This window comes from Leisingera aquimarina DSM 24565, assembly GCF_000473165.1.
GTDB lineage: Bacteria > Pseudomonadota > Alphaproteobacteria > Rhodobacterales > Rhodobacteraceae > Leisingera > Leisingera aquimarina.
In genome coordinates this window covers 2,500,592-2,556,511 of sequence record NZ_KI421504.1, presented here as the reverse complement: position 1 = coordinate 2,556,511, position 55,920 = coordinate 2,500,592, and the positions used below count along the sequence as shown (strand labels likewise).

Below are 55,920 nucleotides of genomic sequence, written 5' to 3'. Positions count from 1 at the left end.
CAGTTCTGCCTTCAGCCAGCCCATCCGCTCTGCGCAGAGGGCGCCGGCAGCCGCGCCCGGATTCAGCGTATCCAGGCACATGATAGAAAGATCCCCGAAATCTGTGCGGTACTGAATGAAGTCCGGCATGGCAGTGCCCGGCAAAGGCAGCACTGCACGCAGCACAGCGCGGTCATCATGATTGCCGGTCATTGGCAGAACCGGCATCGGCAAACCGTCAAGAAATCCCTTCAACGCCTGGTAATTCTGAACCGACCCGGTTTCCACCAGATCACCGGTGATCAGACACCCGGCGGCATCCGAATGGTGCTCAGCGATAAAATCTACCGCTGCCTGCAGCCGCAAACGCGGGTTGTGGCCCAGCACCAGGCCCTCAGCCTCGAAATGCAGATCGGACATCCAGATCAGTTTCATGATGCCCCCTTATTGCCGCACCAGCGCGCGGCGGGCGTCGTCCTGGGCGCGCCAGTTGATCAACCCGTTCAGAATGCCGCGCGCGGCCTTGGCCCGCCAATCCGGATCCACAAGGTTATCAAGGTCCCGCTTGCTGGACAAAAAGCCGATCTCGACCAGTACCGAAGGAATATCAGCGGACTTCAGCACAGAAAACCCGGCCGAGCGCAGCGGCCTGTTGTTGATCGGCCGCCCCTGCCCGCGCAGCCCGTCGATCAGCGCCACTGCCAAGGCATCGCTGCGCGGCTGGGTCTCCTGACGGGCCAGATCCAGCATCACCGCCGTCACCTTGTCGTCCGCTTCACTCAGGTCAGTGCCTGACAAGAGATCGCCACGCAGGTGCCGCTCTGCCAGCTTGGCCGAGGCCACGTCGGAGGCTTCCTTGGACAGGGTATAAACGGTGGAGCCATGCGCCCGGCCTTCAGAAATCGTATCGGCATGCAGCGAGATGAACACATCCGCCCCGGCCTGATGCGCCATGGCAATGCGGCGTTCCAGCGAGACAAAATAATCGTCATCCCGGGTCAGCAGCACAGTGAACTGGCCGGAGCGCAGCAGCGCTTCGCCCAGCTCCCGCGCGAATTGCAACATCAGGTGTTTTTCTATGACATGCTCAGTCTCCGCCCCCGGGTCGATGCCGCCGTGACCCGGGTCCAGCATCACCAGGAGCGGCGCATTATCATCGCGCGCGCCCTTGCCTGGCATGGTTTGCGGCGCAGGCAGGTCCCAACGCGGATCCTGCGGTGCGCCGGCTCCCGCGGCAAATTCTTCCGCCGTGGCAGGCTCAAGCGACACCGCCAGCCGGGCAGCGGCGGTCACTTGGTCCACAGTCATAGCTGCCGTGGACACCTTCATCGGCTCTGCCAGCTGCAGAACCATCCGCGACCAGCCCGGCACATAGGTGCCGAATTGCGCCGCGGTGATCTGCTCCCCCTGCAGCAGTTTCTCCACCGTCAGCCCGGTCCAGTCGACCTCCTGGAAATCCAGAACCAGCCGCGGCGGACTGCCCAAAGTGAACAGCCGGTATGGCACCCCTTGGCTGAGGCCCAGCGTGATCTCGGCGCCCTGCCTGGCATCGCGGACCTGGCTGGCCGCCGCATCAATGCGCGCCAGCCCGCTGAAGCCTTGCGCCCATGCCCCTCCTGCCAGCAGCCAGATCAGCGTGATGAAGGAAAGCAGTCTGCCCATGCCTGAACCCCGGTTCTTGGTTTTCGGCGCAGACTAGGCAATTCCGCCCGGATTGAAAATCCGCCTTCTGTGGTCAGCCGCGCGCGGCCATGAATTTCTCCAGCCGCGCCAGCCCTTCTTCGATATCCGCAGTGGAGCGCGCATAGGAGAACCGCAGCGTCGTGGCGCCGCGCACGGGGTCAAAATCCAGCCCTGGCGTGACGGCAACGCCAGCACTATCAAGGATTTCCGCGGCAAAGCTGCGGCTGTCGGCGGTCAGGTCCGACACATCGGCATAGACATAAAACGCCCCGTCCGGCGGCGCGATCTTGGTGAACCCAGCCTTGGGCAGCCCGTCCAGCATCAGCTGGCGGTTCCTCGCGTAAACAGCCAGGTTCTCGCGCAGCTCCTCCTCGCAGTCCATCGCCGCAAGCGCGGCCACCTGGCTGGCGTGCGGCGCGCAGATGAACATGTTCTGGGCAATGCGTTCGACCACCCGCACGTGATCCTCGGGCACCACCATCCAGCCAACCCGCCAGCCGGTCATTGAGAAGAACTTGGAGAAGGAGTTGATGACGTAAGCCTCATCCGTCAGCTCCAGCGCGGTGACCGCCTTCGCCTCATATTCCAGCCCGTGATAGATCTCGTCCGAGATGAAACTGGCACCCTCACCCCGCGCCGCATCAATCAGGGAGCCCATCGCGGCATGGTCCAGCATGGTGCCGGTCGGGTTGGCGGGCGAGGCCACCATGAGGCCCGCCAGATCCTGCCCCTTCAAATCGGCAGCCACTGGCTGCAGCCGGTTTTCCGGGGCGGTCTGAATATCCACCGGCGTCAGTCCCAGCGCCTTCAGTATCTGCCGGTAGGATGGGTAGCCCGGCGCGCCGATCCCCACCCTGTCGCCGCTGTCAAACAGCGCAGTGAAACTCAGCAGAAAGGCGCCGGAGGAGCCCGGCGTCACGATCACCCGCTCCGGGTTCAGATCGACATTGTACCACTCCCCATAAAGCCGAGCGATGCGTTGGCGCAGTTCCGGCAGACCCAATGCAACAGTATAGCCCAAAGCATTGTTTTCCAGCGCATTCCCCAGCGCCTTCAAGGCGCCGGAGGGCGCCCCGGTCGATGGCTGCCCCACCTCCATGTGAATGATATGGCGGCCGGACTCCTCGGCCTTACGGGCGGCCTCCATCACGTCCATCACAATAAACGGATCAACGCTGGATCGGCTTGAGTTTCGCATTCTGATCTCCCATGGTGCGCGCATGAGTTTTGACCGTTTCTTCCGGCTGGCGTCAATCCCGGCTCTTGTGCTTTGCGCGCTGTTACAATTTGCGGCGGCAGCGCAGGCGGCGTCGATCTCGCTGTTGCGCGATCCGGATGTGGAATACGGTCTGAACAAGCTGGCCGCACCGGTGCTGCGGGCCGCGGGACTGAATGCGAACCGGGTCCGGATCCTGCTGGTCAACGATTCCGCCTTCAATGCTTTTGTCTTGGATTCGCGAACGATATTCGTGAATTACGGGCTGATCCTGAAGGTGACCTCCCCCGAAATGCTGCAGGCGGTGATCGCCCATGAGGCGGCCCATATCACCAATGGCCACCTGGCACGGCGGATGCAGAACCTGCGCTCGGCAAACAGCGCTGCCGGTTTGGGCGTGGCTCTTGCGGTTCTGGCAGCTGCGGCTGGCGCGGGCGACGCGGCGGGCGGCATTGCCATCGGCACGCAGAATTCCGCGCTGCGTGGTTTTCTGTCCCATACCCGCGCTGAAGAAAGCTCGGCCGACCGATCCGCTGCGGACTATCTGAACCGTGCAGGCGTCAGTCCGCAGGGGCTGGTCGATCTGCACCGCGCCTTTGCCGGTCAGGAAGTACTGAGTGCGGGCAGCCAGGATCCCTATACCCGCTCGCATCCCTTAAGCCGCGACCGTATCCGCGCCGCCCAGGCCTATCTGGCGGCGCATGGCGACAAGGGCCAGACCAGTGCCGAGGCCAATTACTGGTTTGCCCGGGTGCGCGGCAAGCTGTCGGGGTTTACCCGGTCGCCGAAGTGGACCCTGCGCCGGGTGCGCGAGGAACAGTACAAGGACGTGCGCCTGATGCGCGAGGCCGCCGCCTATCACCGGCAGAGAAATCTGAAAAAGGCGCTGAGGGCGGTCAATGGCGCGCTGGCAATCCGGCCTTCCGATCCCTTCTATCAGGAGCTGAAGGGCCAGATCCTGATTGAAAACCGGCAATGGTCCGCGGCCCTGGCCGCTTATGGCACGGCTGTCAGCCTTGCCCCCAAGGATCCTCTGATCCTTTCTGGTTATGGCCGTGCGCAGTTGGCAGCGGGCAAGCCCAAGGCAGCGCTGAAATCCATGGAACGCGCCCGCGCCATTGATTTCCGCAACCAGGTGCTGCTGCGCGACATGTCGCTGGCCTATGCCAAGACCGGGCAACGCGGCCTGGCGGCGCTGGTCACCGCCGAACGCTATGCCTTGCAAGGGCGTCTGGATGACGCCGGAATTCATGCCAAACGGGCCGTCGCCCAGCTGCCTGCAGGATCCGCCGCCGCGCGGCGGGCACAGGATGTGCTGGTGGCCTATGAACAAGCTCAAAAAAGGAAAAGACGAAAATGAAACCCTTTACCCGCGCTGCCACGGCGGCTGCCACCGCCCTCGCCCTGCTGAGCACCCCGGCGCAGGCGCTGGACCTCGACAATATGTCCGAAACCGAACGCGAGGCTTTTGGCGAACAGATCCGTGCCTATCTGCTGGAGAACCCTGAGCTGATCCTGGAAGCGGTTGATCTGCTGGAACAACGTCAGCAGCAGGCCGAGGCCGTCCGCGATGACACGCTGGTTGCCGACAATCTGGCAGAGCTGCAGAACGATGGCTATTCCTGGGTCGGCGGCAATCCCGACGGCGATATCACCCTGGTTGAGTTCATGGACTACCGTTGCGGCTATTGCCGCCGAGCAGCCCCCGAGGTGGAAAAGCTGGTGAAAGGCGACGGCAATATCCGCCTGGTCATCAAGGAATTCCCGATCCTGGGCGAAGCTTCGGTTCTGTCGTCACGATTTGCTGTGGCCGCCAAACTTGTGGCTGGGGGAGAGGCCTATAAACAGGTGCATGATGCGCTGATCGAATTCGGCAGTGAACCGAACGAGGTTGCCCTGCGCCGTCTGGCAGAGGGGTTGTCCCTGGATGCCGAGGCGATCTTTGCCAAAATGGACAGCGAAGAAGTAACGGCTGAGCTTCGCCAGACCCGCGCGCTGGCACAGAAGATGGCAATCTCCGGCACCCCGACATTTGTACTGGGAAATGAGCTGCTGCGCGGCTATCTGCCCGCCGATCAGATGGAGATCATGGTGGCGGAGATCCGCGACCAGCGAAGCTGAAGCCGAAAATGGGACCGGCGGAACCGGGGCGCTGCCCCGGACCCCGGAGTATTTTTTCAAAGGTGAAGAGTTGAAGGGCGTTTTGAGGCGCCTTACTCAGCAGCCTCCTGGGCCGCCTCGATCCGGGCGGCCTTTTTCTCAACTTCTTCAACGATGTGGTCGACCATCTGTTCGTTGGACATCTTGTGGCTGGCCTTGCCCGCCAGATAGACCATGCCGGAGCCGGCACCGCCGCCGGTGAAACCGACATCCGTCATCAGTGCCTCGCCGGGGCCGTTCACCACGCAGCCGATGATCGAAAGGCTCATCGGGGTGTGGATGTGGGCAAGCCGTTCTTCCAGCGTTTCCACCGTCTTGATCACGTTGAACCCCTGCCGCGCGCAGCTGGGACAAGAGATGATGTTGACGCCGCGGTGGCGCAGGCCAAGGGATTTCAGGATCTCAAAGCCGACTTTCACTTCCTCCACCGGATCAGCAGAAAGGCTCACGCGCAAAGTGTCACCGATGCCCATCCACAGCAATTGGCCCAGCCCAATGGCCGATTTGATGGTGCCGGAGACAAAGCCGCCCGCCTCGGTGATCCCTAGATGGATCGGCGCATCGGTGGCCTCGGCGAGCTGCTGGTAGGCGGCAGCGGACATGAAGACATCCGAGGCTTTCACAGAAATCTTGAATTCGTGGAAGTCATGATCCTGCAGGATGCGGATGTGGTCGAGGCCGCTCTCCACCATCGCCTCCGGGCAGGGTTCGCCGTATTTATCCAGGAGGTGTTTTTCCAGAGAGCCGGCATTCACCCCGATGCGGATCGAGCAATTGTGGTCGCGGGCGGCCCTGATCACCTCGGCCACGCGTTTTTCATCGCCGATGTTGCCCGGGTTGATGCGCAGGCAGGCGGCGCCCGCCTCGGCAGCCTCAATCCCGCGCTTGTAGTGGAAATGGATATCGGCGACGATTGGCACCGGGCTTTCGCGCACGATTTCCTTCAGAGCTTTGGAGGACGCCTCATCCGGGACCGACACCCGAACCAGATCCGCGCCTGCCTCAGCCGCGGCCTGGATTTGGGCGACGGTGCCGGCCACATCGGTGGTCAGCGTGTTGGTCATCGTTTGCACCGCAATCGGGGCGTCGCCGCCGACGGGCACATTGCCGACATGGATCTGGCGGCTTTTGCGGCGCTCGATATGGCGCCAGGGGCGGATATGGTTGATCGACATGAGGAATGCGTCCCGGCTGGATCCTGTTAGCTGCTAGATACGTGTTGAAAGGCGGCGCCGCAATGGCAGCCCGCCCCTTCCGGCGGGATTCGCCGGGCACAAATCCGGGAACACTTACTCGGCGGGCTGATCCGCCTGCAGCTCGGCCACCAGGGTTGCCAGTGCTTCATTGCGCCCATCAGCTAGATCGGCCAGCGCAAACCGGCCGGTGACCGCATCCATCGACAGGTCAATGTTCTTGGACACCTGGCCGCGTTCGCCGACCGGGCCGAAATGTTCACCGTTCACCGCAAAGTAGATCGCGCTGCTTTCGCCGGTGCGCAGGCGCGGGGCGTCTTCGGTCAAAGGCACTTCGAACCGTTGGCCCGCGTCCATGATGGTTTCCAGGATCACGCTGCCGTCCGCAGCGGTGACCTGCACCCAAGACGGGCGCACCGCAACCATTTCAACGCCAGGCTCGACCTCGGCCACCACCTGCGGCACCTGCTGCAGCGGGCCCTCGCCCTCATAAGGCAGGCTGGCTTCGGCAAAGGCAAGCGAGGGCACTTCGGGCGCCGCAAAGTTGCCCAGCGTGGAGGGGTCCAGGGTCGAGATCGGCGCATCGCGCGCCACCAGAACCGGCACATCCAACGCCTGCGGGCGGTAGAGCCGGTCCAGTGCCTCAGCTGCCGAATCACGGGCACCCTCGGCAACTTCCAGCACCGCGCTGTTGAGCGGGTCAAGATCAGCCAGCACCGCCGGGGTCTGATCCACTGGTGCAAACTGCACCTGCTGCACTTCTTTCAGCACCGCCCAGCCGCCATAGCCAATGCCGCCGATCAGCGCTGCCAGCACCATAAGCGAGCCGACTGCACGCGGTTCGATCTGGCTGAGAAAACTGCTGGGGGCCGGAATAAACGGTGCATTGGGCGAGGCAAAGGCATCGCCGCCCAGCCCGGTGGACGTCACCGCAGGAGCGCCGCCGCCTTTGGTCCGGCTGGAGGCTTCGGCAGACATGCCATGGGCAACTGTAAAACCGCTTTCGGTGCAGAAATCCTGAAACGCCTCTTCTGGGTCCATGTTCAGATAGCGTGCATAGGAACGCACATACCCGGCGATGAAGCCGGGCGTGTCAAAGGCGGAAGGGTCTGAATTCTCGATCGCTGCGATGTAGGACGCCTTGATCCGCAGCTCGCGCTGAACATCGAGCAACGACTTTCCCATCGTTGCCCGCTCACCGCGCATCACGTCGCCGAGCTTCAACTCGAAATCGTCAAAACCTTTCGGCTCTGCCGTTCCGCCATGCTCTTCTTGCTTGCGCTGGGTGAAGCGCCCGATCATGCCTGCTGTCCCATTTTTGCCTGCCGCAATCTGTTCAGAGAGGTGAAAGAATCACAGTTGCGACTCAGATCCGCTCATTGATTGACAACAGCGTAACACACCGAAGGTAAATTTACACTGATCAGTATGTTACCCGGCAAGTTCGGCACGATTCAGCGCACAATGCGACCACAATGCGTCCATTGCATGGACCAGCGCGTCGATCTCCTTGGGCCCGTGCACCGGCGACGGCGTGAACCGCAGCCGCTCGGTGCCGCGCGGCACGGTGGGGAAATTGATCGGCTGAACGTAGATGCCGTGATCCTCCAGCAGGTGGTCGGACAGCACCTTGGTGTGCACCGGATTGCCGACGATCACCGGAACGATGTGGCTGCCGTGATCAATGATCGGTAAACCCAGCCCCTTCAGGCGCAGTTTCAGCACCTTAGCCTGGTCCTGATGCTTGTCGCGCAGGTCCTGCGCGCCCTTCAGATAGGCAACCGAGGCCGCCGCCCCTGCCGCAACGGAAGGCGCCAGCGAAGTGGTGAAAATGAAGCCCGGCGCATAGGAGCGGATGGCGTCGCACATCTTGGCCGACGCCGCGATATAGCCACCCATCACACCGTAAGCCTTGGCCAGGGTGCCATTGATAATGTCGATACGGTGGGCCAGACGGTCACGTTCGGTGACGCCGCCGCCGCGAGGGCCGTACATACCAACCGCGTGAACTTCGTCGATATAGGTCAGTGCGCCGAATTCATCGGCCAGATCGCACAGCGCTTCGATGGGGCCAAAGTCACCGTCCATCGAATAAACCGATTCAAAGGCAATCAGCTTGGGCGCCTTGGGATCGTCCGCTTCCAGCAATTCGCGCAGATGCGCCACGTCATTGTGGCGGAAGACGCGCTTGGCACCGCCATTGCGGCGTACGCCCTCAATCATTGAGGCATGGTTCAGCGCATCGGAATAGATGATCAGACCCGGGAACAGCTTGGGCAGCGTCGAAAGAGTCGCGTCATTGGCGATATAAGCCGAGGTGAACAGCAGCGCGGCTTCCTTGCCGTGCAGGTCGGCCAGTTCGGCCTCCAGCTGCTTATGGTATACTGTGGTGCCGGAAATGTTGCGGGTGCCGCCGGAGCCTGCACCGGTGGAATCGATGGCATCATGCATCGCCTCCAGCACAACCGGATGCTGGCCCATGCCCAGATAGTCATTGCCGCACCAGACGGTGATGTCCTGCTGGCTGCCATCGGGGCGGGTCCAGACCGCATGCGGGAAATGGCCCTTCTTGCGCTCGATGTCGATAAAGGTCCGGTAGCGGCCCTCGTCGTGAAGGCTGGCAATCGCTGCATCCAGTTTCGCGGTATAGTCCACCGGCATCTCCATGGCTTCATGCGCACCAAAGGCACGCGGGCTGTGTAAAGGGCACGGCCTGTCGGCGATGCGGCCACATTCACGGTCCGGAATGAATACCGCAGGCACCCCCTTCGATCAACTGCATACGCGCTGCCCTTGGTGCGCAACATTGATGCAGGTCAAATAAAACTTAAACAGAAGCCAGGCAAGGACAGCTGCGGCCAACTGTGGCCGTTTGCGTCGTATCTGCAGCGCATACCGGCCGCAAATGTGCAGGATCGGAAACCTGCCGCCCCGGAAAAACAAGCGAATTCCCACCCTTCCCCCACTGGCCCCTGTTCCGGGCCGCTGTTAGGGTCCGCGGCAAATTGCCCGAAACCGGACACGCAGGAGAACGAAAGATGGCACTGAATGATGTTCTGGACCGGATCGACACAGAGCTGGACGCCGCCACCGAACGGCTGATGGACCTGCTGCGGATCCAGTCGATTTCCACCGATCCCGCCTTTAAGGCCGACTGCGACAAGGCCGCCGACTGGCTGGTGGCTGACCTCAACGCCATCGGCATCAAGGCGCAGAAGCGCGCCACCCCCGGCCATCCGATGGTGGTCGGCCATGTGGGCGAAGAAAACACTGACGCGCCGCATGTGCTGTTCTACGGCCACTATGATGTGCAGCCGGTGGATCCGCTGAACCTTTGGAACACGCCGCCGTTTGAACCGCAACTGGAGGAAACCCCGAACGGCACCGTGATCCGCGGCCGCGGATCGTCGGACGACAAGGGCCAGCTGATGACCTTTGTTGAGGCCTGCCGCGCCTGGAAGGCCGTGAACGGCTCCCTGCCCTGCCGCATCACTTTCTTCTTTGAAGGTGAAGAAGAATCCGGCTCGCCCTCGCTGATCCCCTTCATGGAAGCCAACGCGGCAGAGCTGAAAGCCGACCTCGCACTGATTTGCGACACCTCGATGGTGTCGCGCGGGGTACCGTCGATCTCCTCGCAGCTGCGCGGCATGCTGAAGGACGAATTCACCATCGTCGGCCCGCGCATCGACCTGCACTCCGGCCACTATGGCGGCCCCGGCCTGAACCCGCTGCGCACCCTGTCGGAGATCGTAGCCTCCCTCTATGACACTGACACCGGCCGCGTCGCAGTGGACGGCTTCTATGACGGTGTGCATGAAGTCCCCGAAGACCAGCTGCGCCAGTGGCAGACCTGCGGCTTCAATGAAGGTGAATACCTGAACTCGGTCGGCTACTCGCAGCCGCACGGCGAAAAGGCATATTCCACCCTGGAACAGCAATGGGCCCGCCCGACGCTGGAGGTGAACGGGCTTTGGGGCGGCTACAACGGTGCCGGTTCCAAAACCGTGATCCCGTCAGAGGCGCACTGCAAAATCACCTGCCGCTTGGTCGGCGACATGGACCCCGATGCGCTGCGCGACAAAATCCGCAAACACGTCGCGGACCAACTGCCTGCGGATGCCACGGTGCGCTGGGACAATGACCTGGAAGGCTCCCGTGCCGCGGTGATGAACATCGCCCGCCCCGAGTTCGAGGCCGCCCGCGGCGCGCTGTCGGATGAATGGGAGCGTGAAGCAGTGTTCTGCGGCATGGGCGGCTCGATCCCGATCGCCGGCTTCTTCAAGTCGATCCTGAACATGGACGCGATGCTGATCGGCTTTGCCAACGACGACGACGCAATCCATTCGCCGAATGAGAAATACGACCTGAAAAGCTTCCACAAAGGCATCCGGTCCTGGGCCCGCGTCCTGGACGCCCTGTCGCGCAAGTAACCGGTGCCGGGCGGACGCTCTTCAGGGCTCCGCCCGGACAATCACCGGACAATCAAAAGCACTGCTTTGGGACTCGGAATGAGACTTTCAAACCGGGTACATTCAAACCTTGCCGTGGCAACGGCCTCCATTCTGCCTGTGCCTTAAAATGCAGCCAAAGCCAATGGCGGCCTCCCGCCCGTCATCAAGCCTCTTGCGAGGCCCTCTTCCCGTTGCGCCTGGCGCCGTGCCTCGGCACGGCGCCGGACCTGCACCCAGTACCGCCGTTTGTCTCCCATCCCTTTATCGGATTAAGAGTTGATTATCCGAACCGTCCGATACTGCATATGATTTCTGCCGCAACAGCGGACTACGATGGGAGACAGCAGATGGCACAAAGCAGATTCAACCGCCCGCCCGGTTTCGAAGGCAACCAGACTGACCCGGAAGAAAGCTACCGCGCCGGCTACCAGCACGGCACCCGCGTGATGCTGCGTTACTTGGAAACCATCCCGCAGGCAGACCTTGAACGTCTCAAGAAATGGGTCGATTTCGACCTTACCGGCTGGCGCCACGACACCGGTGCGGACCCGAACCCTCCGGCCCTTTGACCCCCCGGCCCTGACCGCTTGCACCTGATGCGCCTGTTCGCCAAAGTGGCGCCATGACGGAAAAGAAAATGACCGAAGGCCCGCAGCTGGCCGAAATACTCGCTCTGGAAACCAAGGTGTGGGAGGCACTAGTCTCTGGCGACCCCGAGGCCGATGGCCGGATGCTGTCGGAGGACTTCCTTGGCGTCTATCCCAGCGGCTTTTCGGACAAGGCAGGCCATTGCAGTCAACTGAGGGACGGGCCGGTGATGGCGCAATACCGGCTGAGTGATACGCAGCTGCGCGTCATAACAGAACATGCTGTACTGCTGTCCTACCGGGCGCGGTACCGCCCCTCAGGCAGCTCCCGCTGGCAGGTCATGCTGATCTCCTCGCTTTGGGAGAAGAGCGCGCCAGGCTGGCTCAACACTTTCAGCCAGGACACTCTGGAAACCGCAGCATAAACCCCAGCACAACTGCGCCCATGTATTGATAACCAAGAAGAAAGTGGCGCGGTTGACGGGGCTCGAACCCGCGACCCCCGGCGTGACAGGCCGGTACTCTAACCAGCTGAGCTACAACCGCGCGTTTGCCTTTCGGCGACCGTTTCCGGCCAGTGTTCCCCTCCGGGGCGGATCCTGGGATGCCAGGACGGCAGGCGAAAGTGGCGCGGTTGACGGGGCTCGAACCCGCGACCCCCGGCGTGACAGGCCGGTACTCTAACCAACTGAGCTACAACCGCATTTTCGCCTTGCGGCGGACTGTTTCCAGTCCAGTTCCCCTCCGGGGCGGATCCTGTTTTACCCCAGGATGAGGTGCAGCAGTGGCGCGGTTGACGGGGCTCGAACCCGCGACCCCCGGCGTGACAGGCCGGTACTCTAACCAACTGAGCTACAACCGCCCGCTGCACGTTCAGCATCGCTGCTGAATGTTGGGCTGTAATATTCCCACCCCTTAGAACCGTCAAGCAGTGTTTTGGCTTTTTCGGGACTTTCCCCCAAAAAAAATGCGGCTTCCCGGCAACCCCCTGAAACAGATAGAAAAAACCCAATGGATACGTGCCGAACGGCATCTCATCACGATCAATCTGCAAGGTGGGAATGGTGGGTCGTGAGAGGCTCGAACTCCCGACATCTTCGGTGTAAACGAAGCGCTCTACCAACTGAGCTAACGACCCGATAAGCGGGGATTTAGACAATGCCGCTGGACAGCGCAAGAGGAAAAAGAAGATTTTTTTCGCCTGGCTCGCCGGATCATTCCCAAACAGTTTCCGCCCCGTTTTCCAGCACATAAACGCACCCCTGCCCGTTCGGCAGCGCCGCCATCCTGTCGCGGGGCAAGCCGCAGATGATACCGCGCATCACTTGCCCCCAAAGCCCGTGCGCCACAACCACAGACGGCCCGGTCAGCGACTGCATGAAGTCCAGAATACGGCCATGAAAGCTGGCATAGCCTTCGCCGCCCGGGGCCTCGCAGAACAGGTCGAGGTTCCGCGGATTGGTGCTATGGATTTGAGGGTAGCGCTGCGCGACCTCCTGCAGCGTCATGCCCTGAAACACACCGGCAAAGGCCTCTGCCAGACGCGCGTCGGTCACAAACGGCGCCCCTTTCAAGGCGATATCCGCTGTCTGCTGGGCACGGCCCAGCGGGGACGCGTAGCAGGCCGGTTTCTGCTCCAGCACAGGCGCCATCAGACCGGCCTGCCGGCGGGCATGTTCAATGCCCAGCGGTGTCAGAGGTGATTCCAGCTGCCCCTGAATGCGGTGCTCTGCATTCCACTCGGTCTGCCCGTGCCGCAGCAGCCAGATTTTTGGAAACTGCATCACATGCCCCCCTGCCCGGTTTTATGGGCAAAGTGGTAACGACATGCCGGCGGCAACGGAACCCCGGAAACGCAAAAGGCGCTCAACCTTTTCAGGGAGCACCTTTTGGAAAGAATGGTGGGTGATAAGAGATTTGAACTCCTGACATCTTCGATGTGAACGAAGCGCTCTACCACTGAGCTAATCACCCGTGAGGCAGGCTTTTACCCGTCCGATGCGGCCTCTGCAAGAGGGTCATTCGAAGAATTTCCGGCTTCTCCGGAATTTTCTGCCGCCGCGTTTTTTGCGACGGCCGGCTGGCGCAGTTTGCATACGAACACTTTGCCGTTGCTGCGCTCCTGGCTGCGGTTGATGCGCAGTTTCCCGAACGGTTTGAGGTTCAGCTCACGGCCTTCGGCCACAGCCTCGCCCAGCAGCGCCAGAACCGCCTCTACCACCGGCTTTGCATCTTTCTTTTTGACACCGGAGCGTTCTACCGCCAGTTCCACCAGCTCCTTCTTGCTCAATTCCGGTGCAGCAACAACCGGCGAAGCCGCTGCAACAACCACCGGTTCCGGTGCAGCAGACGGATTGACCTCCGGCGCGTCCTGCTGCATCGGCGCGCTCGCGGCCGCCGCCGTGCCCGTTTCAGGTTTCACAGCTGCCGTCGTGGCGGTGGACGCCGTCAGCGTGCCCGTCTTCCGGACAGGTGCCTTGCCCGCGCCGGATTTGCGCGCGGATGTACTGCTTTTGCTGATTGCTTTTGCCATTTTGTGCCCCACGATCCTGTTTTTTTACCCTGCATCGGCCTCTCAGCTGCCCCGCGCCGTTGCGGTTGGCAGCCAGGCGTGCGGGCCTGCTCTGTGCAGCCAGCCTAACACAGGCACCCCCCGGCGTGAACCGGTTAGCAGGCCGGCAGGGCATCGCGCTGGATCATGGTGCGCAAGGTGAAGCTGGAGCGGGTGTTGCGAATACCCGGCACCCGCATAAGACGGTCTTCCAGAAACCGGTCGAAGTCCGGCAGGTCCTCGGCCACCACCCGCAACAGGATATCGCGGGTGCCGGTCATCAAGTAGCACTCCATCACCTGATCGAACTGGCGCACCGCTTTTTCAAAGGCCTGCAGGGCGCCGGTCGATTGGCGCTCCAGTTCCACCGCCACAAAGATCGTCACCGGCAGCCCCATCTTGGCCTGATCCACCCGCGCGGAATAGCCGCTGATCACGCCGCTTTCCTCCAGATTGGCCACCCGGCGCGCGCAGGGCGTTGGCGACAGCCCGACCGTTTCCGACAATTCGGAAATCTTCAGCCGCCCATTGCGCTGAAGCGCGGCCACAATCTTGCGATCAATTGAGTCCATGGAGCTTTCCCCTAAGAATGGCACATTCTGCAGAGCATACCACCAAACACTGCCGTTCCGGCAGGCCTTTTTGGTGAAAACCTGCGCCTGCGCCCTGGTATCATCGGGAAAAGTTTTGGAGGAACAATCCAGATGACAGTGACTGCCATCGCATCGACCACCCATGAAGAGATCTACCGCGTCGAAGAGGCCTCTGCGGGGCTGCTTGGCTTCATCGCCATCCACTCCACCCGGCTGGGCCCCGCCGCCGGCGGTTTGCGGATGCGCCCCTATGCCAGCGAAGAGGAAGCACTGACCGACGTTCAGCGGCTCAGCGAAGGCATGACCTACAAGAACGCCGCAGCGGGACTGACGCTGGGCGGCGGCAAAGCGGTGATCATCGGCGACCCTGCCCGGGACAAATCGCCGGACCTGCTGCGCGCCTTTGCCCGTGCCATCGAAAGCCTGGATGGCCGTTACATCACTGCCGAAGACATGGGGATGAGCCCCTCCGACATGGGTGTGCTGGCGGAGGAGACCCGGTTTGTGGCAGGCCTTGCCGATGGTGAGTTTGCCAGCGGCGATCCGTCGCCCATTACCGCCCGCGGCATTTTCAACGCGATTTGCACCACGCGCGCCCACAAGCACGGCAGCCGGGATCTGGGCGATGTCACCGTTGCGGTGCAGGGCCTGGGCCATGTCGGCTGGTATCTTTGCCAGTTTCTGACCGAGGCCGGCGCCAAACTGGTTGTGACGGACATCGACGAGGCCCGTGTAGAACAGGCAATTGCCGAATTCGAAGTCAAAGCAGTGCCGCTGGACGAAATCTACGGTGTTGACGCGGACGTCTTTGCCCCCTGCGCCATCGGCGGCATCTTGAATGCCCAGACGATCCCGCAGCTGAAGGCGGACATTGTCGCAGGCGGCGCCAACAACCAGCTTGCCACCGCTGCTGACGCCGCAGGCCTGCATGCGCGCGGCATCCTTTACGCACCCGACTTTGTAGCCAATGGCGGCGGCATCATCAACGTTGCGACCGAAATCCAGCGGATCAGGGACCGCAAGGGATTTGTCGCCGAAAAACTGCAGGCGCTGGACGAGACGATGGCCTCGATCCTGATCCAGGCTGAAGCAGCAGATGTCAGCCCGGCAGAGATGGCCATTGCCACGGTTCAGGCCAGAATGGCAAGTTCCAGCAAAGCTGCCTGACCGCCTATCCCTTCCGGCACCGCGGTGCACCCCCGCACCCGCACGGACCCCGGCCTGCTGCCGGTCTCCAAACGGATTTTGGGCCCGGCAGCCTGCCCCGCCCAACCGAAGCGGAGGCGCATCAGCTCATCCGGAAACGGGCGGGAGCCCTCCGCCCGCGCCTGAGATCTGTCGGCGCAAAACAGAAAAGACACGCAGAAAACTGGAATTCATGCCCCGGCAAGAAGGGCCAGAACGGAAGAGAGAACTGAAAAAGGGCGGCCCCGCGGGGCCGCCCTTTCTTTTCTTCCATCAGCTGAAGGCCGTGATCAGTGGGCAGTGGCGCCCGCCCCGTCCTCTGAGCCTTTCAAAGCCGCCTTGGCGGCCGCCGCTTCCTCGGCTTCCTGGTCCCATTCGATGGGATCCGGCTTGGACACCAGCGCGTGCTCCAGCACCTCGGACACATGGGACACCGGGATGATTTCCAGCCCTTCTTTCACATTATCCGGGATTTCCGGCAGGTCCTTTTCGTTCTCCTGCGGAATCAGCACAGTCTTGATGCCGCCGCGCAGTGCCGCCAGCAGCTTTTCCTTAAGGCCGCCAATGGCGCTGGCATTGCCGCGCAGGGTGACTTCGCCGGTCATGGCGATGTCCTTGCGCACCGGGATGCCGGTCAGCACCGACACAATCGCCGTGACCATCGCCAGGCCCGCGCTTGGGCCGTCCTTGGGCGTCGCGCCGTCGGGCACGTGCACATGGATGTCCAGCTTATCGAAGGAGGGCGGCTTGACGCCGATCTGCGGGCTGACCGAGCGCACATAGGAAGACGCTGCCTCGATCGACTCCTTCATCACGTCGCCCAGCTTGCCAGTTGTCTTCATCCGGCCCTTGCCCGGCAGCCGCAGCGCCTCAATGCTCAGCAGCTCACCGCCAACCGACGTATAGGCGAGGCCAGTGACCACACCGACCTGATCTTCCATCTCGGCCAGGCCATAGCGGAACTTCTTGACGCCCAGGAAATCATCCAGATTGTCCGCCGTGACAGTCACGCTGTCGGCCTCTTTCTTGATGATCTTGGTCAGCGATTTCCGCGCCACCTTAGCGATCTCGCGCTCCAGGTTCCGAACACCGGCTTCCCGCGTATAGGTGCGGATCATCTCGGTCACCGCGTCCTCGGTCAGCTCGAACTCCTTGGCCTTCAGGCCGTGGTTCTTGACCTGTTTGGAAATCAGGTGCTGCTTTGCGATCTCGCGCTTTTCGTCTTCGGTGTAGCCCGAGAGCGGAATGATCTCCATCCGGTCCAGGAGCGGCCCCGGCATGTTGTAGCTGTTCGAAGTGGTCAGGAACATCACGTTCGAGAGGTCGTATTCGACCTCCAGGTAGTGGTCCATAAAGGTGTTGTTCTGTTCCGGATCCAGCACCTCCAGCATCGCCGAGGCCGGGTCGCCGCGGAAATCTTGGCCCATCTTGTCGATCTCATCGAGCAAGATCAACGGATTGGTGGTCTTGGCCTTTTTCAGCGCCTGGATGATCTTGCCGGGCATCGAGCCAATATAAGTGCGGCGGTGGCCGCGGATTTCGCTCTCGTCGCGCACGCCGCCCAGAGAGATGCGGATGAACTCGCGCCCGGTAGCCTTGGCCACCGATTTGCCCAATGAGGTCTTGCCCACACCCGGAGGACCGACAAGGCACAGGATCGGCCCCTTCAGCTTGACCGAGCGCTGCTGCACCGCCAGATATTCGACGATTCGCTCCTTGACCTTCTCCAGCCCATAGTGATCCGCATCCAGGATCTCCTGCGCCTTGTTCAGGTCTTTCTTGACGCGGGATTTGTTGCCCCACGGGATCGACAGCATCCAGTCAAGATAGTTGCGCACAACGGTGGCTTCGGCCGACATCGGCGACATGTTCTTGAGCTTTTTCAGCTCCGCATCAGCCTTCTCGCGCGCCTCTTTCGACAGTTTGGTGGCGGCGATCTTCTCTTCCAGCTCGGCAATCTCGCCGGCACCCTCCTCACCGTCGCCCAGCTCCTTCTGAATGGCCTTCATCTGCTCATTCAGATAATACTCGCGCTGGGTCTTCTCCATCTGGGATTTGACGCGGGTCTTGATCTTTTTCTCGACCTGCAGGACCGACATTTCGCCCTGCATCAGGCCATAGACCTTCTCCAGCCGCTCGCTGATGGAAAGCGTTTCCAGCAGTTCCTGCTTGCGGTCCACCTCAATGCCCAAGTGGCCGGCGACCAAATCGGCCAGCTTGGCCGGTTCTGCGGTCTCGCCCACGGCGGACAGCGCCTCTTCGGGGATGTTCTTGCGCACCTTGGCGTAACGCTCAAACTCATCCCCTACGGTGCGCACCAGCGCCTCGGTGGTGGTGACGTCACCGGGCATTTCCGGCAGTTCTTCGGCCTTGGCCTCAAAGAAATTATCGTTTTCCAGGAATTCGGTGATCTTCACACGCGCCTGCCCCTCGACCAGCACCTTGACGGTGCCGTCGGGCAGTTTCAGAAGCTGCAGCACATTGGCCAACACGCCTACGGAATAGATGCTATCGGTTTCGGGATCGTCCTCGGACGGGTCGATCTGGCTGGACAACAGGATCTGCTTGTCGTCTGCCATCACCTCTTCCAGGGCGCGCACCGATTTTTCCCGGCCCACAAACAGCGGCACGATCATGTGGGGAAAGACCACAATGTCGCGCAGCGGCAGGACTGGGTAGGAGGAATTGAGTGGCTCTTGCATACTCGGTCCTTTGGTTTGGCAAGACGGCCCGGCCCCGGTATCCGGCAGCACTTGGCCCGTCTCCTCTTTGGATGTCTTTATCTGGGGGGATGGTTAACGGTTTTCAACCGGCCCGCCGCAAGGTCGCGCCCACATTGCCCGCAGCGCGCCCGGACCACAAGGGCGCAAATGGGGAAAGGGTGAGCAAAGCCCTAACAGGCCCGCCGCCGCCATTGACACAGCCCTTGATGCAACCTGACAGCGGCCGGAAATCCAGCACCTTGATCACCCCGGTGCCGGCGTCTAAACTGCACCCCGAAAACCGGAGATTGTATGACCTGAGTCATCCGGGCCCGCGGCATGTCGGCCCACACCAAACGCAAAAACCTTCAGTCCCGCAGTTTGCGGGCCGGTTATGCTTGGCCGCATTTCATCCTGCCACGCCCGTTAAACGGGCTCTCCGAGAGTTTTACGACATGAACCGCAGAAAACTTCCCGGCTTTCTGACCCCCCCTGTGCGCCCGCAGGTCTCTTCCGGCCTCAGCGAGCTGGGTTTCAAACCCTTTTTCCAACACCAAATGGCCGATGCCGCCGACGGCGCCACCCCGGCCCGCATCACCGCCATTCACCGCAGCCAGTTTGACCTCATCAGCGCTGACGGCCCCCTCACTTGCCCGGCCATTGAAGGCGCCGCGGTCGGGGACTGGCTGCTGCTTGACCCTGAAACGGGGCACAGCACCGCCCTGCTTGAGCGGGCCTCCCTGTTCAAACGGCGCGCACCAGGCACCGGCCGCGAAACCCAGCTGATTGCCGCCAATATCGACACGCTGTTTATCGTCACCTCCTGCAACCACGACTTCAACATAGCCCGGCTGGAACGATTTCTGGCGCTGACGAACGAGGCTGGCGCAACCCCGGTGATCATTCTGACCAAGGCAGACCTTGCAGACGATCCTGACAGCTACCGCCTGCAGGCCCAATCCCTGCAGGCAGGTCTGGTTGCCGAGACCATTGACGCCACCAACCCGGCGGAGGTGAACCGCTTGCGCGCCTGGTGCGGCCTGGGCGAAACAGTGGCACTGGCCGGCTCCTCAGGTGTCGGCAAGTCCACGCTGGCAAACACCCTGGCCCGCGGAGGGCTGATGCAAACCGGCGCAATCCGCGAAGATGACAGCAAAGGCCGCCATACAACCTCTCACCGCCAGATGCTGCGGCTGTCCGGGGCCGGCTGGCTGATCGACACCCCCGGCATGCGCGAGCTGCAGATATCAGACGCCCAGGAGGGTATTGATATGGTGTTTCAAGATCTTGCTGAAACCTCGGCGCACTGCCATTTCAACAATTGCCGTCACGAAAGTGAACCGGGCTGCGCCATTCAAAACGCAATCATGGACGGGCAGCTTGACCCGGCCCGGGTGGCACGCTGGAAAAAGCTGCGAACCGAGGACGCTTTTAACGCGCAGTCCCTGGCGGAACGCCGCGCCGCTGGCAAAGCGTTCGGCAAGATGGTCAAACAGGCCAAACGCATCAAACGCGTCAAACGAAAGAAATAAGCCCCACGGCCCGAACCCGCCCCTGGCGCGGCAGCGCCGGGGGTATCCGGCAGCCCGTTACAGCGGCTCGATATCGCCTTGCGCGCGGGTCTCGTGGAAATCTTTCTGCCAGGCCTCAAAGGTGCCCGCGGCAATCGCATCCCGCATGCCTCCCATGATCTCCTGAAAATAATGCAGGTTGTGCCAGGTCAGCAGCATCCCCGAGATCATCTCGTTCGAGCGGAACACATGGTGCAGATAGGCGCGGGAGTAGCTGGAACAGGCCGGGCAGCTGCACTGCTCATCCAGGGGCCGCGGATCGTCCTGGTGGCGGGCGTTCTTGATATTCACCACACCATAACGGGTAAAGGCCTGCCCGGTGCGGCCGGAACGGGACGGCAGCACGCAGTCCATCATATCGATGCCGCGGGCCACCGCGCCGACGATGTCGTCGGGCTTGCCGACCCCCATAAGATAGCGCGGCTTGTCCTCGGGCAGGAAACCGGGGGCGTAATCAAGGCAATCGAACATCGCTTCCTGCCCCTCGCCCACCGCAAGGCCGCCAACCGCATAACCTTCGAATCCGATCTTCTTCAGCGCTTCGGCGCTTTCTTCGCGCAGGTCCTGCTCCAGCCCGCCCTGCATGATCCCGAACAGCGCGTGGCCGGGACGGTCGCCGAAAGCTTCGCGCGACCGCTCTGCCCAGCGCATCGACAGCTGCATCGATTCCGCAATCCGCTCCCGGTCCGCAGGCAGCGCCGGGCATTCGTCGAAACACATCACGATATCCGAGCCCAGCAGGCGCTGGATTTCCATTGAGCGTTCCGGTGTCAGCTCATGCTTGGAGCCGTCGATATGGCTCTTGAAGGTCACGCCCTTCTCGGTCAGCTTGCGCAGCCCCGCCAGCGACATCACCTGAAATCCGCCCGAGTCGGTCAGGATCGGGCGCTCCCAGTTCATGAACTTGTGCAAGCCCCCCAAACGGTCGATGCGTTCCGCCGTCGGGCGCAGCATCAGGTGGTAGGTGTTGCCCAGCAGGATATCGGCGCCGGTCGCGCGCACGCTTTCCGGCATCATTGCCTTCACGGTCGCGGCAGTGCCAACCGGCATAAAGGCGGGCGTGCGGATTTCGCCGCGCGGCGTATTGATGACACCCGTGCGCGCCTTGCCGTCGGTTGCCTTCAGTTCAAAGTTGAAAAGCTCTGCCATCTTCCATTCCTGCCGTTACTATCAAACCGGCACACCGGTGATTCACCCCTAATGCCAAGGAGCCAACTCCATGTCCACAGCCGACGCCGCAGCGCAATTGAAACTCGGCTGGGAGGAATGGGTCAGCCTGCCCGACCTTGGCCTGCCCGCATTGCGCGTCAAGGTCGACACCGGCGCCCGTACCTCCTCGCTGCACGCCACCGGCATTGAAACCTTTGGCCCGGCCAGCGCCCCCAAGGTGCGCTTTATGGTGCATCCCATCCCCGGCCAGTACGATCTGGAAATCCCCTGCTCCGCACTGATCAAGGACCGGCGCGAAGTGACCTCCTCCAACGGCGAAAGCGAAATGCGCTTCGTGATCGAAACCCCGATGGAGATCGCGGGCCAGTCCTGGCCGGTGGAGCTGACGCTGACCGACAGGCGCGGCATGGCAAAACACATGCTGCTGGGCCGCCAGGCGCTGACCGAGAACGTGACCGTGGTGCCCGGCGAACGCCTGTGCCAGCCGGAACTGGATTATTCGGTCTACGCTTCCGCCAGCATCCGCAAGTCCGCCCCGAAACGCGCCCTGCGCATTGCCGTGCTCAGCCGCGAGGACAACTACTCCACCCGCCGCCTGGTGGAAGAGGGCGAAAACCGCGGCCACACAGTGGAGGTGATCAACACCACCCGCTGCTACATGGCGCTGAATGCACTGGCGCCCGAGGTCCATTATGACGGCAAGCGCCTGCCCCGCTATGACGCGGTGATCCCGCGCATCGGCGCCTCCGTCACCCAATACGGCACCGCCCTGCTGCGCCAGTTCGAAACCGTGGGCACCTATTGCATCAACGGCGCCGAAGGCATCACCGCCAGCCGTGACAAGCTGCACGCGCATCAGATCCTGGCCCGCCACAAGATCGGCATGCCTGCCACCGCCTTTGCCGCCTCTCCCAAGGACACCGGCAGCCTGATCCAGATCGTGGGCGGCGCGCCGCTGATTGTGAAGCTGCTGGAAAGCACACAAGGCAAGGGCGTGGTGCTGGCGGAAACCACAAAAGCCGCCGAAAGCGTGATCACCGCCTTCCGCGGGCTCAAGGCCAACTTCCTGGTACAGCAATTTGTCAAGGAAGCCGCAGGCGTGGATATCCGTTGCCTGGTGGTCGGCTCCAAAGTCGTGGCGGCGATGAAACGGTCAGGCGCCGAGGGCGACTTCCGCTCCAACCTGCACCTGGGCGGCAGCGCCGAAATGGTGCGCATCAGCAAGGAGGAACGCTCCACCGCCGTCCGCGCCGCCCGTGCCTTTGGCCTCAACGTGGCGGGCGTGGATCTGTTGCGGTCGGAAGCCGGCCCCAAGGTGCTGGAGGTCAATTCCTCCCCGGGCCTGGAGGGGATCGAGAAAACCTCCTCCAAAAACATCGCTGCGCTGATCTACGCCGAAATCGAAGACCGGGTCCGCCCCACCCCGATGCGGCGGCTCAAATCCGGCCCCGCCGCCTGAACCGGCACGGCAGCCCTGCTTTCAGGGCTTGCCAGCCGCCCTCGCCCGCGCCCATAGAAGTCTTGAAGACCGCCGCCGCAAAACACATCTGCATACCACTGCACACAACAGGGCGCTCCGTTGAACAAAGCCAAATCACCCGGTGGGTTGCCCAGTGAATTACCCAACGGTCCACCCAGTACCTTTGCCGGTGAATTGACCGGTGAGTTACAGTCACTCAGCGGGCCGCAGACCTCGGCCACGCTCGCCCAGCCCGGCGAACCAGCCGCCGCCGCAGAACAACCAAAGGAATTTTTGATGAACGAAGACCTGATTCTGGACCTCCTATCCAGCAACCTGCTGTATTTGCTGGGTGCGGTGCTGCTGATCATCGTAGTGCTGAAGGGGGTGCGCATCGTGCCGCAGTCCGAAAAATACGTGATCGAACGGTTCGGCCGCCTGCATTCAGTGCTGGGGCCGGGCATCAACTTCATCGTGCCGTTCCTGGATGTGGCCCGCCACAAGGTGTCGATCCTGGAACGCCAGCTCCCGAATGCCACCCAGGACGCCATCACCAAGGACAACGTGCTGGTGCAGATCGACACATCGGTGTTCTACCGCATTCTGGAACCGGAAAAGACCGTCTACCGGATCCGCGATGTGGACGGCGCCATTGCCACCACTGTGGCCGGCATCGTGCGGGCCGAGATCGGCAAGATGGATCTGGACGAGGTGCAATCCAACCGCTCGCAGCTGATCGGGCAAATCCAGCATTCGGTCGAAAGCGCCGTCGATGACTGGGGCATCGAGGTGACCCGCGCCGAGATCCTGGATGTGAATCTGGACCAGGCCACCCGCGACGCGATGCTGCAGCAGCTGAACGCCGAACGCGCCCGCCGCGCCCAGGTAACCGAGGCCGAAGGCGCGAAACGCGCCGTCGAGCTGAACGCCGACGCCGAGCTTTATGCCGCCGAACAGACCGCCAAGGCCCGCCGCATCCAGGCCGAGGCCGAGGCCTATGCCACCGAAGTCGTCGCCAAGGCGATCCGTGAAAACGGTATCGAGGCAGCACAGTATCAGGTCGCGCTGAAACAGGTGGAATCGCTGAATGCGCTCGGCAAGGGCGCGGGCAATCAGACCATCCTGGTTCCCGCCCACGCGCTGGAGGCCTTTGGCAACGCCTTCAACCTGCTGAAAGGGGGCAAATGATGGACATGCCGTTCTGGGCCCTGTGGTGGGTGTGGGGCGCCGCGGCGCTGGTGCTGGCCATACTGGAGGTTCTGGCACCCGGCTTTGTCTTTCTCGGCTTTGCCATCGGCGCCGCTGCGGTCAGCTTGCTGCTGCTGGCCGGCGCCGGCCTCAGCCTGCCGCCGCTGTTGCTGATCTTTGCGGTGCTGTCGCTGGCGGCCTGGCTGGTGATGCGCCGCTTTTTTGCCCTGCCCAAGGGCCAGGTGAAGACCTTCAACCACGACATCAACGACTGACAACACTGGCTGACAACAGGCCGGGCTGCGCATCACCGCGGCCCGGCCAATGCGGCACGGCCCATGCGGTACGGCTAGTGTCAGAACCTGAAACCCAGCCCCGCCAGCAGCCCGTGCGTCACCGCATCATGGCGGAAAAAGCTGTCCGTGCCGCGGATGCCACCCTGATACTCCACCCCCAGCCCGCGGTACATCACATAGATCGAGGCCCGCTCCCAGCGGTCATAAATCAGCCCGCCCATGGCGGACCAGCTTTGATCCGACCCGACGCCAAAGCCGCCGATATCGCCCTCCAGGGAAACACTGAACCGCGGCGACAGGCGCCGCTCCCAGCGCAGCCCCGCAATCGGATCGGTCCATGTGCCGCCGCGCCGCACCGCGCCGCCCGGCAGATTTGCCGTCACCTCCACATCCCAGTGGCGCAGCCCGCCAAAGACCTCAAACCGGTCCCGCCCCTGGTCGAAGCTGTAGGTCACTACCGCCTCAGCCATGTTCTGGTCATAGGCTGCAGCCACCGCGCCCGCAGCGCTTTGCGCTGTGCGGTCCGAATCCATCACCGCATAGCGCAGCCGGAATCCGAAACGGCTGCTGTGGCGCCCCTCGAACGCCAGCATCCCGCCGGCCTGCAGCTCATCGAAAACATCGCCCGCATCAATCGACAGACCGCCACCTGCCTGCCCCAGCTCGGTTGTGCCCTCTACCGATGGCGCCAGCACAAAGGGCGTCAGCTGCCAGCGCCACGCTCCCTGTGCCCGGGCCTCTCCCGCCGTGCCGGCCGCAGCCAGGCAGCTGCCCGCAAGCACAAGGGCAGCGGCGTTCGCACATCTGCGGGTCGCAGTTTTCCCTGGCATGGCCTCTCTCCGCTCCTGCCCGCACACAGCAGCTCCGTGGCCGGACACCGGCGCACGGCCCGCAACCTTCGGGCAGCGTTTACGAAATCATCGTGGGGGAACCACAATTTAGCGCGCTCACCCCATCAAATCAAATTTTCACGAAAGAGTGATTAACAGAACATTCCCGCTGCAGCGTGCGCCGCCTCTGGACGCCGGGCCGTACATTCCCTATATAAACCGTCGGAATATCAGACCGGAATCCTCATGACCAACCCTTCCGAACCGCTTGAAGGCGCACCGCTAATCGCGCCCTCCTCCGTCAGCCACCCGCTGTACGAGGCCGTGACCGACGCCTGCCGCTCCGTCTATGACCCGGAAATCCCGGTGAACATCTACGAGCTGGGCCTGATCTACACGATCGACATCAACGACGAGAACGACGTCAAAATCATCATGACCCTGACCGCACCGGGCTGCCCGGTCGCGGGCGAGATGCCGGGCTGGCTCGTCGACGCCATCTCGCCGGTGCCGGGGGTGAAAACTGTTGACGTCGAACTCACCTGGGAGCCGCCCTGGGGCATGGAGATGATGTCCGACGAGGCCCGCCTGGAACTGGGCTTCATGTAAGCCCGCATACCCTGTGCCCGGATCCGGCCCCTGCATCTGCGGGGGTGATCCAGCCCCCGTTCAACCGGACACCTAAGCGGTTTCGGTTTTGGCTCTAATGAACTCGCGGGGCGAGCGCCATATCAAGCCGGAATGCGGATGGTTTTCGGTATAGTCTTCGATCCGTTTTCCTATCAATGACAGAACAGTTTCAGCGTTAGGCAGTGGATTGACCCGGACGCAGTCTCGCTTCAGCGTTTTCACAAAAGCTTCTGACATGCCGTCGGACTGCGGGCTGGCGGCCGGTGTGAAGCAGGGCTTCGAGCCGAGCTGGCGGGCAAAGATGCGGGTGCCCTTCGCCGTGTAAGCGCTGCCGTTGTCGGAGAGCACCTCGATCACCTCGGGCGCGCGGTATGTGCCCAAGCGTTTCTCGACAGCCTCCAGCAGCATGTCACGCACATCCGAGCCGCGGATCCCGGCATTTGCCACGGCGCGCCAGGAGATGATCTCGCGGCCATGGGCATCGATCAGGAAGGCTGCCCGGATGACATTGCCATTCCAGCAGGTGAATTCCACCCCATCGCTGCACCAGCGCAAGTTCGAGCGCATCATCACGGCCTTGCCGTCATGGCGGCGCTCGGGCCGGTCGAACCCGGATCGCTGCAACAGCAGGTTGTTGTTTTTCATGATGCGATCGACGCGCTTGCGGTTCACAGGCGCGAGCCCTGCGGTCCTGAGTTCCCGGTTCAGAACCGCCGTAATCCGGCGGCAGCCATAGGTCGGGCGCTTTGCCACCAGCCGTTCGATATGCGGCGTCGCGCTCCCACTCAGCCGTTTGTGCAGGTTCGAGCGGGACACGCCCAAAGTTTCAGTGACGGCTTTCATGGCAAATCGTCCCGTTTCAGCGACTGCGCAAGCAAGGCCGGTTTTTTTAACCGTGACTTGTCGAGCGCTTCCTTCAGGATCTCGACTTCAAGCGTTTTGCGCCCGAGCTGGCGTTCGAGCTCCCGGATGCGAGCCTCCATCTCCCGCACCGTCTTGTTGACCCCTCTCGGCAGATTTGGCTTTACCAAATCGCCTGCCGGTCAGCGGGTGACACTGTCGTCTCCTGTCACGGCGGTACTGCCCCCCTTCAAGCATCAGTTTGCGCCAACGATACTGCAGATTGGGCGCCACGCCATTGCGCCGCGCAACGGCGGAAATGCTCTCGCCGTCATACAAGGTCTCTTCCACGATCCGCAGCTTATCAGCCGCAGACCAGCGCCGCGACGGCGGCCGCCGTCGGTGATGATTTCAATCTCAGACGCATGTGCTTAAGGTTATCCTTAAGCCTCCAGGCTCAGGCCGAGGTGTCCGATCGAAAAGGGGGCCAGTTCAGGAGGTCTTTTCATTTTCTGGCCCGCGGGCCTAAGGTGCGGCAGCCCTAGACCTGGAGCCCCCCATGCGCCATGCCCTGCTGTCTGCAGCCCTGCTGCTGCTTCCCGCCCCCGGCACTGCGGACCCTCCGGCCCTCAGCTACGGCCCGCGCCCGGCCTATCTGATCAGCCAACTGCCCGAAGGTGCGCTCAAGGACAGGCTGCAGGCCTGCGCAGGCCAGACCCCGGCGCGCACGGACTTCTCCATCGGCCACCGCGGCGCGCCGCTGATGTTCCCCGAACACACCGCCGAAGGATACCAGGCCGCCGCCGCCATGGGCGCGGGCATTCTGGAATGCGACGTCACCTTCACCCGCGACCTGGAACTGGTCTGCCGCCATGCGCAGAACGACCTGCACCGAACCACGGATATCCTGACCTCTCCGCTCGCGGACCGCTGCATTAAACCGTTTACCCCGGCGGCAGGCGCCTCCCCCGCCAGCGCCGAATGCCGCAGCTCCGAGCTGACCCTGGAAGAATTCCGCAGCCTGCGCCCGAAAATGGACAGCGCCAACCCCTTTGCCGCCACCCCGCAGGACTATCAAGGCGGCCTCCCCTCCTGGCGCAGCACGCTTTACTCCGGCAACGTCCGAACCCTGACCCATGCGGACTCAATCGCTCTGTTCCGGGACCTCGGCGTCAAATTCATGCCCGAGCTGAAGGCCCCCGCGGTCCCGATGCCCTTCAACGGCTTCACACAGGCGGATTTTGCACAAAAACTGATCGATGACTACAAAACCGCCGGCATCCCGCCCGCCGACGTCTGGGTGCAAAGCTTCAGCCTGGACGATATCCTCTACTGGATCGAACACGAACCGGAATTCGGCCGCCAAGCGGTGCTGCTCGACGCCAGTTATCGGCACGAGGGGTTCGATCACACCGACCCGGCCACCTTCCCCTATGACTTCGCGGAGTTGCACGCGCAGGGCGTCAACTACCTGGCGCCGCCTCTGTGGATGCTGGTGACCGTGCAGGGCGGCCGCATTGTCCCTTCCGCCTATGCCATTGCCGCCAAATCCGCCGGGCTCAGGCTGATCACCTGGACGCTGGAACGCTCCGGCCCGCTGCAAGGTGGCGAATGGTACTTTCAGTCACTCGCAGATCTCTCCCCCTGCGATGGCATGTATTACCAATTGCTGGACGTTCTGGCACAGGACGCAGGCGTCAAAGGCGTTTTCTCCGACTGGCCTGCCACCGTCACCTACTATGCAAATTGCATGGGGCTGTGACACCATCAGCCCGCGAAAGGCGGCAGCGCAGGTTTCAGGCCGCTCCGGCCATAAAAATCCGCATACAGAATGCATGTTACCTGCCTGTCTGGACATTTGCGGGGTTGAGCCGCGGTAGCACCGGCCCTAGATAGGGATTAAGTGTAAGGAGAAACCCATGTTCGGCATTCCCGGCAAGCAGGCTGTCACCATGACGCCCAAAGCGGCAACGCAGATCGCCAGGCTGATGGCCAAGGACGGCCACGCGGGCCTGCGCATCGGCGTCAAGAAAGGCGGCTGTGCAGGCATGGAATACACCATGGAGTATGTCAACGAGCCCTCCGCCAACGACGAGGTGGTGGAGCAGGACGGCGCCCGCATCCTGATCGCGCCGATGGCGCAGATGTTCCTGTTCGGCACTGAGATCGACTATGAGGTTACGCTGCTGGAAAGCGGTTTCAAGTTCAACAACCCCAACGTCACGGACGCCTGCGGCTGCGGCGAGTCGATCAGCTTCAAGGAACTGCCCGGCACCTGATCCGGCGCACCAGGAAAGAATACACCGAGCGGGGCATTCCCCGTCCTTCTTGCTGCCTGCCCTCTTCCGGCCAAAGCTTTCAAGCGAATTGCACCGCTCTGCAGCCGGTGCTACCAGTCACGCCCAAACAGGACACTCGGAGGCATATCCCCATGCGGCGGAAACTGGCAGCAGGCAATTGGAAAATGAACGGCACCGGCGCAAGCCTCACGGAACTGGCAGCCCTGGCCGAAAACCATGCGAACCCGGCCGCGGACATCCTGATCTGCCCGCCCGCAAGCCTGTTGTCGCGCGCTGCGGACACCGCCCAGGGCAGCGCCGTCGCCATCGGCGGCCAGGATTGCCACGCTAATGCTGCGGGCGCCCATACCGGCGATCTTTCAGCTGCCATGCTCCAGGACGCAGGCGCCTCCGCCGTGATCCTCGGCCACTCCGAACGCCGCGCCGATCACGGCGAAACTGACGCTCAAATCTGCGCCAAAGCCGAAGCCGCCCTCGCAGAAGGCCTGACCGCTGTGATCTGCATCGGTGAAACCCTGTCCGAGCGCGAAGGCGGCGACACGCTGAAGGTGGTTGGCACTCAGCTTGCAGGTTCCGTCCCGGCCTCTGCCACCGGCGAAAACACTGTTGTGGCATACGAACCGGTCTGGGCCATCGGCACCGGCAAGGTGCCGACGCTGGAGCAAATTGCCGAAGTGCACAACTTCCTGCGCGCCGAACTCACCACCCGTTTCGGGGTGAAGACCGCAGAGGCCGTCCGCCTGCTCTACGGCGGCTCGGTCAAGCCATCAAACGCAGGCGAAATCTTCGCCGTCTCCAACGTCGACGGCGCGCTTGTGGGCGGTGCCAGCCTGAAGGCCGCGGATTTTTCCCCGATCATCACCGCTCTGGAAACCCCCTGAGCCAAGAAAATTCGAATTTTCCTGGCAAAATTCTTCCAAGAATTTTGCCAAGAACGCAAAACGGCGCCCGAACAACCGGGCGCCGTTTTCTTTTCTGCAAAGCCTTACTTTGTTATGATCTCCGGCCCCATCACGGCGTTTGGCAAAACGGTGGACAGCCAGGGGATATAGGTGATCATGATCAGGAAAACGAAGAGCACCGCCAGGAAGGGCAGAGCTGCGCGCACCACCCCCATCATCGGCATCCCCGCCACACCCGAGGTCACAAACAGGTTCAGGCCAACCGGCGGGGTAATCATCCCGATTTCCATATTCACCACCATGATGATGCCGAGGTGGATGGGATCAATGCCCAGCTCGACCGCAATCGGGAACACCAGCGGCGCGACGATCACCAACAGGCCCGAAGGCTCCATGAACTGGCCGCCGATCAGCAGGATCACGTTCACAATCACCAGGAACATCACCGGGCCAAAGCCTGCCGACAGCATCGCACTGGCAATCTGCTGCGGCACCTGCTCGTCGGTCAGAACATGCTTCAGGATCAGCGCATTGGCGATCACGAACAGCAGAGTTACCGTCAGTTTGCCCGCCTCGAACAGCGTATGTTTGGTGTCGCTGTGCAGGAAGGCAGTCAGCAGCGCATAGGGTTTCTTCAACAGCGGCGTCTTCGCCTCGCCCTCGCCATTCGCCAGAGGCCCCATGTCCTTGTAGACAAAGCTCGCGATGAAGAAAGCATAGACAGCCGCCACTGCTGCCGCCTCGGTCGGGGTGAAGATACCGCCATAGATACCGCCCAGGATAATCACGATCAAGAACAGGCCCCAGCCCGCGTCTCGCGCTGACTCAAAGATCTCGCCCCAGCCGTTCCACTCGCCCTTGGGCAGGTTCTTGACCTTGGCCATCACATAGATGGTGACCATCAGCATCAGACCCGCCATCAGGCCCGGAATGACACCGGCCAGGAACATCCGGCCGACCGAGACTTCAACGGCGGCGGCATAGACCACCATCACAATCGACGGCGGGATCAGGATGCCCAGCGTGCCTGCATTACAGATCACGCCCGCCGCGAACTCCTTGGAATAGCCCACCTGCCGCATGCCTGCGATCACGATGGAGCCGATGGCCACCACGGTTGCAGGCGAGGAGCCGGAAAGTGCGGCAAACAGCATGCAGGCAAACACACCCGCGATCGCCAGCCCGCCCGGCAGATGGCCGACGCAGGCGATTGAGAAGCGGATGATCCGCCGCGCCACGCCGCCGGTGGTCATGAACGACGAGGCCAGAATGAAGAACGGGATCGCCAGCAGCGTGAAATGCCCTTCAAAGGCTTCAAACAGCGTGCCCGCAACCGACGCCAGCGAACTGTCGGAATAGATCAGCAGAAAAATCGTCGAGCTGAGGCCCAGCGACACCGCAATCGGCACCCCGATCAGCAGCAGGCCAATCACCATCGCAAAGAGAATTACCACTTCCATCAGTCATGCTCCCCGCGCTGCGCCCGCACGGCGTCCAGCTCATCTTCCACTTCATGGCTGGCGACCAGCCGGTCCACGTCACCGCGGGCAATCTGCAGCGCCGCCTGAATGAAACGGAACACCAAAAGCAGCATCGACACCGGCAGCACCACATAAGGCACCACCTTCGGCAGCTTCTCATACGCCTCGCCGTAGTTGATCAGGTCTTCCAGAAACTTGAAGACTGCCACCATCGGCACGTCCTGCACCTCATAAAAGCTCTGGCTGCGCGCCTTCATGTCAAACCCGGTCGGGAACCAGCGCCCTGAGGTCGGCGGCAGGTCGGCAAACACCGCCCAATAGTCATAAGCGCCCTTCAGCAGCAGCAAGGAGAACACGATGCAGCAGGCGGCAGCGAACAGTCCCACCACCTTGCGCGTTCCCGGTGCCAGCATGTTGACAATGGCGTCAACGCCCAGATGCGCATGGGCCTTCACCGCATAGGACGCGCCCAGCAGAACTAGCCAGGCAAACAGGAACACCGTCAGCTCCAGCGCCCATAGAATGTTGGAATTGAACACAAACCGCGCGATCACATTGGCAAAAGTAATTGCCGTCATCAGCCCCAGCAGGAGCGCGATCAGAGTTTCTTCGAGTGAGTTGATAAGCCCGCTCGGGCCGGTTCCGGACCCCGCCATGGCTGCCTCCCAAATTTTGCGGAAAGGGGTGCAGGCGGCGGATCCCCATGCCGCCTGCGGTCAGGAGGCCCCGATACGGGCCTCCCGGAAAAAGCCTGCCTTAGAGGCCTGCGTTGATGGCTTGCGCCGCGTCGATCTTCTCCTGGCCGACGTCGCCTGCGAATTTCTCCCAGACCGGCTTCATCGCTTCGACCCAGGCCGCGCGCTGCTCAGGGGTCAGCTCGCGCACCACGCCGCCGGCATCAATGATCGCCTGACGCGCTTCACCGTTCACCTTGGTGGATTCGGCGTTCCGGGTCGCGGTGACTTCATTCAGGATGGTCAGGAACTGGTCGCGCACCGCCGGGTCCAGACTGTCCAGCCAGTCCACGGAGGTCACCACCAGATAGTCCAGCGCGCCATGGTTGGTCTCGGTCACCCCGTCCTGCACCTCAAAGAACTTCTTGCCGTAGATGTTGGACCAGGTGTTCTCCTGACCGTCCACAACCCCCTGCTGCAGCGCGCCGTAGACTTCCGAGAACGCCATTTTCTGCGGCGAGCCGCCGATCGCTTCCATCTGCGCCACCAGCACGTCCGAGGACTGCACCCGGAACTTCAGCCCATTGGCGTCCGAAGGGTCCACCAGCGGCTTGTTGGCCGACATCTGCTTCATGCCGTTGTGCCAGTAGGCAAGCCCCTGCAGGCCGCGGCGCTGCATTGAATCCAGCATCTCCTGGCCGGTTTCAGACGCCTGGAACGCATCCACCGCTTCGATATTCTTGAACATGAACGGCAGATCGAACAAGCGGAACTGCTTGGTGAATTTCTCAAACTTAGACAGCGAAGGCGCGGCCAGTTGCACATCGCCCTGCAGCATCGCTTCCAGCACCTTATTGTCGTTGTAAAGCGTCGAGTTCGGATAGACCTCCAGGCACATAGTGCCGTTCATCTCGTCATTGATGCGCTGTTCCAGCAACGAGGCGGCAATCCCTTTGGGGTGCTTGTCGGTGTTCGTGACGTGGCTGAACTTCACCACGATCTCGCCGTCGTCACAGGCGGCACTTGCGGCGCCTGCGGTCACAGCCAGAGCCAGTGCGGTGGCGGCAGTTGTCAGGAATTTCATGGTCTTTTCCTCCCAGAAAAATCGTCTGTAAATCCGAAGTTGCACTCAGCGCATGGCTGAGGCCCGCCCAAAGCATCCCAAGTTGCGGAAAACCGCTCAACAATTGATTCGAGAATCATGCGCCTGTCGGATTTTTCGCGTTATCGCATGAACTTGCAGGTCAGACCAAATGTGCAAAAGCAGCGCTTGCCGCAAGCTGTGCGAAATCCCGCACAGGGCATTCCGGGCTTTGTGCGGAAATCCGCACAAGTGTTAGCGCCGGACAGAACTGCAAAGGAATCGCCGCCCTTCTTCTGGCTGAAAAAATCCCTGCCGGAGGCATCCGGCCTCTCCCCCTCACGCCGTCCGCCGGGGCGTTGCGTCCTCACCGTACGCACCGCTTGCCGCTCCTTAACCCCGGCTTGCGATACTCCTTCCCGTCGCGACATCGGTGCGGGCCGGCACCCCGCACCAACAGGAGATCACAGGACCCCCGAGACCACCTCATCATCGGGTGCAGGGGCGTCCCGCAACGAAGGCTTCAGCGGACATGGGGCTTGCGACCCCCGTCCTCCCTCCGCCCTTGCCCCCATTCGAGGTTCCTGGCGGCGCCGCCTCCCTAAGTACCCCGGCAAAAACGCCGGAGCGGACAATCCTCATGGCTCTTAAGCCCGGCGCCGTCAGCGGCGGTAATCCTCAGGCCGGATGCCATAGCGGGCCAGCTTGTCATAAAACGTCTTGCGCGGCAGCCTCAACGCCTCCGCGGCCGCAGCCGCACGCCCGTTGGCGCGGCCCAATGCGGCAATCAGCAGCGAGCGCTCCACCTGCGCCATCTGCTCCGCCAGCCCCAGCCCGGCGGCCACGACGGCCTCCTCGGGCATTCCCAGCACAAACCGCATCGCCGCCGACATCAGGGAGCGCGCATTGCCTGGCCAATCCTGCGCCATCAGGGCTGCCAGATGGTCCTGCGAAACCTCTGGCGCCTCGATCCCCGCCTGCTCCGCCGCCTGCGCCACGTAATGGCGGAACAGCACCGGAATATCACCGGGGCGTTCGGCCAGCGAGGGGATCCGCACCCGCATCACATCCAGACGGTAGAACAGGTCGGCACTGAAACTGCCAGCCTCCGCCTTGCCCGCCAGATCGGCGCTGGAACCGGCTATGATCCGAACTCCGCTGCCCTGCTCCAACTGCGCCAGCAGCGCATATTGCGCCGCTTCCGGCAGCGCCTGCACTTCATCCAAAAACAGCGACCCGCCCGCGGCCTCCTGGCACAGCTCCGCCACTGCCTCGGCTGCCAGCCCGGCGGCGGGGCGTTTCACAAACGGCCCCTGCCCCGCAGGCGACATCAGGTGAATGACCTCCGCCACCTTGGAAATACCGCTGCCCGGCGCGCCTGTGACCAGCACCTCGGCCCCCGTCGGCGCCACCGCCCGTACCCGCTGGCGCATTTCCTTGGCCTGCGGCGAGGTTCCGAACAACAACCGCGCAGCCGGGTCGCCGGTCTCCAGCTGATGCTTCAGCCGCCGGTTTTCCAGCACCAGTGCGCGAGTTTTCAACGCCCGCTCCAGCACCGGCAGGAAATCCGCCGCCGCACAGGGTTTCTCCAGGAAATCAAATGCCCCCTGCGACATTGCCTTGACCGCCATCGGAATATCGCCCTCGCCGGTCAGCAGCACCACCGGCAGCTCCTCGTCAGCACCGCGGGCATAGTCCAGCAGATGAAACCCGTCCCGCCCCGGCATCCGGATATCCGATACGACAATGCCGTCGAACGCCAGTGTGATGTGGTCCTTCGCCGCCACAAACGACCCGCAGGCCACCACATCCAGATCATTCAGCTCCAGCGTCTGGGCCAGTGCCTCGCGCACCGCCGCATCGTCATCCACCAGCAGCACCTTGCGGGTCATGCGGCATCTCCTTTCTCAGCCCTTTCGCGCCACGGCTCCAGTTCCACCGTGAACACCGCACCGCCGCCGGTATTGGCACCGCGGATATTGCCGCCAAAGCTTTGCACCAACCCGTAAGAAATCGACAACCCCAACCCCATGCCTTCGGAACTGCCCACCGCCTTGGTGGAGTAAAACGGGTCGAACATCTTCTCCGGCTCCTTGATGCCGGGGCCGCTGTCCTGCACCCGCACCTGCAGCCGCGGGCCAGTTTCGACAGAGATCGAGATCACCTGATCCACCTGCCCCTGCATCGCATCCGCCGCGTTGTTGATCAGGTTCACAAACACCTGCGTCAGCCGCACCTCGCCGCCCCAGGCCAGCACCAGTGCTGTATGGGCCGCCTCGTCCCAGCGCAGATCGACATGGTCCGCCTTCAGGCGCGGCGCGGTCAGTTCCACTGCAGCGTTGATCACCTGAAACAGATCCACCCGTCCCATCGGCTCGCTTTCATTGCGGGCAAAGGCGCGCAGGTTCTTGATGATCCGCGCCATCCGCGCCGCCATGTCGGCAATCCGGCCCAGATTCTCGCCGGTCCGCTCCGCCTTGCCGCGCTCCAGAAAGGCCGTACCGTTTTCTGCATATTGCTGGATCGCCATCAAGGGCTGGTTCAATTCATGACTGATGCCCGCCGACATCTGCCCCAAAGCGGACAGCTTGCCCGCCTGCACCAGATCCTCCTGCGCGCGTTTCAGGGCGGCTTCGGCTTCCTCGCGTTCGCGCACCTCGCGGCGCAGCCGGGTGTTGGCCGCCGACAGATCCCGGGTGCGCTGCTCAACCCGGCTTTCCAGCACTGCATTGGCCTCGGCCAGGGTGCGGCGGCGCTCCATCACGATGAACAGCATGGCGCCCAGAGCCAGGCACACCGCCGCCAACGCCGCCGCTTGCAAGGCCGCGATCCGCCGGGCCGGCGCTACATCCACCAGGATTTCGCCTGTCATTCCAATCAGCGGCAAGTCCACGGAAAGATGCAGCGCGCGGCCGGGCAAATAGGGGCTGCCCTCAAGACTCCAGATTTCATGCCCTGCATAGCGGTCCCTGCGCGTGACACTCGGGGTTCCCTCCTCCGCACCGCGCTGCCAGAACAGCAATTCGGACCGGTTGGAAATGAACACCTCGCCGCTGATGCCGGTAAAGAACACCGCCGGCAGCGAGCCGCGCCAGGTCTGTTCCACATCATTCACATCCGCTGCCACAACCAAAGCGCCATGCACACCGCCGGGCCGAAACACCGGCGCAGCATAGAAATAGGCCCGCCGCCCGCCCGGCCGCAAAACCGCGTGGCCGGTGCCCATTGCCCCCTGCATGGCGCGGATGAAATACGCCTGCTCCGAGACATCCGGGCCGGACACCCCTTCGGCTGCCGCCATCACCCGGCCGTCCGCAGCGGCAAAAAACACATCCAGCGCCGCGGTCTTATCAGCAACCGCGCGCAGCAGCTCCGCCGCCGCGTCCTGCGCCGCGGGCGTAGACAGATCCGTCAGCGCCGGGTGTTCGGCGGTCAGCACCGCCAGTTCCTGATAGACCTGCAGCTGCGTGCTGACCCGGTCCGACGCCAAGGCCAGATCCGCCGCGCTGCGCTCTGCCAGGCTGTCCAGAGCCTGGCGGTAGCCATAAGACCAGACCGCCAGCGCCAATGCCGCCACGGCCAACAGGAACCCGGCAGGCAGACTCCAGCGAAGAAGTTGCTGTGTTTTCATTGCGGCACGTTATCAAAGCGGCCCTTGCATTGACCAGATGCAACGGCAACAACCGGTATATGAAGACTTTAATCCAATCCCCCACCGATCCCGCCTTTGTGCAGGACCCCTACCCTTTCTACGCCGCCGCGCAGGCCGAGGGCCAGCTGCACCACTGGCAGGACTACGGCATGGCCGCCGCCTTCGGCCATGCCGCGGTGCATATGCTGCTGCGTGACCGCCGTTTCGGCCGCGAGGTGCCGAAAGAGCTGCGCAAGGACGGCCCCGCCCATCTCGCCCCCTTCCTAGCGGTTGAAGCGCATTCGATGCTCGACGCCGAGCCGCCCCGCCACACCCGCCTGCGCCGGCTGGTGCTGCGCGCCTTCACCTCGCGCGAAATCGCAGCGCTGGAGACGGGCCTCAAGGATCTGTGCCACCAGCTGATCGATGCTTTCCCGGACCAGCCCTTCGATCTGCTCGACGCCTATTGCACCCAGGTGCCGGTGATCACCATCTGCCGCCTGCTGGGCGTGCCCGAGGAGGTGGCACCGCAATTGCTGAACTGGTCGCACAAGATGGTGGCGATGTATCAGGCCTCGCGCACCGAAGATACCGAACACGCCGCCGCAACAGCCTCGCAACAGTTCACGGAGTTCCTGCGCAGCTACATCGATGAGCGCCGCAACGATCCCCGCGGCGACCTGATCACCCGCCTGATCGCGGCGGAGGAGGAAGGCGACAAACTGTCAGCGGATGAGCTGGTCGGCACCTGCATCCTCTTGCTGAATGCGGGCCACGAGGCCACCGTGCATTCCCTTGGCAACGGTGTGAAAACCATGCTGCAGCAGGGCTGGCAGCCGGAGTGGCTGGCGCCCGCAGGCATCGAAGGGCTGGTGGAGGAAATCCTGCGCTATGACCCGCCGCTGCACATGTTCACCCGCTACGCCTACGAGGAGGCAGAGGTGTTCGGCCACACCTTCCAGCGCGGCGATCAGGTGGCGCTGCTGCTGGGTGCTGCCAACCGCGACCCCAAAGCGCTGGACGACGCGGACCATTTCGATCCGACCCGCCCCCCGAAAGTGAACAAAAGCTTTGGCGGCGGCCTGCACTTCTGCGTCGGCGCCCCGCTGGCGCGGCTGGAGATGCAGATCGCCCTGCCGATCCTTTTCAACCGCTGTCCGGACCTGAAACTGGCGGCTGCGCCGGAGTTTTCCAACACCTACCATTTCCATGGTCTGACCCGTCTGATGGTGAGCGCCTGAGCTGCCAGATTGAGGCTCTGCTCCAAACCCATATCTAACTTGGGGCTCTGCCCCAAACCCCGGGGTATTTCCGGACCAGAAAGAAGCAACACCGTCTTCCGCTTCTTTCTGATCTTAAATACCCATATTCCTACGGCTGCAGCGGCAGCATCGTTGTCGATTTGATCTCTTCCATCGACAATAGCGCCGTCACATTATGCACCCGCACTTCGGCAATCAGCGCCTGATAGAACACGTCATAAGCGCGCGCATTCTGCACCCTGACCTTCAGGATGTAATCGATGTCGCCCGCAAGCCGGTGCGCTTCCTGCACCTCGGGGCGGTCGCGCAGCGCCTGCAAGAATTTGGCCTGCCAGTCCGCCTCATGCTCAGACGTGCGGATGAGAACAAAGAAACAGGCCTCGAACCCCAGCGCCTCGGCATCCAGCAGCACCGTCTGCTGACCGATCACACCTGCCTCCTTCAGCTTGCGGATCCGATTCCACACCGGGGTCTTGGAAGAACCCACCTGACGGGCGATTTCGTCCAGCGACTGGCCCGCGTCGCGCTGCAGTTCAGCCAGAATTTTCCGGTCAGTGGCGTCGATCCGCACCGTCATTCCTGTTTTCTCCTATTGTGAGGACCAATCGGCCCACATCTTCAACCACCAAGAACCTATGTTCTTATTTGTCCGTGCATATAGCGCAATACCGGGAATATTTCCTATATCTAACCTCAAGTCAAACACGCTGGAGGGGCCTTACAGATGCCTGCACATACCACACCTGCTGCCAATGCCACCGCCAATACCCGCGGCAGCATGGCCTGTATGGCTGCGGGCCAGGTTGTCTTTGCGGGCTCCGGCCCCGGCGATGCGGATCTGCTGACCGTCAAAGCCATGCGCGCGCTGCAGGAGGCGGATGTCATTCTCTATGACCGCCTGGTCAGTGATGAAATCATGGCGCTGGCCGGCCCGCAAGCGGTGCTGGAAAATGTCGGCAAGGAAGGCTTCGGTGCGCAGGTCAGCCAGGACGAGATCAATGCGCGGCTGGTCGCCCATGCCAAGGCCGGCCGAAAGGTGCTGCGCCTGAAGGCCGGCGACCCCACCATCTTTGCCCGTCTGGACGAGGAACTGACCGTCTGCGAAGAGGCTGGCATCGCCACGCAGATCATCCCCGGCATCACCGCTGCTTCGGCTGCCGTGGCCAGTATTGGCCAAAGCCTGACGCAGCGCGGGCGCAACACCTCGGTGCGCTTCATCACCGGCCACGCGATGACCGGTTTTGCCGATCACGACTGGGCTGCGCTGGCGCGTCCGGGCGAGATGGCCGCAGTGTACATGGGCAAGAAATCCGCCCGCTTCGTGCAGGGCCGCCTGATCATGCACGGTGCGGACCGCGCCACGCCGGTGACCATTGTCGAAAACGCCTCGCGCCCGGAACAGCGGGTGCTGGAAACCAATCTGGACCGCCTGCCTGCCGACCTTGATGCGGCTGGCTTTGACGGACCAGCCCTCACCTTCCTGGGCCTTGCGCCGCGCAAAGCGGCCGCCGCCCTGACCGACCTCAAAACGGAGCTTGCATAATGGCCCGCGCCTTTACGCCCAAAGTCATCACCGCCAACGACCTGCTGGAAGGCGACGTGATCTATTTCACCGCTGACGACAGCTGGACCCGTGACATGGCATCTGCCGAGCTGATCACCGACGAGGCCGACGCCCAGCTGCGCCTGCTGGACGCCGAGAAGCAGAACATCCGCATCGTCGGCGCCTATCTGGCCGACGCCAAGGCAGGCCCCAACGGCCCCGAGCCGACCCACTTCCGCGAGGATTTCCGCCGCACCGGCCCCTCGAACTACTTCCATGGCAAGCAGGAGGCTGAAGCCAATGTATAAGTACAACGAGTTCGACGAGGCCTTCCTGGCGGAACGCAACGCCCAGTTCCGCGCCCAGGTCGGGCGCCGTATCGACGGCTCCCTTACCGAGGACGAGTTCAAGCCGCTGCGCCTGATGAACGGCGTCTACCTGCAGCTGCACGCCTATATGCTGCGGGTCGCGGTGCCCTATGGCACCCTGAATTCGGCCCAGATGCGCACCCTGGCGCTGCTGGCCGAGAAGTGGGACAAGGGCTATGGCCATTTCACCACCCGCCAGAACATCCAGTACAACTGGCCTAAACTGCGCGATATTCCGGATATGCTGGACGCGCTGGGTGAGGCCGGGCTGCACGCCATCCAGACCTCGGGCAACACCATCCGCAACACCACCGCCGACCATTTCGCCGGCGCCGCCGCAGATGAGCTGACCGATCCCCGCCCCTATGCCGAGCTGATCCGCCAGTGGTCCACCGACCACCCGGAATTCCAGTTCCTGGGCCGCAAGTTCAAGATCGCCATCACCGGCAGCAGCGCTGACCGCGCCGTGATCAAGGCGCATGACGTGGGCCTGCAGGTGGTGGAGCAGGACGGCAAAATTGGCTTCAGGGTTGTCGTCGGCGGAGGCTTGGGCCGCACCCCGATGATCGGCCAGGTGCTGCGCGAGTTCCTGCCGCAGGCGGATCTGCTGCCCTATCTGGAGTCGGTTCTGACCGTCTACAACGTGCTGGGACGCCGCGACAACAAGTACAAGGCACGCATCAAAATCACCGTCTCGGAAAACGGCATCGACACATACCGCGCGATGACCGAAGAGGCCTTTATGGCGATCCGCGGCCAGTACGACGGCACCGACCAGCAGCTGCTGGAAGAGATCAAGACGCATTTCGCAACGCCGGAGTTCCGCTCTGCCCCGACCGACGCTTATGACGCAGCCTATGCAAGCGACCCGGTGTTCCGCGCCTGGGCCGACACCAACCTGTCCGAGCACCGCGCAGACGGCCACGCCATCGTGACAATCTCGATCAAAGCGCACGGACAAACCCCCGGCGACGCGACTGCCGAGCAGATGCGGGTGATGGCGGATCTGGGCGAGCAATACGCCTATAACGAGCTGCGCATCAGCCACCAGCAGAACGTGATCCTGCCGCATGTCCACAAGAACGACCTGCCCGCGATCCACGCCACGCTGAAGGCGCACGGGTTGGCCACCGCCAACATCGGCTTGATCTCGGACATCATCGCCTGCCCGGGCATGGATTACTGCGCGCTGGCAACCGCCCGCTCGATCCCGGTCGCGCAAGAGATCGCAACCCGCTTTGACGCGCTGAAGATGGAACATGACATCGGCCATCTGCAGATCAAGATTTCGGGCTGCATCAACGCCTGCGGCCACCACCATGTTGCCCATATCGGCATTCTTGGTCTGGACCGCGCAGGGGTGGAGAACTACCAGATCACCCTGGGCGGCGACGCGACTGAGACGGCTGCCATCGGAACCCGCACCGGCCCTGGCTTTGCCTATGACGAGATCGTGCCTGCAGTGGAACGCATCGTAGAGGTCTATATGGCGCAGCGTGAAGGCGCCGAGGAAACCTTCCTCGAAACCTACCGCCGGATCGGCATGGAGCCGTTCAAGGCTGCGCTGTACCCCGAGGCCCAGAAAAAGGTCGCCTGATCTGATGTTCGACACAGCCGGAAACAAGCCCGCCGGGGAGCCTGTCAGCCCCCGGGACCGGGAGCTGGCCGCCAAGGCAGAGGCGCTGAATGCGCGCTTCCGCCACCATTCGGCCACCTCGGTGATGGAAGGCGCATTGAAGGACGCGGGCCATATCGCTCTGGTCTCCTCTTTCGGCGCGGAATCTGTGGTGCTGTTACATATGGCCGCGGTCATCGACCCGATGACACCGGTTGTATTCGTGGACACCGAACTGCTGTTCACCGAGACGCTGATCTATCAGCAGGAGGTGAGCGAGCGGCTGGGCCTGCGCAATCTGCGCATTATCCGCGCCGATGATATCGCCGAAAAAGACCCCTATGGGGCCTTGAAATTCAGCGACAAGGACGCCTGCTGCGCCCTGCGCAAGACCATCCCGCTGCAAAAGGCGCTGTCGGGCTATGACGGCTGGATCACCGGCCGCAAACGGTTCCAGGCCGGCACCCGCGCCGCCCTTGAGTTCTTCGAGGTCGAGGACGGAACCGGACGGCTCAAGATCAACCCGCTGGCCCATTGGGCGCCGGAAGACGTGCGCGCTTATATGGATGAAAACCGCCTGCCCCGCCATCCGCTGGTGGCCAAGGGATACCCGTCGATCGGCTGCGCGCCCTGCACCAGCCCGGTCAAGGAAGGCGAAGACCCGCGCGCCGGGCGCTGGCGCGGGGAAAACAAGGAAGAATGCGGCATCCACGTGGTGGACGGCCAAATGGTACGCACAGGAGCGTGAGTGAGATGACTGTTATCGTGACCGACACCGGCTTTGCCGCCGACGACTGGACTGGCGGCTTTGAGGGCTCAGACGTGCTGGAGCTGGCCTCGGATGCCAATCTGAACGACGTGTCGCTGGGCGGCGTGGAGCTGGTGCGGATCAGCTTCCCCAGCTTTGCCGACGGCCGCGGCTTTACCCTGGCCCGCCAGCTGCGGCTGAAGGGCTATGAGGGCCGCCTGCGCGCCTTTGGCCATGTGATCGCCGACCAGTACGCGATGGCCCGCCGTTCGGGGTTTGACGAGGTGGAGCTGAGCGATGATCTGGCCGCCCGCCAGCCCGAAGACCAGTGGCTGGCCCGCGCAAACTGGAAAGACCACAGCTATCAGGCCCGCCTGCGCGGCAGCACCGCTGCCCGCTAAGCCAGCCCTCCCGAGCCCGGGAAAACCTTTGCCAAACCGGTTCCGTTGCGTTCAGCGCGGGGCCGGTTTGGCAAACCAAGGGGTTTTCCTGACCTGTATCAAAGACTAATCAGAGGTGCCGGCTACTCCTCCGGCAGTGCAACCGATGAATGAGATGACATCCGTGACCGACACCGCAACCACGCCCGCACCGGAAAAGGCCAAACCGGCCCTGCCCGACGCCCAGACCGTCACGCAAGTGAAGCACTGGACCGACAAGCTGTTCTCCTTCAAGGTGACCCGCCCGGCCTCGCTGCGGTTCCGCTCGGGCGAATTTGTGATGATCGGCCTGATGAATGATCCCGATCCTAAGACCGGCAAGGTGAAACCCCTGCTGCGCGCCTATTCCATCGCCTCCCCCAGCTGGGACGAGGAAATGGAGTTCTACTCGATCAAGGTGGAAGACGGCCCGCTGACCTCGCGCTTGCAGCACATCCAGCCGGGCGACGAGATCATCCTGCGCCCCAAACCCGTTGGCACCCTGGTGCATGACGCGCTGCTGCCCGGCAAGCGGATCTGGTTTTTTGCCACCGGCACCGGCTTTGCACCCTTTGCCTCGCTCCTGCGCGAGCCGCAGACCTATGAAGATTACGACGAGGTGATCATCACACACACCTGCCGCACCACCGGTGAGCTGACCTATGGCCGCGAACTGATCGAAGGCCTGAAGGATGACGAGCTGCTGAACGAGGTGATCGGCGAAGGCTTCTGGAAGAAGATCAAGTATTACCCGACCACCACCCGCGAAGAGAGCCCCAAGATGGGCCGCATCACCGACCTGATGCGCTCGGGCGAGGCGTTTGCCGAACTTGGCGTGCCGCCGCTGAACCCCGAAAGCGACCGTGCGATGATCTGCGGCAACCTGGCGTTCAATCTGGAGCTCAAGGATCTCTTTGAGAACACCTATGGGCTGGAAGAAGGCGCCAACTCGAAACCGGCGCATTTCGTGGTCGAAAAAGCCTTTCTCGACTGATCCCGCGCCGGGGCGCTGCCCGGATTTTGACACTATTTTGACGGGGGGCTGCCGCCTCCCGTTTATCTTTTGTTGGGGATGATTCTGTATTCCGGTTGCTGAGATCCAGAACGGAGCAACGAAACATGCAGAACGAATTGACCTCGGGGCAGCCGCCCGTTTTCCAGTCCGTCAGAACAGAGGCGGGCAAAGCCCGCGTCAAAGCAGCGGTTGCAGGGTTCCAGGCCCGTCCCGGCCAGGTGCAGCCGACGGTCCCGGAGCGGATTGCAGGCGTCAAGGCCCGCTATGATGCACGCGCCATTGCACCCGGCGACATTGACGAGATGTTTGACGCGCTGGTGCAGGCCGGCCATCCGGTGACCTCGCCGATGCTGCTGCTGAACTCCATGGGCAAGCGGTTCCGCAGCCATCTGGCCACCATCACCGGCAGCGCCTACGACGGCGCCAAGCCGCTGGATCTGATCGGCGTGGCCCAGCTGCAAATCCAGCGCGCCCGCAAACAAGGCGGCAACAGTGCCGGCTGGGAAACCTTTCTAGCCTTCCTGGCGCCGCAGCCGCAGCCAAGCGATCAGGCCCCGCTGGACCATATGGCCCGTGTCGCGCAGCAGGCGCAGGCCCGCCCCCACTGATCCGCGGCCGTAAATTCGGCCACAAACTTCCGGCGGCAGGGCATGATGCCTGCCGCCGGTTGCGTTTCGTGCCTAGCGGCCAGGATCGATTTATGGCCTGACGCAGCTTACGGCCCGGTTCAATCGCCGCCCGCAGTGCTTTCGGTTTCCGCCGCGCCGGACTGGTTCAGCAGCTCCTGTGCGGTGCCGGCTGCACTGTCCAGCGCCTCGGATGCGGCATCCTGAGCGGCCTCTGCCGCGCCGGCTGCAGTCTCTGCCGCGCCTTGGGCAGCCTCTGTGGTATCCTGCACTGCATCCGATGCTGCATCAGCCGTGCCCTGGGCCGCATCAACCGCATTGCCTGCTGCTTCAGCCGCGGCTTCCGCCGCCTCGCTTACAGTGTCCTGCACTGCATCAACAGCTGCGCCGGCAGCTTCGGCACCGGATTCGATAGCACCCTCAACGGCGTCGGCCGCATCTTCCACAGCCTGCTCGGCCGGAGCCGCGCTTTCCTCGTCTGCCGCTTCCGGCGCTGTGCTGCTCTGTTCCTCTTGCACGGCCGGTGCCTCGGCAGGTGCCGGGTCCTGCGCCCCCTGGCCGTTCAGCAGCACATATCCGCCCACAGCAGCAGCCCCTAGCGCAATCAGGATCAATAACTGTTTCATAATACACTCCTTCCGTTTACCGGCGTTGCCGGCCTGGCCGCGCCATCCGCAGCATCTGCCTGCCAGATGGCGCCCTGCGCCGCAGCACTCAAGGGGGAAGTTTCCCAGGCCTGCATCACGGGCGGCCAGCTGCCGCCCGCCGGTCCCGCAACTGGCGGAACCCCGCCGCATTCCCGCCTTTTCAGGATGCTGTCCCGCAGCGCCACGCGGCCGTCCGGCCAGGGTTCGCGCCCGTTTTCAGGGCCATTTGCGATATGCGGCCTTGAAATGCGGCTTTCCTGCAGCCATACCGCCTATAAGCCTTGAATCACACGCGCGGGGGCAGTAGCGTTCCCGCACTTTTTGCAATGACAGAAGGATCGCAGTCATAGCCCGCAGACCTCATAACGCGCCGCCGCAACGCGACACCGGCCCGCGCGTCAACGAAAAAATCCGTGCCTCCGAAATCCGCCTGATTGGCGCCGATGGCGATAACGCAGGGGTTGTGACCCCCGCCAGAGCCATGGAAATGGCCGCCGAGGCCGGATTGGATCTGGTGGAAATCTCGCCCAATGCCAACCCGCCCGTGTGCAAGATCATGGACTTTGGCAAGTTCAAGTATGAACAGCAGAAACGCGAGAGCGAAGCCCGCAAGAAGCAAAAGATCATCGAGGTCAAAGAGGTCAAGTTCCGTCCCAACACGGACACTCATGACTACGATGTGAAAATGCGCAACGTCTACAAGTTCCTGGAAAACGGCGACAAGGTGAAAGTCACCCTGCGCTTCCGGGGCCGCGAGATGGCACACCAGAACCTGGGCCGCGAGCTTTTGGAACGGGTTGCGGAAGACATCAAGGAACTGGGCAAGGTCGAGAACATGCCCAAGATGGAAGGCCGTCAGATGATCATGATGATCGGCCCGCTGCCGAACAAGTAATCCGGCCGCCTTCAAGACAGGTATTCAGCCCCGCAGCGCCGCTGCGGGGCTTTTCTTTTGCCGCAGCCATCGCAAGTTAGCGCAGCCTTAACGCCTGCCCGTTAGAAGGGTCTGCATGGTCATTAAGGTGCAGGCATGAAAAGTTTATCCGACGTACAGAACACCGCTTTCATGGCCGTCGGCCCCAGCCGCATCGCCGCGCTGTCTCTGCTGGCCCTGGCGCAGGATCCGAAAGACGCGGATGCCGGCAGCGCCACGGACGTTCTGATCTTGTCGGTGCAGCGCATTGCAGCGGCCCATGCGATGCTCAGCAGCGGCCTGGACAGCCTGCTGCAGGAGTGCAGCTACAGCCTGCCCAAGGATCTGGAAGCCAAGCGCCAGGCCTGCCTGGACGTGCTCGCCCCCCTGCACAGCGCCATCTCCCAGCCTGAGGGCGGCCCGCTGGAGAATGTGCGCCGGATCCCGGACCTTGCGGGCCTCTGCCTCTACCGGCTGGAACCGGCCGTATCCAGCTTTCTCAGCCAGTTGGTCCAGACCTTCTGCGACGCCCAGCAGATGCGCGAGGAAGAGCGCGAGCAGAACATGCGGACAACCATCGCCAATGCCGAAGGGGTCGGCCGCAATATCAAGTTCATCTCCTTCAACGCCTCGATCGAGGCGGCGCGGATCGGCGATATGGGCAAGGGGTTTGCGGTGATCGCTACCGAAATCCGCGAACTATCAGGCAAGACGCAGACTCTGCTGGAAGAAATCTCCGGCTACCTGCGGCACTAGCTGCCGCATCCGGCAGACACCGGCCTCCCGGTGCCTGCCCTGTTCAAACTATCAAGCTGCAGCCGCCACAGCGCGTTTGGCCATCACCCCGACCAGATGAGCGCGGTACGCTTTGGAGCCGTGCAGATCCGCCATCATGCTGCCGGCATCCACGCTGAGGCCATCAAGCGCCTCCGGCGTAAAATCCGCATCCAGCGCGGCTTCCGCCTCATTCCAGCGGAACACGCCCTCCTCGGAGGCACCGGTGACCGCCACCCGCACGCCCGCCGCGTATTTCGCTGCAAACACCCCGACCAGAGCAAAGCGCGAGGCCGGCTGCAGGAACTTCTGATAGCTGGCCTTCTGCGGCACCGGGAAGCGCACCGCGGTGATGATCTCGCCGTCTTCCAAAGCGGTCTCAAACAGCCCGCGGAAATAATCGTCCGCAGTGATTTCACGCCGGTTGGTCATGATCGTCGCACCGCTGCCCAGTGCTGCCGCCGGATAACAGGCCGCCGGATCATTGTTGGCCAATGAGCCGCCAATGGTGCCGCGGTTCCGAACTGCCGGATCGCCGATTTGGCCCGCCAATGCTGCCAATGCCGGATAGGCATCTGCCGCGGCTTCGGCCACCTCCGCATGGGTGGTGGCGCCACCGATGCTCAGCATCCCGTCACCGCCGCTGACACCCTTCATCCCGTCTATGCCGGTCAGGCTCACCAGTTTCGACGGCATCGCCAGCCGCTGCTTCAGCGTCGGAATCAGCGTCTGTCCGCCGCCCAGCGCCTGCGCGTCCTCATCTGCCAGCGCGGCCACGGCCTCGGCGACGGTTGAGGGCTTCTCAAACTCGAATTCATACATCTTGTCATCCTTCCCAAAGAGCAAGAGGCCGCGACCTCTTCTTTCTGGTTAAAAATACTCCGGGGGTGCGGGGGCAGAGCCCCCGTGAACCCTTACCCGTTCATCGCCGACCAGACCCGCGAGGGGCTCAGCGGCATGTCGATATGGGTGACTTCCTTGCCCCCCGACTGCAGCGCGTCGACGACCGCGTTGACCACTGCAGGCGGCGAGCCAATGGCCCCGGCCTCACCGCAGCCCTTCACGCCCAATGGATTATGTGTGCAGGGCGTCTGGCAAGAATGATCCACCTGGTAGAACGGCACATCATCGGCCCTTGGCATGGCGTAGTCCATGTAGGAGGCCGACAGCAGCTGGCCGTCCTCGTCATAGGCGGCGTTTTCCAAGAGCGCCTGGCCGATGCCCTGCCCCAGCCCGCCATGGACCTGGCCGTCAACGATCATCGGGTTGATGATATTGCCGAAATCATCGGCAGCAGCAAAGCGTTCGATGCTGACCTTGCCGGTATCGGGGTCCACTTCCACTTCGCAGGCATAGGCGCCGGCCGGATAGGTGAAGTTCGCGGGGTCGTAAAACGCGGTTTCCTCCAGCCCCGGTTCCAGCTCCTCCAGCGGGTAGTTGTGGGGGACATAGGCGGTCAGGGTGACATCGCCCCAGGCCACCGATTTATCGGTGCCGGCAACGGTGAACTGGCCGTCCTTCAGCTCGATATCGGCGTCCGAGGCCTCCATCAGGTGGGCCGCGATCTTCTTGGCCTTGTTGATGATCTTCTCGGTTGCCCGCACCATCGCCGAGCCGCAGACCGCGATGGAGCGCGAGCCGTAGGTGCCCATGCCAAAGGGCACCCTTCCGGTGTCGCCATGCACAATGTCGACCATGCTTTCATCAATGCCGATCATCTCCGCCACCACTTGCGGGAAAGACGTCTCATGCCCCTGCCCGTGGCTATGGGCGCCGACAAAGACGCTGATGGTGCCGGTGGCATTGACCCGCACGGTGGCGGCGTCATACAGCCCCGCGCGAGCGCCCAGCATGCCAACGATGTTGGAGGGCGCAATGCCGCAGGCCTCGATATAGCAGTTCACACCAAAGCCGCGGAGCCTGCCCTTGGCTTCGCTTGCGGCACGGCGGGCGGCAAAGCCTGCCACATCGGCAACCTGTTCCAGCTTGTCCATGGTCGCCACGTAGTCGCCGGTGTCATAGGTCAGCGCCACCGGGGTTTCATAGGGGAACTCGGTGATGAAGTTCTGGCGCCGCAGGGCAATCGGGTCGGTGCCCAGCTCGCGCGCGGCCTTGTCGATGACGCGCTCCAGCTGATAGGTCGCCTCGGGCCGGCCGGCGCCGCGGTAGGCATCCACCGGCACCGTGTTGGTGAAGACGGTCTTGACGTTCACCTGCACCACCGGCGTCTTGTAGTTCCCCGCCATCAGGGTGCCATGCAGGTAGCTGGGCACCGAGGTCGAGAAGGTCGACAGATACGCGCCCATATTGGCCATCGTATTGGTGCGCAGCGCAGTGAAGTTGTTGTCCGCGTCCAGCGCCAGCTCGATCTTGGTCACATGATCGCGGCCATGGGCGTCGGAGATAAACGCCTCGGACCGGGTCGAGGTCCATTTCACCGCCCGCCCGCAGGCCTTGGCTGCATGGGTGCAAAAGGCTTCCTCGGCATAGTGGAAGATCTTGGAGCCAAAGCCGCCGCCCACATCAGGGGCCACCACCCGGACTTTATGTTCCGGCAGACCCAGCACAAAGGCGCACATCAAAAGGCGGATCACATGCGGGTTCTGGCTGGTGGTGTGGAGCGTGTATTCATCCGTGCCGCGGGTGTATTCACCAATTGCGACGCGCGGTTCCATCGGGTTGGCCACCAGACGGTTGTTGACCAGATCCAGCGTCGTCACATGGGCAGCACTGTCAAAGGCTGCCTGCACCGCAGTATCATCATCATTGCCGAACACCCAGTCATAACAGAGGTTTGAGGTCAGATCCTCATGCACTTTGGTGCTGTCTTCGGCCAAGGCCCCGGCCATATTGACCACCGCGGGCTTGTCGCTGAGGTTCAGCTCAATCGCTTCGGCTGCATCGCGGGCCTGCTCAACTGTATCCGCCACAACTGCCGCAACAATCTCGCCTACATGGCGGATGGTGCCGTCGGCAATGATCGGATGCCGCGGCTCCTGCTGCGGGTTGCCGTGACGGTCGGTCACGCCCCAGCCGCAGGGGATGCCGCCGACCTCGGCGAAATCGGCGCCGGTGAATATCTTCACCACGCCGGGCATCTTAGCCGCGGCAGATGTATCGATGGAATTGATGGTTGCATGGGCCACATCCGCGCGCAGGAAATGCACATAGGCCTGGCCGTTCACGTTGATGTCGTCGGTATAGTTCCCGGCTCCTGTCAGGAACCGCACGTCCTCGCGCCGCTTGGGGCTGGCGCCGATGCCGCTGTCATTGTCCTTGGGCATGTCTGGTCTTCCTCCCTGGAGGGTGCTGCCACTGGCGCACCTCTTGGTAACTTTCTCCTTGTTCAGCTCAGGCCGGCAGGCGGCCTGGGGTCGTCACATGTCACTCCGCCGCGATGGAGGAGACATCCTGGCCCGAGGCCGCCATGATCGCCTTGACGATATTGTGGTAGCCGGTGCAGCGGCACAGGTTGCCTTCCAGGTAGTCGCGGATCTCCCCTTCGCTGGGCTTGGGGTTGTCTTTCAGCAGTGCTGCCGCCGACATCACCATGCCCGGGGTGCAGAAACCGCATTGCAGCCCGTGATGGTCCTGGAACGCCTGCTGGATTGTATTCAGCGAGCCGTCGGCATTGGCCTGCCCTTCGATGGTGGCAACCTCCGAACCCTCGGCCTCCAGCGCCAGCATGGTGCAGGCTTTCACCGCCTGGCCGTCCACATGCACAACGCAGGCGCCGCACTGGCTGGTGTCGCAGCCCACATGGGTGCCGGTCAGGCCCAGCTCCTCGCGCAGGAATGCGGACAGCAGCGTGCGCCCCTCCACATCGCCGCTGGCAGCCTTGCCGTTCACGGTCATTGAGACCTTGGCCATAGTACCCTCCCTTTAGCTTGTTTTTGTCTGGCTGGGGGGAGTTAAGCACGGGTACTGCGATCCGCGAAGTGTTTTCCGGCGGGGTTGCGGCGCAAATTCGCGTCAGCAGGGTTTACCCAAGGTTGTGACCTTGCGTCACAAATCTCGTGCCGCAGCGCCGCATTCAGCCTTCTGCATCGCGGCGCGGCATCGGGCGGGTGGGAATCTCCTTCAGCAGCCCACCGACGCCCATCGCGGCGATATCAGCAGCGGTGACGGGCAGGCCGCAGATCACCCGCTCCAGCACCCAGTCCGCGCCGTTGAGCGCCGGAGAGCGCGCGCAGCCCGGCAGACCAATGACCGGCCTGTCCTGAAAGCTGCCCAGAAACAGCAGGTTGCCGGGATCGACCGGCATTCCGAAACGGGTGACGCTGCCGCCTGCCTTGCGCAACGCCTCAGGCGCCACATCGTGGGTGTCTGAGGTCGCCGAGCCGGTCAGCACCAGCACCAGCTGTCCCGGTGCGTTTGTGATGGCCCCAGCCAGCGCGTCCTCCTGGTGCGGCACCACCACGCGTGGTGACAGGGGGATGCCCATCCGGTGCAGGCGCCCGGCCATCGCGGCGCGGCCTTTGTCCGGCGGCGTCTCTTCAGTCACCTGCGTTTCAATCAGCGTTGCGGAGGAGAACACCGGCGGCAGCACCCGGATGGCGTCCCCTGCGCCTTCGCTGGCGCGGCGGATGGCATCGGCCGCGACGCCATAGGAGATGATCTTGATCGTGGCCAGCATTCCGTCTGCGTCCGCCCGGTGATAATCCGGCACGGTGGCAACGGTGATCATCGGATCGGCTGCGTTGACCGCCTCCAGCCTGGTCCGGTCCAGCCGCACCAGCCCGGCGCCAGCGGCATAGAGGTTGACCCGCCCGGTGCCGGCACCCGAGACACGGATGCCCTGCGCGGACGGGTCGGGTACCAGCGCATTCGCCAGCGCCGCTGCCGCCGCATCCTCGTGGATATCGGCGGGGTCCAGCCGGGCCACGGTGAGGTCCGTGTGACCGGCAGCGGCGAGGTCTTGCAGGTCATCAGTCCTCAGCACCGTGCCTTTGGCGACCTTGCGGCTGGCGCCCTGCAAGGAATGCGCAAGGATGGCGCCCTCGGCATCCTTCAGGGGAACGGGGCCGAACCTCATGGCTGTTTGCCGCGCAAAACGGCGGTCATTTCTGCGAGGATGGACACGGCGATTTCCGCCGGTCCCGCGGCGCCGATATCCAGGCCGATGGGACCGTGGATACGGCTGATTTGGCCTTCGGTGAACCCGGCCTCTTGCATCCGGGCGGTGCGGGCGGCGTGAGTTTTCTTGCTACCCAGCGCGCCGATGTAGAAGACATCCGCCCTCAGCGCCGCCTGCAGCGCCGGGTCGTCCAGTTTCGGGTCATGGGTCAGCAGCACCACGGCGGTGCGGGTGTCGAGGCCGAGTTTTTCCACCGCCTCGTCCGGCCAATCGTCCATCAGCGTCTCGCCGGGGAACCGTTCGGGCGAGGCGAAGGCCGCGCGCGGGTCGATGATCACCGGGTCATAGCCGGCGATCCGCGCCATCGGCACCAAGGCTTGGGTAATGTGGACCGCACCGACGCAGACCAGCCGCAGCGGCGGGTTGTGAACGGCCACAAAGGTCTCACCGTCTTCCTCCACCCCGGAGCGGTCCAATCGCATCCGGTCAGGGTACTCGCCGCGCGCCAGGCGGCGGGCACCGGTGGTGAGGTTCACCTCATAGGCCACGGGCGCGCGGTTGGCGCGGGCCTCTACCAGCCTCTGCAGCAGACCCACCGGCAGCGCAGAGCCAACCGGTTCCACCAGCACCTTGATAGTGCCGCCGCAGGCGAGGCCGACGGCAAAGGCGTCCGCGTCGCTGACGCCGTATTCCAGCAGCCGGTGATTGCCGTCCTGCAGTGCATCAAGTGCTTCGGCCACCACGGCGCCTTCGACGCAGCCGCCGGAGACGGAACCTTCGATACGTCCGTCCCCCGAGACCGCCAGCTGCGACCCGGTGCGGCGCGGAGCCGAGCCCCAGGTCTGCACAACCGTGGCCAATGCCGCACCTGTACCGGCACGGTGCCATTCCAAGGCAGTCTCAGGAGCGTTTTCAAATGGGCTTGCGGTCTGCATGCGGCGTCCTCCCCGCCGGTTTGCCCGGCTTTGAACCTCAAAGGTCGGGGTTCACCGCCTTGGTTTCAAGCAAGAAGTTGCGGCACCCAAACAGAAAACGCCCGCCGGAACGGGCGGGCGCCTGGATCTTGCGTGAGGGGCGGTTACTCCGCCGGTTGCGGTGAAGCCTTTTGCGGCACCAGCCGTTCTGGCAGCGCAAAGGCCAAGGCGATAAACCCAAGACCCAGGATGATCCCCAGCAGATCGCCGGGCAGCGCCATCAGCCCTTCGTATTTTGCGCCGGGAACGATGCCGAGGGTGACCTTGCCGCCCGCGATATTATCCAACAGGCCGCTGGCCTTCCACGCCGGATAAGTCACCATATAGGCGGCAGCGCCCAAAAGCCCGCCCGCGATGAAGAACAGCGCGTCCTTGCGGCCCGAAGCGGCAGCGACGACACCGGTGCCGGGGCAATAGCCCGCCAGCGCCCAGCCGGCACCCAGCATCAGCCCGCCGATAAAGACGCCGGCATAGGCGGTTTTGACCGACATGTGGCCGACATCCACCAGCCCCGCCATCTGGCCGCCGAACATCAGCACCGAGCCGGTGCCGATTGCCAGCAGGATGGCCTTGGCCAGGTTCAGATTTGTGAGGTTCAGCATCTTGCCGATATAGTCGGGGTTGGAGGCCCCCACCCGGTCCAGCACCGCGCCAAAGGCTGCGCCGGTCACAATTGCCAATAGGATGGTTGTCATGGCTCAGGCCTCCTTTTTGAACAGCAGCAGTGAGACGGGGATGGCAGCGGCAAAGGCTCCGGCGGCGAAGATGTAGCCGGAGAGCGCGGTCTGCATCATGCCGGACATCATGTGCCCCGAAGTGCAGCCGCCTGCGAGGCGGGCGCCATAAAGCACGATGAATCCGCCCAAGAAAGCCGCAGCGTAGCGTTTCACCTGACAGCCGCCGAAGTTGGCGCGCCACAGGGCGGGCACGCTGCGGTCCGCTTGCGGGATCCCGCCGCGCAGTTTGGCCGACAGCAAACCGCCCAGCGCCATCGCCAGCACAAAGACAAAGCTGTAATTGAGCGGGCTGGCGACGGCCTTGGCATACTTACCGTCCGATTTCGCCAGATAAGCATTTGTTGAGGTGGTGCCTTCGGCAGCCCGCGTCACCAGGTCAGGGTTCACCGCGTCCGCGATGATGCCGTCGAGGATCACAAATTGCGTCGAGACCCCGATAGGTTTGACCAGCAGCACTGCCAGGAAAAACACCAGCCCCAGCAAGAGGCCTCCGGCTTTCCAGTTGAGAGACATGTCAGCTCCTTTCGCACATTACATTCCGAATTTGGAATACAATAGAGCGGCGGCGGGCTGATTGATTCAGATCAAATCGCATTCCATTTTTGGAATTTATTGGCCGAGCATCGCCATCAGCCGGGCTTTCTCGCCCGCATCCGAGGGGCTGGAGATCACCTGCGCCAGATCCTGCAGCGAGGCGATGGAGTGGCCCGCACGGAAGCTGTCGGCATAGGGCAGCATGGCGCGGATACCTTGCGCCCTGGGAGCAAAGCCGTCCCAGCGCAGCAAGGGGTTGAGCCAGATCAGGCGGCGCGACGACAGCTGCAGCCGCTGCATTTCACGCGCTAGCGCGTCCGGGTCGCCGCGGTCCAGCCCGTCAGTGATCAAGAGCACCACCGCCCCCTGCCCCATGACACGGCGCGACCAGTCGCGGTTGAAGGCGTGCAGGCAGTCGCCGATCCGCGTGCCGCCTTCCCAGTCCTGCGCCTCCGAGCCCGCGGCGGTCAGCGCTGCATCCACGTCGCGCTGATGCAGATGGCGGGTGATATTCGTCAGGCGGGTGCCGAAGGTGAAACCATGCACCCTGGCCCAGCCCTGTCCTTTTGCATTGGCCGCGGCGTGCAGGAAATGCAGGATGATGCGGCTGTACTGGCTCATCGAGCCGGAGATATCGCAGAGCACCACCAGATTGGGCCAGCGGATGCGGCGCTTGGCGCGCGCCATGGCGTGCAGGTCGCCGCCCTGGCGGGCGGCGTTGCGCAGGGTGCGGCGCCAGTCGGGGCGTGTCCCCTGCGGCGATGCCATCAGGCGGCGCGACTGGATCGGTGTTACCGGCAGGGTCAGTTGGGAAAGGATGCGTTTCGCGGCTGCAGCCTCTGCGGTGCTCATCTGTTCGAAATCGAGGGTTCTGAGCCGTTCCTCCGCCGATATGGTGAGCGTGGAATCCACCTCGGCCTCGGTGCCCTCCTCATCGCTCTCCGGCCCTTCAGGCGGGTTCTGCATGCCGTCCAGCAGCGCCTGCGCCGCGCGTTTTTCGGCGGGTTTGGCGGCGCGGTCCTCCTGCACGCCGCGGATGGCGGGCAGCATGGCGGCCATCATGTGTTCAAGGTACCGGGGGTCGCGCCAGAACAGGCGGAAGACCTGGGCGAAGACCACCCGCTGCTCGGGCTTGGTGACAAAACAGGCATGCAGGGACCAGTAGAAATCCGTCCGGCTGGTAAAGCCCGCGGCGGCCACCGCCTGCACCGCATCCAGCACCCGGCCTGGCCCGACCGGCAGGCCGGCCTTGCGCAGGGCGCGGGCGAAATGGGTGAGATTCTGGACCAGCTTGGGGTGGTCCGGCAGGGTGAGCGGCGCGGTGTCAGGCACTAGGGCACTTCATGGGGGCTTTGCCCCCATACCCCCAGAGTATTTCCGAAAATTGAAACATCAGGCGGCGTCCAGATCTGCCTTGGCCTGGTCGAGGATACGCTTGGCTTCGGAGCCGTGCAGACGGGCGATGTCGTCCTGGTATTTCAGGATGGCGCCGAGGGTGTCGGCGATCACCTCGGGGCTGAGGGCAATGACGTCAAGCGCCAAGAGGCAGTTGGCCCAGTCGATGGTTTCGGCGACGCCTGGTTTCTTAAACAGATCCTCGGTGCGCAAGGATTGCACGAAGGCGACGATCTCGCGGCTGAGCTGCGCGCTGGCTTCCGGAGCGCGGGCGTTGAGGATTTCGACCTCGCGGGTGAAATCCGGGTAATCGACCCAGTGGTAGAGGCAGCGGCGCTTCAGGGCGTCGTGCACCTCGCGGGTGCGGTTGGAGGTGAGGATGACGATGGGCGGCTCCGGCGCCTGGATGGTGCCAAGCTCGGGGATGGTGACCTGAAAATCGCTGAGCGCTTCCAGCAGGAAAGCCTCAAACGGTTCGTCGGTACGGTCGAGTTCATCGATCAGCAGGACGGGCGCGCCGTGCTCATCCGGGCGCATCGCCTGCAACAGCGGCCGTTCTATGAGGTAGTCAGCCGAGAACAGTTCCGCCTGCAGGGCGGAGCGTTCGGCGCTGCCTGCGGCCTCGGCAGTGCGGATGGCGACCATCTGGGCGGCGAAGTTCCATTCATAGACGGCGCTGGCGGCATCCAGACCCTCGTAGCATTGCAGCCGGATCAGGCGGCGGCCGAGGCTGGCGGCCAGGGCCTTGGCAATCTCGGTCTTGCCGGTGCCGGCCTCGCCCTCCAGGAACAGCGGGCGGCCCAGTTTCAGCGACAGGAACACCACGGTGGCCAAGGACCTGCCGCAGACGTAACCCTGGTTCGAGAGCATGGTCTGAATCTGATCGATGGATTGCGCCTGCTGCATGGGTGACCTCCTTT

General features: G+C 63.0%; 52 protein-coding genes, 5 tRNA genes and 1 pseudogene (1 of these 58 running past the window's edge). 24 read left to right on the top strand and 34 right to left on the bottom strand.

The annotated features are described in order from the left end of the window. From AQUI_RS28250 to AQUI_RS0116735, 3 genes are all read right to left on the bottom strand, one after another. On the bottom strand, positions 1-414 hold the 5' portion of the coding sequence (locus tag AQUI_RS28250; protein ID WP_035920044.1) for a phosphodiesterase. Its footprint begins 375 nt before the window's first position; the window shows 414 of its 789 coding nt (coding positions 1-414); it begins with the start codon at positions 412-414; its stop codon lies beyond the left edge, outside the window. 9 nt (positions 415-423) lie between these two features. Next, on the bottom strand, positions 424-1,641 hold the full coding sequence (locus AQUI_RS0116740) for an N-acetylmuramoyl-L-alanine amidase (protein ID WP_027258534.1): 1,218 nt from the start codon (positions 1,639-1,641) through the stop codon (positions 424-426). A gap of 73 nt (positions 1,642-1,714) precedes the next feature. Continuing rightward, positions 1,715-2,860 carry a pyridoxal phosphate-dependent aminotransferase gene (locus AQUI_RS0116735; protein ID WP_027258533.1) on the bottom strand — a complete coding sequence of 382 codons (1,146 nt, stop codon included), beginning with the start codon at positions 2,858-2,860 and terminating at the stop codon, positions 1,715-1,717. Between the two features lie 22 nt (positions 2,861-2,882). On the opposite strand from AQUI_RS0116735, the gene AQUI_RS0116730 reads away from it, so the two are divergent. After that, positions 2,883-4,238, top strand: coding sequence for a M48 family metalloprotease (locus AQUI_RS0116730; protein ID WP_211236028.1), 1,356 nt, complete (start codon positions 2,883-2,885; stop codon positions 4,236-4,238). After that, on the top strand, positions 4,235-4,999 hold the full coding sequence (locus AQUI_RS0116725; RefSeq protein WP_027258532.1) for a DsbA family protein: 765 nt from the start codon (positions 4,235-4,237) through the stop codon (positions 4,997-4,999). Before AQUI_RS0116730 ends, AQUI_RS0116725 begins: the two co-directional genes overlap by 4 nt. A gap of 92 nt (positions 5,000-5,091) precedes the next feature. Here the strand turns inward: AQUI_RS0116725 and ispG are convergent, their stop codons facing one another. The 3 genes from ispG to hemA all read right to left on the bottom strand — a co-directional run bounded on the left by ispG (position 5,092) and on the right by hemA (position 8,886). Beyond that, positions 5,092-6,213, bottom strand: coding sequence for a flavodoxin-dependent (E)-4-hydroxy-3-methylbut-2-enyl-diphosphate synthase (gene ispG, locus AQUI_RS0116720; protein WP_027258531.1), 1,122 nt, complete (start codon positions 6,211-6,213; stop codon positions 5,092-5,094). 114 nt (positions 6,214-6,327) lie between these two features. Next, entirely contained in the window at positions 6,328-7,533 is a 1,206-nt protein-coding gene (locus AQUI_RS0116715; RefSeq protein ID WP_027258530.1) for a helix-turn-helix domain-containing protein, read from the bottom strand. 129 nt (positions 7,534-7,662) lie between these two features. Then, a complete protein-coding gene (gene hemA / locus AQUI_RS0116710) occupies positions 7,663-8,886 on the bottom strand; it encodes a 5-aminolevulinate synthase (RefSeq protein ID WP_027258529.1) in 1,224 nt (407 codons plus the stop codon). A 383-nt stretch (positions 8,887-9,269) separates the two neighbouring features. Between hemA and AQUI_RS0116705 the strand changes: the two genes are divergently transcribed. The 3 genes from AQUI_RS0116705 to AQUI_RS0116695 all read left to right on the top strand — a co-directional run bounded on the left by AQUI_RS0116705 (position 9,270) and on the right by AQUI_RS0116695 (position 11,694). Further along, positions 9,270-10,661 (top strand): M20/M25/M40 family metallo-hydrolase, encoded by a 1,392-nt coding sequence (locus tag AQUI_RS0116705; protein WP_027258528.1) that lies wholly within the window; start codon positions 9,270-9,272, stop codon positions 10,659-10,661. A gap of 368 nt (positions 10,662-11,029) precedes the next feature. After that, positions 11,030-11,251, top strand: coding sequence for a hypothetical protein (locus tag AQUI_RS0116700; RefSeq protein WP_027258527.1), 222 nt, complete (start codon positions 11,030-11,032; stop codon positions 11,249-11,251). A 53-nt stretch (positions 11,252-11,304) separates the two neighbouring features. Further along, positions 11,305-11,694, top strand: a complete 390-nt coding sequence (locus tag AQUI_RS0116695) for a nuclear transport factor 2 family protein (protein ID WP_027258526.1) — start codon at positions 11,305-11,307, stop codon at positions 11,692-11,694. A 44-nt stretch (positions 11,695-11,738) separates the two neighbouring features. Here the strand turns inward: AQUI_RS0116695 and AQUI_RS0116690 are convergent. The 8 genes from AQUI_RS0116690 to AQUI_RS0116655 form a co-directional block, all read right to left on the bottom strand. Next, a tRNA-Asp gene (locus tag AQUI_RS0116690) sits at positions 11,739-11,815 on the bottom strand. Positions 11,816-11,895: 80 nt separating this feature from the next. Beyond that, positions 11,896-11,972: transfer RNA gene (locus AQUI_RS0116685), tRNA-Asp, on the bottom strand. Positions 11,973-12,054: 82 nt separating this feature from the next. Next, positions 12,055-12,131 (bottom strand) — tRNA-Asp (locus AQUI_RS0116680). Between the two features lie 200 nt (positions 12,132-12,331). After that, a tRNA-Val gene (locus tag AQUI_RS0116675) sits at positions 12,332-12,407 on the bottom strand. A gap of 76 nt (positions 12,408-12,483) precedes the next feature. Further along, positions 12,484-13,053, bottom strand: coding sequence for a histidine phosphatase family protein (locus AQUI_RS0116670; RefSeq protein WP_027258525.1), 570 nt, complete (start codon positions 13,051-13,053; stop codon positions 12,484-12,486). 115 nt (positions 13,054-13,168) lie between these two features. Next, positions 13,169-13,243: transfer RNA gene (locus tag AQUI_RS0116665), tRNA-Val, on the bottom strand. Between the two features lie 13 nt (positions 13,244-13,256). Further along, positions 13,257-13,802, bottom strand: coding sequence for an HU family DNA-binding protein (locus AQUI_RS30130; RefSeq protein WP_245596935.1), 546 nt, complete (start codon positions 13,800-13,802; stop codon positions 13,257-13,259). A gap of 134 nt (positions 13,803-13,936) precedes the next feature. Beyond that, complete coding sequence (locus tag AQUI_RS0116655; protein WP_027258524.1) at positions 13,937-14,392, bottom strand: Lrp/AsnC family transcriptional regulator; 456 nt, start codon at positions 14,390-14,392, stop codon at positions 13,937-13,939. Between the two features lie 132 nt (positions 14,393-14,524). On the opposite strand from AQUI_RS0116655, the gene AQUI_RS0116650 reads away from it, so the two are divergent. Further along, complete coding sequence (locus AQUI_RS0116650; RefSeq protein ID WP_027258523.1) at positions 14,525-15,580, top strand: Glu/Leu/Phe/Val family dehydrogenase; 1,056 nt, start codon at positions 14,525-14,527, stop codon at positions 15,578-15,580. Between the two features lie 308 nt (positions 15,581-15,888). Here the strand turns inward: AQUI_RS0116650 and lon are convergent, their stop codons facing one another. Further along, positions 15,889-18,300, bottom strand: coding sequence for an endopeptidase La (gene lon / locus AQUI_RS0116645; RefSeq protein WP_027258522.1), 2,412 nt, complete (start codon positions 18,298-18,300; stop codon positions 15,889-15,891). Positions 18,301-18,755: 455 nt separating this feature from the next. Here lon and rsgA point away from each other — a divergent pair, with 455 nt between their 5' ends. Then, entirely contained in the window at positions 18,756-19,832 is a 1,077-nt protein-coding gene (gene rsgA / locus AQUI_RS28240; RefSeq protein WP_084294440.1) for a ribosome small subunit-dependent GTPase A, read from the top strand. 57 nt (positions 19,833-19,889) lie between these two features. Here the strand turns inward: rsgA and tgt are convergent, their stop codons facing one another. Then, a complete protein-coding gene (gene tgt, locus AQUI_RS0116635; protein WP_027258521.1) occupies positions 19,890-21,020 on the bottom strand; it encodes a tRNA guanosine(34) transglycosylase Tgt in 1,131 nt (376 codons plus the stop codon). A gap of 70 nt (positions 21,021-21,090) precedes the next feature. Here tgt and rimK point away from each other — a divergent pair, with 70 nt between their 5' ends. The 3 genes from rimK to AQUI_RS0116615 all read left to right on the top strand — a co-directional run bounded on the left by rimK (position 21,091) and on the right by AQUI_RS0116615 (position 23,963). Beyond that, positions 21,091-22,500, top strand: a complete 1,410-nt coding sequence (gene rimK, locus AQUI_RS0116630) for a 30S ribosomal protein S6--L-glutamate ligase (RefSeq protein WP_027258520.1) — start codon at positions 21,091-21,093, stop codon at positions 22,498-22,500. A gap of 297 nt (positions 22,501-22,797) precedes the next feature. Further along, on the top strand, positions 22,798-23,688 hold the full coding sequence (locus tag AQUI_RS0116620) for an SPFH domain-containing protein (protein ID WP_027258519.1): 891 nt from the start codon (positions 22,798-22,800) through the stop codon (positions 23,686-23,688). Beyond that, positions 23,685-23,963, top strand: coding sequence for an NfeD family protein (locus tag AQUI_RS0116615; RefSeq protein WP_425411823.1), 279 nt, complete (start codon positions 23,685-23,687; stop codon positions 23,961-23,963). Before AQUI_RS0116620 ends, AQUI_RS0116615 begins: the two co-directional genes overlap by 4 nt. Positions 23,964-24,043: 80 nt before the next feature. Here the strand turns inward: AQUI_RS0116615 and AQUI_RS0116610 are convergent, their stop codons facing one another. Further along, positions 24,044-24,814: a hypothetical protein gene (locus AQUI_RS0116610; protein ID WP_027258517.1), complete on the bottom strand. Its 771-nt coding sequence runs from the start codon at positions 24,812-24,814 to the stop codon at positions 24,044-24,046. A 246-nt stretch (positions 24,815-25,060) separates the two neighbouring features. Here AQUI_RS0116610 and AQUI_RS0116605 point away from each other — a divergent pair, with 246 nt between their 5' ends. Further along, the gene (locus tag AQUI_RS0116605) at positions 25,061-25,423 is read left to right on the top strand and encodes an SUF system Fe-S cluster assembly protein (RefSeq protein ID WP_027258516.1); all 363 of its coding nucleotides are present in this window, start codon (positions 25,061-25,063) and stop codon (positions 25,421-25,423) included. A gap of 72 nt (positions 25,424-25,495) precedes the next feature. On the opposite strand, the pseudogene AQUI_RS0116600 reads toward AQUI_RS0116605, so the two are convergent. Next, positions 25,496-26,700 (bottom strand): annotated as a pseudogene (locus tag AQUI_RS0116600) (IS3 family transposase). 143 nt (positions 26,701-26,843) lie between these two features. Here AQUI_RS0116600 and AQUI_RS0116590 point away from each other — a divergent pair. From AQUI_RS0116590 to tpiA, 3 genes are all read left to right on the top strand, one after another. Next, a complete protein-coding gene (locus AQUI_RS0116590; RefSeq protein WP_027258514.1) occupies positions 26,844-28,046 on the top strand; it encodes a glycerophosphodiester phosphodiesterase family protein in 1,203 nt (400 codons plus the stop codon). Between the two features lie 157 nt (positions 28,047-28,203). Then, positions 28,204-28,563 carry a HesB/IscA family protein gene (locus tag AQUI_RS0116585; protein ID WP_027258513.1) on the top strand — a complete coding sequence of 120 codons (360 nt, stop codon included), beginning with the start codon at positions 28,204-28,206 and terminating at the stop codon, positions 28,561-28,563. A 152-nt stretch (positions 28,564-28,715) separates the two neighbouring features. Next, positions 28,716-29,465 carry a triose-phosphate isomerase gene (tpiA, locus tag AQUI_RS0116580; RefSeq protein ID WP_027258512.1) on the top strand — a complete coding sequence of 250 codons (750 nt, stop codon included), beginning with the start codon at positions 28,716-28,718 and terminating at the stop codon, positions 29,463-29,465. A 104-nt stretch (positions 29,466-29,569) separates the two neighbouring features. On the opposite strand, the gene AQUI_RS0116575 is transcribed toward tpiA, so the two are convergent. The 5 genes from AQUI_RS0116575 to AQUI_RS0116555 form a co-directional block, all read right to left on the bottom strand. Continuing rightward, a complete protein-coding gene (locus tag AQUI_RS0116575; RefSeq protein WP_027258511.1) occupies positions 29,570-30,946 on the bottom strand; it encodes a TRAP transporter large permease in 1,377 nt (458 codons plus the stop codon). After that, a complete protein-coding gene (locus AQUI_RS0116570) occupies positions 30,946-31,623 on the bottom strand; it encodes a TRAP transporter small permease (protein ID WP_027258510.1) in 678 nt (225 codons plus the stop codon). Before AQUI_RS0116570 ends, AQUI_RS0116575 begins: the two co-directional genes overlap by 1 nt. Positions 31,624-31,723: 100 nt before the next feature. After that, positions 31,724-32,725 carry a DctP family TRAP transporter solute-binding subunit gene (locus AQUI_RS0116565; protein WP_027258509.1) on the bottom strand — a complete coding sequence of 334 codons (1,002 nt, stop codon included), beginning with the start codon at positions 32,723-32,725 and terminating at the stop codon, positions 31,724-31,726. Positions 32,726-33,384: 659 nt separating this feature from the next. Next, positions 33,385-34,614, bottom strand: a complete 1,230-nt coding sequence (locus AQUI_RS0116560; RefSeq protein ID WP_027258508.1) for a sigma-54-dependent transcriptional regulator — start codon at positions 34,612-34,614, stop codon at positions 33,385-33,387. After that, positions 34,611-36,353: a sensor histidine kinase gene (locus AQUI_RS0116555; RefSeq protein WP_027258507.1), complete on the bottom strand. Its 1,743-nt coding sequence runs from the start codon at positions 36,351-36,353 to the stop codon at positions 34,611-34,613. Before AQUI_RS0116555 ends, AQUI_RS0116560 begins: the two co-directional genes overlap by 4 nt. A gap of 59 nt (positions 36,354-36,412) precedes the next feature. On the opposite strand from AQUI_RS0116555, the gene AQUI_RS0116550 reads away from it, so the two are divergent. Next, positions 36,413-37,594 carry a cytochrome P450 gene (locus AQUI_RS0116550; RefSeq protein ID WP_027258506.1) on the top strand — a complete coding sequence of 394 codons (1,182 nt, stop codon included), beginning with the start codon at positions 36,413-36,415 and terminating at the stop codon, positions 37,592-37,594. 130 nt (positions 37,595-37,724) lie between these two features. On the opposite strand, the gene AQUI_RS0116545 is transcribed toward AQUI_RS0116550, so the two are convergent. Then, positions 37,725-38,192, bottom strand: coding sequence for an Lrp/AsnC family transcriptional regulator (locus tag AQUI_RS0116545; RefSeq protein ID WP_027258505.1), 468 nt, complete (start codon positions 38,190-38,192; stop codon positions 37,725-37,727). Positions 38,193-38,402: 210 nt separating this feature from the next. Between AQUI_RS0116545 and cobA the strand changes: the two genes are divergently transcribed. The 7 genes from cobA to AQUI_RS0116510 all read left to right on the top strand — a co-directional run bounded on the left by cobA (position 38,403) and on the right by AQUI_RS0116510 (position 43,931). Next, on the top strand, positions 38,403-39,158 hold the full coding sequence (cobA, locus tag AQUI_RS0116540) for a uroporphyrinogen-III C-methyltransferase (protein ID WP_027258504.1): 756 nt from the start codon (positions 38,403-38,405) through the stop codon (positions 39,156-39,158). Continuing rightward, entirely contained in the window at positions 39,158-39,466 is a 309-nt protein-coding gene (locus AQUI_RS0116535) for a DUF2849 domain-containing protein (RefSeq protein ID WP_027258503.1), read from the top strand. Before cobA ends, AQUI_RS0116535 begins: the two co-directional genes overlap by 1 nt. Beyond that, complete coding sequence (locus AQUI_RS0116530; RefSeq protein WP_027258502.1) at positions 39,459-41,123, top strand: nitrite/sulfite reductase; 1,665 nt, start codon at positions 39,459-39,461, stop codon at positions 41,121-41,123. The genes AQUI_RS0116535 and AQUI_RS0116530 overlap by 8 nt, the downstream gene beginning before the upstream one ends. 4 nt (positions 41,124-41,127) lie before the next feature. Beyond that, positions 41,128-41,889, top strand: coding sequence for a phosphoadenylyl-sulfate reductase (locus tag AQUI_RS0116525; RefSeq protein ID WP_027258501.1), 762 nt, complete (start codon positions 41,128-41,130; stop codon positions 41,887-41,889). A 5-nt stretch (positions 41,890-41,894) separates the two neighbouring features. Further along, entirely contained in the window at positions 41,895-42,290 is a 396-nt protein-coding gene (locus AQUI_RS0116520) for a DUF934 domain-containing protein (protein ID WP_027258500.1), read from the top strand. A gap of 145 nt (positions 42,291-42,435) precedes the next feature. Beyond that, positions 42,436-43,302 carry a ferredoxin--NADP reductase gene (locus tag AQUI_RS0116515; RefSeq protein WP_027258499.1) on the top strand — a complete coding sequence of 289 codons (867 nt, stop codon included), beginning with the start codon at positions 42,436-42,438 and terminating at the stop codon, positions 43,300-43,302. Between the two features lie 125 nt (positions 43,303-43,427). Then, positions 43,428-43,931: a hypothetical protein gene (locus tag AQUI_RS0116510; protein ID WP_027258498.1), complete on the top strand. Its 504-nt coding sequence runs from the start codon at positions 43,428-43,430 to the stop codon at positions 43,929-43,931. Between the two features lie 119 nt (positions 43,932-44,050). Here the strand turns inward: AQUI_RS0116510 and AQUI_RS28230 are convergent, their stop codons facing one another. Further along, positions 44,051-44,575 carry a hypothetical protein gene (locus AQUI_RS28230; RefSeq protein ID WP_156916855.1) on the bottom strand — a complete coding sequence of 175 codons (525 nt, stop codon included), beginning with the start codon at positions 44,573-44,575 and terminating at the stop codon, positions 44,051-44,053. Positions 44,576-44,933: 358 nt separating this feature from the next. Here AQUI_RS28230 and infC point away from each other — a divergent pair, with 358 nt between their 5' ends. After that, complete coding sequence (infC, locus tag AQUI_RS0116500) at positions 44,934-45,491, top strand: translation initiation factor IF-3 (protein WP_425411839.1); 558 nt, start codon at positions 44,934-44,936, stop codon at positions 45,489-45,491. A gap of 135 nt (positions 45,492-45,626) precedes the next feature. Continuing rightward, positions 45,627-46,265, top strand: a complete 639-nt coding sequence (locus AQUI_RS32270; RefSeq protein ID WP_027258496.1) for a methyl-accepting chemotaxis protein — start codon at positions 45,627-45,629, stop codon at positions 46,263-46,265. Positions 46,266-46,316: 51 nt separating this feature from the next. Here AQUI_RS32270 and AQUI_RS0116490 read toward each other — a convergent pair whose 3' ends face one another. The 9 genes from AQUI_RS0116490 to AQUI_RS0116450 all read right to left on the bottom strand — a co-directional run bounded on the left by AQUI_RS0116490 (position 46,317) and on the right by AQUI_RS0116450 (position 55,906). Beyond that, positions 46,317-47,105: an FAD binding domain-containing protein gene (locus tag AQUI_RS0116490; RefSeq protein WP_027258495.1), complete on the bottom strand. Its 789-nt coding sequence runs from the start codon at positions 47,103-47,105 to the stop codon at positions 46,317-46,319. 92 nt (positions 47,106-47,197) lie between these two features. Beyond that, positions 47,198-49,567, bottom strand: coding sequence for a xanthine dehydrogenase family protein molybdopterin-binding subunit (locus AQUI_RS0116485; RefSeq protein WP_027258494.1), 2,370 nt, complete (start codon positions 49,565-49,567; stop codon positions 47,198-47,200). Between the two features lie 100 nt (positions 49,568-49,667). Continuing rightward, positions 49,668-50,153 carry a (2Fe-2S)-binding protein gene (locus AQUI_RS0116480; protein WP_027258493.1) on the bottom strand — a complete coding sequence of 162 codons (486 nt, stop codon included), beginning with the start codon at positions 50,151-50,153 and terminating at the stop codon, positions 49,668-49,670. Between the two features lie 163 nt (positions 50,154-50,316). Further along, positions 50,317-51,318: a molybdopterin-binding protein gene (locus tag AQUI_RS0116475; protein WP_027258492.1), complete on the bottom strand. Its 1,002-nt coding sequence runs from the start codon at positions 51,316-51,318 to the stop codon at positions 50,317-50,319. After that, entirely contained in the window at positions 51,315-52,295 is a 981-nt protein-coding gene (locus tag AQUI_RS0116470) for an XdhC family protein (RefSeq protein WP_027258491.1), read from the bottom strand. Before AQUI_RS0116470 ends, AQUI_RS0116475 begins: the two co-directional genes overlap by 4 nt. A 143-nt stretch (positions 52,296-52,438) precedes the next feature. Beyond that, entirely contained in the window at positions 52,439-53,029 is a 591-nt protein-coding gene (locus tag AQUI_RS0116465; RefSeq protein WP_027258490.1) for a DUF6691 family protein, read from the bottom strand. Positions 53,030-53,032: 3 nt separating this feature from the next. Continuing rightward, positions 53,033-53,584, bottom strand: coding sequence for a YeeE/YedE thiosulfate transporter family protein (locus tag AQUI_RS0116460; protein ID WP_027258489.1), 552 nt, complete (start codon positions 53,582-53,584; stop codon positions 53,033-53,035). Between the two features lie 96 nt (positions 53,585-53,680). After that, complete coding sequence (locus tag AQUI_RS0116455; RefSeq protein WP_027258488.1) at positions 53,681-54,937, bottom strand: vWA domain-containing protein; 1,257 nt, start codon at positions 54,935-54,937, stop codon at positions 53,681-53,683. A 60-nt stretch (positions 54,938-54,997) separates the two neighbouring features. Beyond that, positions 54,998-55,906: an AAA family ATPase gene (locus tag AQUI_RS0116450; RefSeq protein ID WP_027258487.1), complete on the bottom strand. Its 909-nt coding sequence runs from the start codon at positions 55,904-55,906 to the stop codon at positions 54,998-55,000. Positions 55,907-55,920 lie beyond the last annotated feature (14 nt).

Excerpts from the sequence above, each read along its gene's own strand:
- AQUI_RS0116650 (WP_027258523.1), top strand. The coding sequence starts at position 14,525 with ATGACAGTGACTGCCATCGCATCGACCACCCATGAAGAGATCTACCGC.
- AQUI_RS0116705 (WP_027258528.1), top strand. The coding sequence starts at position 9,270 with ATGGCACTGAATGATGTTCTGGACCGGATCGACACAGAGCTGGACGCC.
- AQUI_RS0116520 (WP_027258500.1), top strand. The coding sequence starts at position 41,895 with ATGACTGTTATCGTGACCGACACCGGCTTTGCCGCCGACGACTGGACT.
- AQUI_RS0116615 (WP_425411823.1), top strand. The coding sequence starts at position 23,685 with ATGATGGACATGCCGTTCTGGGCCCTGTGGTGGGTGTGGGGCGCCGCG.
- AQUI_RS0116585 (WP_027258513.1), top strand. The coding sequence starts at position 28,204 with ATGTTCGGCATTCCCGGCAAGCAGGCTGTCACCATGACGCCCAAAGCG.
- AQUI_RS0116470 (WP_027258491.1), bottom strand. The coding sequence starts at position 52,295 with ATGCAGACCGCAAGCCCATTTGAAAACGCTCCTGAGACTGCCTTGGAA.
- AQUI_RS0116700 (WP_027258527.1), top strand. The coding sequence starts at position 11,030 with ATGGCACAAAGCAGATTCAACCGCCCGCCCGGTTTCGAAGGCAACCAG.
- AQUI_RS0116450 (WP_027258487.1), bottom strand. The coding sequence starts at position 55,906 with ATGCAGCAGGCGCAATCCATCGATCAGATTCAGACCATGCTCTCGAAC.
- AQUI_RS0116550 (WP_027258506.1), top strand. The coding sequence starts at position 36,413 with ATGAAGACTTTAATCCAATCCCCCACCGATCCCGCCTTTGTGCAGGAC.
- AQUI_RS0116515 (WP_027258499.1), top strand. The coding sequence starts at position 42,436 with ATGAATGAGATGACATCCGTGACCGACACCGCAACCACGCCCGCACCG.
- AQUI_RS0116610 (WP_027258517.1), bottom strand. The coding sequence starts at position 24,814 with ATGCCAGGGAAAACTGCGACCCGCAGATGTGCGAACGCCGCTGCCCTT.
- AQUI_RS0116725 (WP_027258532.1), top strand. The coding sequence starts at position 4,235 with ATGAAACCCTTTACCCGCGCTGCCACGGCGGCTGCCACCGCCCTCGCC.
- AQUI_RS0116570 (WP_027258510.1), bottom strand. The coding sequence starts at position 31,623 with ATGGCGGGGTCCGGAACCGGCCCGAGCGGGCTTATCAACTCACTCGAA.
- AQUI_RS30130 (WP_245596935.1), bottom strand. The coding sequence starts at position 13,802 with ATGGCAAAAGCAATCAGCAAAAGCAGTACATCCGCGCGCAAATCCGGC.
- AQUI_RS0116530 (WP_027258502.1), top strand. The coding sequence starts at position 39,459 with ATGTATAAGTACAACGAGTTCGACGAGGCCTTCCTGGCGGAACGCAAC.
- rsgA (WP_084294440.1), top strand. The coding sequence starts at position 18,756 with ATGAACCGCAGAAAACTTCCCGGCTTTCTGACCCCCCCTGTGCGCCCG.
- AQUI_RS0116695 (WP_027258526.1), top strand. The coding sequence starts at position 11,305 with ATGACGGAAAAGAAAATGACCGAAGGCCCGCAGCTGGCCGAAATACTC.
- AQUI_RS0116620 (WP_027258519.1), top strand. The coding sequence starts at position 22,798 with ATGAACGAAGACCTGATTCTGGACCTCCTATCCAGCAACCTGCTGTAT.
- AQUI_RS0116565 (WP_027258509.1), bottom strand. The coding sequence starts at position 32,725 with ATGAAATTCCTGACAACTGCCGCCACCGCACTGGCTCTGGCTGTGACC.
- AQUI_RS0116460 (WP_027258489.1), bottom strand. The coding sequence starts at position 53,584 with ATGTCTCTCAACTGGAAAGCCGGAGGCCTCTTGCTGGGGCTGGTGTTT.
- AQUI_RS0116535 (WP_027258503.1), top strand. The coding sequence starts at position 39,158 with ATGGCCCGCGCCTTTACGCCCAAAGTCATCACCGCCAACGACCTGCTG.
- AQUI_RS0116510 (WP_027258498.1), top strand. The coding sequence starts at position 43,428 with ATGCAGAACGAATTGACCTCGGGGCAGCCGCCCGTTTTCCAGTCCGTC.
- tpiA (WP_027258512.1), top strand. The coding sequence starts at position 28,716 with ATGCGGCGGAAACTGGCAGCAGGCAATTGGAAAATGAACGGCACCGGC.
- AQUI_RS0116560 (WP_027258508.1), bottom strand. The coding sequence starts at position 34,614 with ATGACCCGCAAGGTGCTGCTGGTGGATGACGATGCGGCGGTGCGCGAG.
- ispG (WP_027258531.1), bottom strand. The coding sequence starts at position 6,213 with ATGTCGATCAACCATATCCGCCCCTGGCGCCATATCGAGCGCCGCAAA.
- tgt (WP_027258521.1), bottom strand. The coding sequence starts at position 21,020 with ATGGCAGAGCTTTTCAACTTTGAACTGAAGGCAACCGACGGCAAGGCG.
- AQUI_RS32270 (WP_027258496.1), top strand. The coding sequence starts at position 45,627 with ATGAAAAGTTTATCCGACGTACAGAACACCGCTTTCATGGCCGTCGGC.
- lon (WP_027258522.1), bottom strand. The coding sequence starts at position 18,300 with ATGCAAGAGCCACTCAATTCCTCCTACCCAGTCCTGCCGCTGCGCGAC.
- AQUI_RS0116605 (WP_027258516.1), top strand. The coding sequence starts at position 25,061 with ATGACCAACCCTTCCGAACCGCTTGAAGGCGCACCGCTAATCGCGCCC.
- rimK (WP_027258520.1), top strand. The coding sequence starts at position 21,091 with ATGTCCACAGCCGACGCCGCAGCGCAATTGAAACTCGGCTGGGAGGAA.
- AQUI_RS0116485 (WP_027258494.1), bottom strand. The coding sequence starts at position 49,567 with ATGCCCAAGGACAATGACAGCGGCATCGGCGCCAGCCCCAAGCGGCGC.
- AQUI_RS0116655 (WP_027258524.1), bottom strand. The coding sequence starts at position 14,392 with ATGGACTCAATTGATCGCAAGATTGTGGCCGCGCTTCAGCGCAATGGG.
- AQUI_RS0116555 (WP_027258507.1), bottom strand. The coding sequence starts at position 36,353 with ATGAAAACACAGCAACTTCTTCGCTGGAGTCTGCCTGCCGGGTTCCTG.
- AQUI_RS0116465 (WP_027258490.1), bottom strand. The coding sequence starts at position 53,029 with ATGACAACCATCCTATTGGCAATTGTGACCGGCGCAGCCTTTGGCGCG.
- cobA (WP_027258504.1), top strand. The coding sequence starts at position 38,403 with ATGGCTGCGGGCCAGGTTGTCTTTGCGGGCTCCGGCCCCGGCGATGCG.
- AQUI_RS0116545 (WP_027258505.1), bottom strand. The coding sequence starts at position 38,192 with ATGACGGTGCGGATCGACGCCACTGACCGGAAAATTCTGGCTGAACTG.
- AQUI_RS0116740 (WP_027258534.1), bottom strand. The coding sequence starts at position 1,641 with ATGGGCAGACTGCTTTCCTTCATCACGCTGATCTGGCTGCTGGCAGGA.
- AQUI_RS0116575 (WP_027258511.1), bottom strand. The coding sequence starts at position 30,946 with ATGGAAGTGGTAATTCTCTTTGCGATGGTGATTGGCCTGCTGCTGATC.
- AQUI_RS0116670 (WP_027258525.1), bottom strand. The coding sequence starts at position 13,053 with ATGCAGTTTCCAAAAATCTGGCTGCTGCGGCACGGGCAGACCGAGTGG.
- AQUI_RS0116730 (WP_211236028.1), top strand. The coding sequence starts at position 2,883 with ATGAGTTTTGACCGTTTCTTCCGGCTGGCGTCAATCCCGGCTCTTGTG.
- AQUI_RS0116525 (WP_027258501.1), top strand. The coding sequence starts at position 41,128 with ATGTTCGACACAGCCGGAAACAAGCCCGCCGGGGAGCCTGTCAGCCCC.
- AQUI_RS0116735 (WP_027258533.1), bottom strand. The coding sequence starts at position 2,860 with ATGCGAAACTCAAGCCGATCCAGCGTTGATCCGTTTATTGTGATGGAC.
- AQUI_RS0116715 (WP_027258530.1), bottom strand. The coding sequence starts at position 7,533 with ATGATCGGGCGCTTCACCCAGCGCAAGCAAGAAGAGCATGGCGGAACG.
- AQUI_RS0116480 (WP_027258493.1), bottom strand. The coding sequence starts at position 50,153 with ATGGCCAAGGTCTCAATGACCGTGAACGGCAAGGCTGCCAGCGGCGAT.
- AQUI_RS0116590 (WP_027258514.1), top strand. The coding sequence starts at position 26,844 with ATGCGCCATGCCCTGCTGTCTGCAGCCCTGCTGCTGCTTCCCGCCCCC.
- AQUI_RS28230 (WP_156916855.1), bottom strand. The coding sequence starts at position 44,575 with ATGAAACAGTTATTGATCCTGATTGCGCTAGGGGCTGCTGCTGTGGGC.
- AQUI_RS0116490 (WP_027258495.1), bottom strand. The coding sequence starts at position 47,105 with ATGTATGAATTCGAGTTTGAGAAGCCCTCAACCGTCGCCGAGGCCGTG.
- AQUI_RS0116475 (WP_027258492.1), bottom strand. The coding sequence starts at position 51,318 with ATGAGGTTCGGCCCCGTTCCCCTGAAGGATGCCGAGGGCGCCATCCTT.